The organism is Thermaerobacter subterraneus DSM 13965, assembly GCF_000183545.2.
Taxonomy (GTDB): Bacteria; Bacillota; Sulfobacillia; order Thermaerobacterales; family Thermaerobacteraceae; genus Thermaerobacter; species Thermaerobacter subterraneus.
Window position 1 is genome coordinate 1 of the sequence record NZ_JH976536.1, and the last position, 57,671, is coordinate 57,671.

The 57,671-nt window shown below is 73.0% G+C and carries 50 protein-coding genes and 1 other RNA gene (1 of these 51 running past the window's edge); 48 read left to right on the forward strand and 3 right to left on the reverse strand.

The features are described from left to right. The 20 genes from THESUDRAFT_RS13750 to THESUDRAFT_RS10270 all read left to right on the forward strand — a co-directional run. Positions 1 to 196, forward strand: a 196-nt coding sequence (locus THESUDRAFT_RS13750) for a hypothetical protein (protein ID WP_006904704.1), incomplete at its 5' end; no start/stop codon positions are given. Next, positions 193 to 2,880, forward strand: a complete 2,688-nt coding sequence (locus THESUDRAFT_RS10185) for a VWA domain-containing protein (RefSeq protein ID WP_006904705.1) — start codon at positions 193 to 195, stop codon at positions 2,878 to 2,880. The genes THESUDRAFT_RS13750 and THESUDRAFT_RS10185, both read left to right, overlap by 4 nt. 194 nt (positions 2,881 to 3,074) lie before the next feature. Then, positions 3,075 to 5,441: a single-stranded-DNA-specific exonuclease RecJ gene (gene recJ, locus THESUDRAFT_RS10190; protein WP_006904706.1), complete on the forward strand. Its 2,367-nt coding sequence runs from the start codon at positions 3,075 to 3,077 to the stop codon at positions 5,439 to 5,441. 61 nt (positions 5,442 to 5,502) lie between these two features. Next, complete coding sequence (locus THESUDRAFT_RS10195) at positions 5,503 to 7,701, forward strand: RelA/SpoT family protein (RefSeq protein ID WP_006904707.1); 2,199 nt, start codon at positions 5,503 to 5,505, stop codon at positions 7,699 to 7,701. A gap of 62 nt (positions 7,702 to 7,763) precedes the next feature. Further along, complete coding sequence (dtd, locus tag THESUDRAFT_RS10200; RefSeq protein WP_006904708.1) at positions 7,764 to 8,219, forward strand: D-aminoacyl-tRNA deacylase; 456 nt, start codon at positions 7,764 to 7,766, stop codon at positions 8,217 to 8,219. 66 nt (positions 8,220 to 8,285) lie between these two features. Next, the gene (gene hisS, locus THESUDRAFT_RS10205) at positions 8,286 to 9,599 is read left to right on the forward strand and encodes a histidine--tRNA ligase (RefSeq protein WP_006904709.1); all 1,314 of its coding nucleotides are present in this window, start codon (positions 8,286 to 8,288) and stop codon (positions 9,597 to 9,599) included. Then, positions 9,596 to 11,443 carry an aspartate--tRNA ligase gene (gene aspS / locus THESUDRAFT_RS10210; protein ID WP_006904710.1) on the forward strand — a complete coding sequence of 616 codons (1,848 nt, stop codon included), beginning with the start codon at positions 9,596 to 9,598 and terminating at the stop codon, positions 11,441 to 11,443. The genes hisS and aspS overlap by 4 nt, the downstream gene beginning before the upstream one ends. A 94-nt stretch (positions 11,444 to 11,537) precedes the next feature. After that, a non-coding RNA gene (ssrS, locus tag THESUDRAFT_RS13060) (6S RNA) lies at positions 11,538 to 11,724 on the forward strand. A gap of 308 nt (positions 11,725 to 12,032) precedes the next feature. Next, a complete protein-coding gene (trxA, locus tag THESUDRAFT_RS10215; RefSeq protein ID WP_006904711.1) occupies positions 12,033 to 12,362 on the forward strand; it encodes a thioredoxin in 330 nt (109 codons plus the stop codon). A gap of 434 nt (positions 12,363 to 12,796) precedes the next feature. Beyond that, positions 12,797 to 13,837 carry a threonine aldolase family protein gene (locus tag THESUDRAFT_RS10220; protein WP_006904712.1) on the forward strand — a complete coding sequence of 347 codons (1,041 nt, stop codon included), beginning with the start codon at positions 12,797 to 12,799 and terminating at the stop codon, positions 13,835 to 13,837. 47 nt (positions 13,838 to 13,884) lie between these two features. Continuing rightward, positions 13,885 to 15,426, forward strand: coding sequence for a replication-associated recombination protein A (locus THESUDRAFT_RS10225; protein ID WP_006904713.1), 1,542 nt, complete (start codon positions 13,885 to 13,887; stop codon positions 15,424 to 15,426). 67 nt (positions 15,427 to 15,493) lie between these two features. Next, positions 15,494 to 16,144, forward strand: coding sequence for a thymidine kinase (locus THESUDRAFT_RS10230; RefSeq protein ID WP_006904714.1), 651 nt, complete (start codon positions 15,494 to 15,496; stop codon positions 16,142 to 16,144). A gap of 151 nt (positions 16,145 to 16,295) precedes the next feature. Next, positions 16,296 to 17,018: a deoxyribose-phosphate aldolase gene (gene deoC / locus THESUDRAFT_RS10235; RefSeq protein ID WP_006904715.1), complete on the forward strand. Its 723-nt coding sequence runs from the start codon at positions 16,296 to 16,298 to the stop codon at positions 17,016 to 17,018. 96 nt (positions 17,019 to 17,114) lie between these two features. After that, positions 17,115 to 19,001 (forward strand): pyrimidine-nucleoside phosphorylase, encoded by a 1,887-nt coding sequence (locus tag THESUDRAFT_RS10240; protein WP_006904716.1) that lies wholly within the window; start codon positions 17,115 to 17,117, stop codon positions 18,999 to 19,001. 316 nt (positions 19,002 to 19,317) lie between these two features. After that, a complete protein-coding gene (locus THESUDRAFT_RS10245; RefSeq protein WP_006904717.1) occupies positions 19,318 to 19,743 on the forward strand; it encodes an RrF2 family transcriptional regulator in 426 nt (141 codons plus the stop codon). A 64-nt stretch (positions 19,744 to 19,807) separates the two neighbouring features. Beyond that, positions 19,808 to 20,980, forward strand: a complete 1,173-nt coding sequence (locus tag THESUDRAFT_RS10250) for a cysteine desulfurase family protein (RefSeq protein ID WP_006904718.1) — start codon at positions 19,808 to 19,810, stop codon at positions 20,978 to 20,980. Positions 20,981 to 21,074: 94 nt separating this feature from the next. Beyond that, positions 21,075 to 22,289 (forward strand): tRNA 2-thiouridine(34) synthase MnmA, encoded by a 1,215-nt coding sequence (mnmA, locus tag THESUDRAFT_RS10255; protein ID WP_006904719.1) that lies wholly within the window; start codon positions 21,075 to 21,077, stop codon positions 22,287 to 22,289. Positions 22,290 to 22,497: 208 nt separating this feature from the next. Continuing rightward, positions 22,498 to 22,689 (forward strand): hypothetical protein, encoded by a 192-nt coding sequence (locus THESUDRAFT_RS10260; RefSeq protein WP_006904720.1) that lies wholly within the window; start codon positions 22,498 to 22,500, stop codon positions 22,687 to 22,689. A gap of 5 nt (positions 22,690 to 22,694) precedes the next feature. After that, complete coding sequence (locus THESUDRAFT_RS10265; RefSeq protein ID WP_006904721.1) at positions 22,695 to 22,907, forward strand: hypothetical protein; 213 nt, start codon at positions 22,695 to 22,697, stop codon at positions 22,905 to 22,907. Positions 22,908 to 22,916: 9 nt separating this feature from the next. Continuing rightward, positions 22,917 to 24,185: an AI-2E family transporter gene (locus tag THESUDRAFT_RS10270; RefSeq protein ID WP_006904722.1), complete on the forward strand. Its 1,269-nt coding sequence runs from the start codon at positions 22,917 to 22,919 to the stop codon at positions 24,183 to 24,185. Between the two features lie 156 nt (positions 24,186 to 24,341). On the opposite strand, the gene THESUDRAFT_RS10275 is transcribed toward THESUDRAFT_RS10270, so the two are convergent. Beyond that, positions 24,342 to 24,773, reverse strand: coding sequence for a thioesterase family protein (locus THESUDRAFT_RS10275; protein ID WP_278199636.1), 432 nt, complete (start codon positions 24,771 to 24,773; stop codon positions 24,342 to 24,344). Between the two features lie 646 nt (positions 24,774 to 25,419). On the opposite strand from THESUDRAFT_RS10275, the gene alaS reads away from it, so the two are divergent. Then, positions 25,420 to 28,092: an alanine--tRNA ligase gene (alaS, locus tag THESUDRAFT_RS10280; protein ID WP_040827704.1), complete on the forward strand. Its 2,673-nt coding sequence runs from the start codon at positions 25,420 to 25,422 to the stop codon at positions 28,090 to 28,092. Positions 28,093 to 28,246: 154 nt separating this feature from the next. Next, on the forward strand, positions 28,247 to 28,522 hold the full coding sequence (locus THESUDRAFT_RS10285) for an IreB family regulatory phosphoprotein (RefSeq protein WP_051009342.1): 276 nt from the start codon (positions 28,247 to 28,249) through the stop codon (positions 28,520 to 28,522). A 72-nt stretch (positions 28,523 to 28,594) separates the two neighbouring features. Here THESUDRAFT_RS10285 and THESUDRAFT_RS14720 read toward each other — a convergent pair whose 3' ends face one another. Next, positions 28,595 to 28,771, reverse strand: a complete 177-nt coding sequence (locus THESUDRAFT_RS14720; RefSeq protein WP_242823397.1) for a hypothetical protein — start codon at positions 28,769 to 28,771, stop codon at positions 28,595 to 28,597. A 285-nt stretch (positions 28,772 to 29,056) separates the two neighbouring features. Here THESUDRAFT_RS14720 and THESUDRAFT_RS10295 point away from each other — a divergent pair, with 285 nt between their 5' ends. The 16 genes from THESUDRAFT_RS10295 to THESUDRAFT_RS10370 all read left to right on the forward strand — a co-directional run bounded on the left by THESUDRAFT_RS10295 (position 29,057) and on the right by THESUDRAFT_RS10370 (position 45,691). Continuing rightward, entirely contained in the window at positions 29,057 to 29,752 is a 696-nt protein-coding gene (locus tag THESUDRAFT_RS10295) for a rhomboid family intramembrane serine protease (protein WP_006904727.1), read from the forward strand. 32 nt (positions 29,753 to 29,784) lie between these two features. After that, positions 29,785 to 30,777 carry a Holliday junction resolvase RuvX gene (gene ruvX, locus THESUDRAFT_RS10300; RefSeq protein ID WP_006904728.1) on the forward strand — a complete coding sequence of 331 codons (993 nt, stop codon included), beginning with the start codon at positions 29,785 to 29,787 and terminating at the stop codon, positions 30,775 to 30,777. A 138-nt stretch (positions 30,778 to 30,915) separates the two neighbouring features. Then, on the forward strand, positions 30,916 to 32,022 hold the full coding sequence (gene mltG, locus THESUDRAFT_RS10305; RefSeq protein WP_006904729.1) for an endolytic transglycosylase MltG: 1,107 nt from the start codon (positions 30,916 to 30,918) through the stop codon (positions 32,020 to 32,022). Between the two features lie 184 nt (positions 32,023 to 32,206). Continuing rightward, complete coding sequence (gene sigK / locus THESUDRAFT_RS10310) at positions 32,207 to 32,950, forward strand: RNA polymerase sporulation sigma factor SigK (RefSeq protein WP_006904730.1); 744 nt, start codon at positions 32,207 to 32,209, stop codon at positions 32,948 to 32,950. Between the two features lie 45 nt (positions 32,951 to 32,995). Then, entirely contained in the window at positions 32,996 to 33,514 is a 519-nt protein-coding gene (locus THESUDRAFT_RS10315; protein WP_006904731.1) for a YqeG family HAD IIIA-type phosphatase, read from the forward strand. Between the two features lie 138 nt (positions 33,515 to 33,652). Beyond that, on the forward strand, positions 33,653 to 34,837 hold the full coding sequence (locus THESUDRAFT_RS10320) for a sensor histidine kinase (protein ID WP_006904732.1): 1,185 nt from the start codon (positions 33,653 to 33,655) through the stop codon (positions 34,835 to 34,837). Then, the gene (locus tag THESUDRAFT_RS10325) at positions 34,812 to 35,468 is read left to right on the forward strand and encodes a response regulator (protein WP_006904733.1); all 657 of its coding nucleotides are present in this window, start codon (positions 34,812 to 34,814) and stop codon (positions 35,466 to 35,468) included. Before THESUDRAFT_RS10320 ends, THESUDRAFT_RS10325 begins: the two co-directional genes overlap by 26 nt. Positions 35,469 to 36,101: 633 nt before the next feature. Continuing rightward, positions 36,102 to 37,355, forward strand: coding sequence for a group II intron reverse transcriptase/maturase (ltrA, locus tag THESUDRAFT_RS10330; protein WP_207635469.1), 1,254 nt, complete (start codon positions 36,102 to 36,104; stop codon positions 37,353 to 37,355). 345 nt (positions 37,356 to 37,700) lie between these two features. Continuing rightward, a complete protein-coding gene (locus THESUDRAFT_RS10335; RefSeq protein ID WP_006904735.1) occupies positions 37,701 to 37,901 on the forward strand; it encodes a Flp family type IVb pilin in 201 nt (66 codons plus the stop codon). A gap of 310 nt (positions 37,902 to 38,211) precedes the next feature. Then, positions 38,212 to 38,565 (forward strand): TadE family protein, encoded by a 354-nt coding sequence (locus THESUDRAFT_RS10340; RefSeq protein WP_242823398.1) that lies wholly within the window; start codon positions 38,212 to 38,214, stop codon positions 38,563 to 38,565. 76 nt (positions 38,566 to 38,641) lie between these two features. After that, positions 38,642 to 39,568, forward strand: coding sequence for a pilus assembly protein TadG-related protein (locus THESUDRAFT_RS10345; RefSeq protein ID WP_006904737.1), 927 nt, complete (start codon positions 38,642 to 38,644; stop codon positions 39,566 to 39,568). 240 nt (positions 39,569 to 39,808) lie between these two features. Then, positions 39,809 to 40,519: a Flp pilus assembly protein CpaB gene (gene cpaB, locus THESUDRAFT_RS10350; RefSeq protein WP_006904738.1), complete on the forward strand. Its 711-nt coding sequence runs from the start codon at positions 39,809 to 39,811 to the stop codon at positions 40,517 to 40,519. 144 nt (positions 40,520 to 40,663) lie between these two features. Next, positions 40,664 to 42,070 carry a CpaE/TadZ family protein gene (locus tag THESUDRAFT_RS10355; protein WP_006904739.1) on the forward strand — a complete coding sequence of 469 codons (1,407 nt, stop codon included), beginning with the start codon at positions 40,664 to 40,666 and terminating at the stop codon, positions 42,068 to 42,070. Between the two features lie 57 nt (positions 42,071 to 42,127). Further along, positions 42,128 to 43,504: a TadA family conjugal transfer-associated ATPase gene (locus THESUDRAFT_RS10360; protein WP_006904740.1), complete on the forward strand. Its 1,377-nt coding sequence runs from the start codon at positions 42,128 to 42,130 to the stop codon at positions 43,502 to 43,504. A gap of 73 nt (positions 43,505 to 43,577) precedes the next feature. Then, positions 43,578 to 44,681, forward strand: a complete 1,104-nt coding sequence (locus tag THESUDRAFT_RS10365) for a type II secretion system F family protein (RefSeq protein WP_006904741.1) — start codon at positions 43,578 to 43,580, stop codon at positions 44,679 to 44,681. Between the two features lie 29 nt (positions 44,682 to 44,710). Beyond that, positions 44,711 to 45,691, forward strand: a complete 981-nt coding sequence (locus THESUDRAFT_RS10370) for a type II secretion system F family protein (protein ID WP_006904742.1) — start codon at positions 44,711 to 44,713, stop codon at positions 45,689 to 45,691. 107 nt (positions 45,692 to 45,798) lie between these two features. Here the strand turns inward: THESUDRAFT_RS10370 and THESUDRAFT_RS10375 are convergent, their stop codons facing one another. After that, positions 45,799 to 47,553, reverse strand: a complete 1,755-nt coding sequence (locus THESUDRAFT_RS10375) for an S-layer homology domain-containing protein (RefSeq protein WP_006904743.1) — start codon at positions 47,551 to 47,553, stop codon at positions 45,799 to 45,801. 135 nt (positions 47,554 to 47,688) lie between these two features. Between THESUDRAFT_RS10375 and cpaB (THESUDRAFT_RS10380) the strand changes: the two genes are divergently transcribed. The 10 genes from cpaB (THESUDRAFT_RS10380) to THESUDRAFT_RS10425 all read left to right on the forward strand — a co-directional run. Beyond that, the gene (gene cpaB / locus THESUDRAFT_RS10380; protein WP_242823416.1) at positions 47,689 to 48,588 is read left to right on the forward strand and encodes a Flp pilus assembly protein CpaB; all 900 of its coding nucleotides are present in this window, start codon (positions 47,689 to 47,691) and stop codon (positions 48,586 to 48,588) included. Next, positions 48,585 to 50,246, forward strand: a complete 1,662-nt coding sequence (locus THESUDRAFT_RS13955; RefSeq protein ID WP_006904745.1) for a CpaE/TadZ family protein — start codon at positions 48,585 to 48,587, stop codon at positions 50,244 to 50,246. The genes cpaB (THESUDRAFT_RS10380) and THESUDRAFT_RS13955 overlap by 4 nt, the downstream gene beginning before the upstream one ends. Beyond that, positions 50,236 to 51,495 carry a TadA family conjugal transfer-associated ATPase gene (locus THESUDRAFT_RS10390; RefSeq protein WP_006904746.1) on the forward strand — a complete coding sequence of 420 codons (1,260 nt, stop codon included), beginning with the start codon at positions 50,236 to 50,238 and terminating at the stop codon, positions 51,493 to 51,495. Before THESUDRAFT_RS13955 ends, THESUDRAFT_RS10390 begins: the two co-directional genes overlap by 11 nt. Beyond that, positions 51,476 to 52,258, forward strand: a complete 783-nt coding sequence (locus THESUDRAFT_RS10395) for a type II secretion system F family protein (protein WP_006904747.1) — start codon at positions 51,476 to 51,478, stop codon at positions 52,256 to 52,258. Before THESUDRAFT_RS10390 ends, THESUDRAFT_RS10395 begins: the two co-directional genes overlap by 20 nt. A gap of 4 nt (positions 52,259 to 52,262) precedes the next feature. Further along, positions 52,263 to 53,165: a type II secretion system F family protein gene (locus tag THESUDRAFT_RS10400; protein WP_006904748.1), complete on the forward strand. Its 903-nt coding sequence runs from the start codon at positions 52,263 to 52,265 to the stop codon at positions 53,163 to 53,165. A 276-nt stretch (positions 53,166 to 53,441) separates the two neighbouring features. Then, complete coding sequence (locus tag THESUDRAFT_RS10405; protein ID WP_242823417.1) at positions 53,442 to 53,660, forward strand: Flp family type IVb pilin; 219 nt, start codon at positions 53,442 to 53,444, stop codon at positions 53,658 to 53,660. A 17-nt stretch (positions 53,661 to 53,677) separates the two neighbouring features. Next, a complete protein-coding gene (locus tag THESUDRAFT_RS10410) occupies positions 53,678 to 54,109 on the forward strand; it encodes a TadE/TadG family type IV pilus assembly protein (RefSeq protein WP_006904750.1) in 432 nt (143 codons plus the stop codon). A 335-nt stretch (positions 54,110 to 54,444) separates the two neighbouring features. Further along, positions 54,445 to 54,957 carry a Tad domain-containing protein gene (locus THESUDRAFT_RS10415; protein WP_006904751.1) on the forward strand — a complete coding sequence of 171 codons (513 nt, stop codon included), beginning with the start codon at positions 54,445 to 54,447 and terminating at the stop codon, positions 54,955 to 54,957. A 966-nt stretch (positions 54,958 to 55,923) separates the two neighbouring features. Further along, on the forward strand, positions 55,924 to 56,322 hold the full coding sequence (locus tag THESUDRAFT_RS10420) for a hypothetical protein (protein ID WP_006904752.1): 399 nt from the start codon (positions 55,924 to 55,926) through the stop codon (positions 56,320 to 56,322). A 647-nt stretch (positions 56,323 to 56,969) separates the two neighbouring features. Next, positions 56,970 to 57,671 carry the 5' portion of a glycosyltransferase gene (locus THESUDRAFT_RS10425; protein ID WP_006904753.1) on the forward strand. Its footprint extends 495 nt past the window's final position, so the window shows 702 of its 1,197 coding nt (coding positions 1-702); its start codon is at positions 56,970 to 56,972; its stop codon lies beyond the right edge, outside the window.

Here is a 57,671-nt window from a genome sequence, read left to right on the forward strand (position 1 = left end):
GCCCCCCGGCTCCGGCGCGGGCGCCTCCGCCGGCCTGCTGGCGGCCCACCCCGCCGGCAGCGGGGGCTCCGGCAGCGGCCCGGGCGCCGGGCCCGTCCGGCCCGGCGCCCGGGAGGGCACCACCCCGCCCCACCGGGCCCGGCCGCTGCTGGAGCTGACGCGGGACCGGGCCATCCGGTCCTGGAGCCACCCGTGACGCCCCTGGTGGCCGGCCTGGAGCGGCTGACGGAGCGCCTGGGCCGGCAATCCGACCTGACGGCCCGCCTGATGCAGGCCCTTCCCCGGGGCGCGGCCAGCATCGGCGAGGCGGCCGTGGCCAGCACCTGCGTGCACCTGCTGGTGGCGGGCCGCCCGGGGGTCGTCCAGGTGCTGGAGGACGCCGATGCCGGCCGGGTCTTCTACGGCCGCTCCCACCCCGGCCAGATCCTGCACATCGACATCTTCCACGCCGAGGGGGAGGTGGACCACCGCCTGGTCGCCCGGCAGCTCGGCCGGGCCGCCCGCGTCTTCGCCCGGGACGCCGGTTCCTACCGCGTCGCCGGCCTGCCCGTGGAACAGATCCCCGACTACATCGACCTGCAGACCGGTACCGGCGGCGGGCGGGCGTCGGGGTCGCTGATCTACGGTCGCCGGCTGTCCCTGCGCCTGGCCCACCGCAACCACGTCCACCTGGCCATCGGCCTGCCCCGCGCCCTCTGGGGGTTTGCCGTGTACGCCGTGGCTGCCGTGGAGGAAGCGGTGCTGCAGACCGGCCTGGAGCTGCGCCGGGTCGACGCGGTGGAGCTGGTGTGCGGCCGCGGCGGGGCGCCCCTGGACCTCAGCGACTACGAGACGGCATCCGACTCGTTCCTCCGGGAGGAGCGACGGCCCCGGCCGGGGGCGGGCAGCGGGCCGTGGGGCGGGGCCTGGGGTGAGCCGCGCGGCGGCTCCCCGCCCCTGGGCGCCCAGGGGGCCCCCGGGGCGCCGGGATGGGGTGGTGCCGCCGCGGGCGGCGGGGAAGGGGAGGCCGGTGGGCCCGGTGGGCGCGGCGGCGCGACCGGGGGGAGCCCGGGCGGTGGCGGGCCCGGCGGGTGGGCTCCGCCGGGGGAGGAAGTCATCCTGCGCGGTCCCGCGCCCTGGCCGGGCCGTGCGGGCACCGGTGATCCCTCGGAGCCGGGGGACGGAGGCGCCTCCCGGCACCGGGCGCCCGGCCTGCGGGGCGCCGGTTCCTGGCGGGAAGTCCCCGTCGGTGGCCCGGACGGGGGCTGGGGGAGCAGCGGGCGGCTCCGGGACGGCCGCAGCGGGAGAGGCCGGGAGGGCCCAGGGTCCTGGCGGGTCCTCTGGCGCGCCTGGCGGCGCGGCCCGGCGGAGGAAGGCCGCGCCGGTACAGGTTCCGCCGCCGGCCCGGCGCGGGGCCGGCCCGGCCATCCGGCCTCCACCGGCGGCCTCCCCGAGGGGTTCCTGCCGGCGGTCGGGGAGCCGGGCCCGGGGACCGGGCCGGAGGGGTACCCGGGCCCGTGGGGGTCCCAAGCCCCGCTGGTCCGGGGGGTGCCCGGACGGCACCGGATACCGGGAGAGGGCGGCGCTTCCGCCTCCCCGGAGGGGAGTCCCCGGCGGGGCGCCGCCCACCCCCAGGCAGGGGACGGGCCGCGGCCGCAGGAGGGCACCGGCACCGGAGCAGGCCCGGCGCACGGGGAAGGGGCCGCCTCCGGACCCGGCTCGGCGGAGCCCGGCGCCGGGGCGGCGGCCGGTTCGTCCGGTGGGGCAGCGGTCTCCGGCGCGGGGGGCCCAAAGCCCGGAGCCTCTGCGAGCCCCGGCGGGCTGGCCCGCCGCCAGCGCCTTTTGGCGCGATCCCTGAACTGGCTGCGGGAGACGGGGGTCGACCTGGGCGCCGCCCTGCTGGAACGGCTGGGGCCGGGCGCCACCATGCGGGACCTGCAGCTTCCCGGTGCCAGCTACGAGGACCTGCGCCGCTGGCTCAACGACCTGCGCGAGGCGGGGCTGGTGGAACGGGACGGGGAGCGCTACCGCCTGAACCCCCAGGGGTGGGAACTCATGGCCTACCTGCTGGAGGAGCCGGGCACCGTGCGCACCACCCTCCGGCGCCTGTTGCGGGTGAGGCCGGCCCGGCCCGACCCGCGACCTGGCCACAGCCCGGTCACGGTGTACGACGACGAGCGGGGCCGGCAGGCCAACCGGCGGGTGGTGCGCCCCTGGGAACCGGGTGCCGGGGGCGACGGCTTGGCCGTGGCCGAGTCGGTGATGGCGGCCCTGGCCCGGGGGGGCCTGCCCCTGCGCGTCCAGCCCCAGGACCTGCGGCTGTACCGCCGCCTGCGCCGGCACCCCGTGGACGTCTGCCTGGTGCTAGACGCCAGCGCCAGCATGGCGGGAAACCGTATCCGGGCCGCCAAGGACCTGGCCCAGCAGCTTCTGGTCTCCACCCGCGACCGGGTGGCGGTCATCACCTTCCAGGAGCGGGTGGTGCAGGTCCAGGTCCCCCTCACCCGCAACACCAGCCGGGTCGAACGCGGCCTCAGCCAGATCCAGCCCTACGGCCTGACCCCCCTGGCCCAGGGCCTGGAGGTGGCGCTGCTCTACCTCGCCCAGAGCCGGGCACGCAACCCCCTGCTGGTGCTCGTCACCGACGGCATCCCCACCGTCCCCTACCGGACGGCGAACCCGCTGGAGGACGCGGTGCAGGTGGCCCGGCAGCTTGGCACAGGGCGCTTCGGCCGGGTGGGTTTCACCTGCATCGGCCTTCAGCCCAACGAGCGGTACCTGCGGGAACTGGTGCGGGCGGCCGGCGGGCGCCTCTATGTGGTCGACGAGCTGGAGCGGGAGACGTTGATCTCCATCGTCCACCGGGAAAGGGCCCAGCGGAAGGAACGCGCCCGGCCCTGATCTCTGTCGAACTCGGCCCGGGGCGATCCGGCACACCCGCCAGGGGCCCGGCGCAGGAACACCCCCCTGCCTGTCGAAGACCGCCTCCCTGTGGAGGCGATGCCCGTGCCATTTTCTGGCACCCCAAGCCCGGCAGGACATCAAGACCCGCGCCCTTGCTGCGGCCGGGGCCGCCGCCGAGGGGGACGGGACCGGTGAGGGTTCCCCTGGTGGGCCGCCGCTGGCAGGTGCGCCCGGCCGATCCGGCCGCCGCCCAGCGGCTGGCCCGGGCCCTGGGGGTGACACCCCTGACGGCCCGCGTGCTGGCCGCCCGCGGCTGGACGGACGTGGCGGCGGCCCGCCGCCTGCTGGACGGCCACCCCCTGCTGCACGATCCCTTCCTGCTGACCGGCATGGAGGCGGCGGTGGCGCGGATCCGGACCGCCCTGGCCCGGGACGAGGGGATCCTGATCGTGGGCGACTACGACGTGGACGGGGTGGCGGCGGCGGCACTGCTCTACCGCGGCCTGCAGGATTTCGAACCCGGTGCCCGGGTCCAGGTCTACATCCCCGACCGGCACGGGGAGGGCTACGGCGTCCCGCCGGGCGCGCTGGAGGCCGCCCAGGCCATGGGCGCGACCCTGCTCATCACCGTGGACAACGGCATCGCGGCCCACGGGCCGCTGGGCGAGGCGGCGCGCCGGGGGCTGGACGTCATCGTCACCGATCACCACCAGCCGCAGGGGGAGTTGCCGCCGGCCCTGGCCGTGATCAACCCCCACCGTCCGGACAGCCGCTACCCCTGGCGCGGCCTCTGCGGCACCGGCGTGGTCTTCAAGCTGCTGCAGGCCCTGCTGGGGGACGAACCGGCTTCCCCCGTCTGGTGGCAGCTGGCCGCCCTGGCCACCGTGGCCGACGTGGTCCCCCTCCAGGACGAGAACCGCACCCTGGTGCAGCGGGGCCTGGCGGAGCTGGCCGCAGCGCCCCTGCCGGGGCTGGCGGCACTGGCGGAGGTGGCGGGCCTGGGGGACACGCGCCTCGACGCCCACGGGGTGGCCTTCATCCTGGCGCCGCGCCTCAACGCGGCCGGCCGCATGGGCTCCGCCTACCAGGCGTGGGAGCTGCTGGCCACCGACCAGCGGGAACGGGCCCGGGCCCTGGCCCTGGCCGTCGACCAGCTCAACCGGTTGCGCCGGCAGCAGGAAGACCTGGCCCTCGGGCAGGCCCTCCAGCGCCTGGAGCGGGGCGAGGGGCTGTACGGCGACGAGGTGATCGCCCTGGCCCACCCGGGCTGGCACCAGGGGGTGCTGGGGATCGTGGCGTCCCGCCTGGTCGACCTGTTCCACCGCCCGGCCCTGGTGGGCCGCCAGCAGGCCGAATGGATCACCGGTTCGGGGCGCAGCATCGCCGGGTTCCACCTGTTCCGGGCGCTGGCGTCTTGCGCCGGGCTCTTTGCCCGCTTCGGCGGCCATGCCCAGGCGGCGGGTTTCACCTTGCCGGCCGCCCGGTGGCGCGAGCTGGGGGAGCGGCTGGCGGCAGAGGCGCGCCGGTCCCTGACCCCGGCCCAGCGGGTGCCGGTGGTGGAGGTGGACGCCGTGGCCCGCCCGGAGGAACTGACCGTGGAGGCCGTCCGCCAGCTGGAGCGGCTGGCCCCCTTCGGGGAAGGCAACCCCGAGCCTGTGATCGCCCTGGCGGATCTGCCGCCCGCCGTGGCCCGGGCGGTGGGGGGCGGCGAGCACCTGCGGCTGGAATGGCCGGGGGGCTGGTCGGCGGTGGCCTTCGGCCTGGGCGAGCTGGCACGCCAGCTGGCCCAGGTGCCCCAGGTGGAGGTGGCCGTGCGGCCGCGGGTCGACGCTTACCGCGGCAACCTGCGGGTCGATCTCCGGGTCCAGGACCTGCGCCCGGCCGAGCCGGCCCGGGCGACGTGGCTGGCCGCCGAGCTGGAGCGGCGGCGGCGGTGGACGGCCGAGCTCTACCCTGACCGCGCGGCCCTGGTGCAGGTCTATACCGCCCTGGAGGAGGTCGCCCGGGGCAGGGAAGGGTTGGCGGTGCCCACCTCAGGGGGCTGGCTCCTGCCCGCGGGGCCTCGGGCTCTTCTGGACGCCCTGGCCGCCCGGCTGCCCCGGTGGCCGCGCCATACCCTGCAGGCGGCCCTGGAGATCCTGCGGGAAGCCGGGGTCCTGGCACCGGCGGGCGGCGGCGGGCCGGGACGGCCACCCGGCGGGCCTGCAGGCGGCCCCCCGCCGGCGCTGCCGCCGGGTGCCGGGCCGGAGGCAGCGGCGGTTGCCGGCGGGGCGTGGGTGCTGGCCCCGCGGGGACAGAAGGCCTTCGACCTCAACCGCAGCCCCCGCTACCGCACCGGCACCCTGCGCCGCCAGGTGCTGGACCGGGTGGCCGCTGCGCTGGCGGCAGGCCGCTGGGGCGAAGCCGAAGAGGTGCTGGCCCAGCCTCTGGCTGTACCGCTCCCTCTGGGATACAATGAACTGATAAGAAACGCCAACGGGCAGCAGGGAAGGATCAACGGGCCGGGCGCAGGGAGCCGGGACGCTCCCGGGGGACAAGAGGCGCCGGGCGGCCGCTGAGCCTGCGGGCGCCGGAAGGGCCGGACGGGCGACCCGGCCGGAGGAAAGGGGGTGCTGGCCCGTGGCCGTGGAGCTGCAGCCTTCCGTCACACCCGATGAGCTGATCCGCCGGGCCGGGCGGTATCTCGGCCCGGAGGACCTGGACTGGCTGCGCCGCGCCTTCGAGTTCGGGAAGGCGGCCCATCAGGGGCAGAAGCGGGCCTCGGGCCAGGACTTCATCGAGCACCCCCTGGCGGTGGCCCTCATCCTGGCCGACCTGGAGCTGGATGCCGCCACCCTGGTGGCGGCCCTGCTCCATGACACCGTGGAAGACACCGAGGTCACCCTGGAACAGGTGGAGCGGGAGTTCGGCTCCGAGGTGGCCCTTTTGGTGGACGGGGTGACGAAGCTCAACCAGATCGAATGGCGCACCCGCCTGGAAGAGCAGGCGGAGAACCTGCGCAAGATGTTCCTGGCCATGGCCCGGGACATCCGGGTCGTGCTGATCAAGCTGGCCGACCGCCTGCACAACATGCGCACCCTGGCCGTGGTGCCGCGGGAGAAGCAGATCGCCAAGTCGCGGGAGACCCTGGAGATCTTCGCGCCCCTGGCCCACCGCCTCGGCATGTCCCAGATCCAGTGGGAGCTGGAAGACCTGGCCCTGCGCTACCTGGAGCCCGAGCGCTACCGGGAGCTCTCCGAGCGCATCCCCCGCAAGCGGGCGGAGCGGGAAGAGCTGGCCCAGGTGATCATCCGCACCCTGCGCGCCAAGCTGGCCGAGGCCGGCATCCGGGCGGACATCCAGGGGCGGGCCAAGCACTTCTACAGCATCTACCGCAAGATGTACGAGCAGGGCAAGGACCTGTCCCAGATCTACGACCTGATCGCCGTGCGGGTCATCGTGGATACGGTGAAGGACTGCTACGGGGCGCTGGGCGTGGTCCACACCATCTGGCGGCCGCTGCCCGGCCGCTTCAAGGACTACATCGCCACCCCCAAGTCCAACATGTACCAGTCCCTGCACACCACGGTGATCGGGCCCCAGGGCGAGCCCTTCGAGATCCAGATCCGCACCTGGGACATGCACCGCACCGCCGAGTACGGCATCGCCGCCCACTGGCGGTACAAGGAGCGGGGGCGCACCGACAAGGACTTCGACGCCAAGCTGGCCTGGCTGCGCCAGGTGCTGGAGTGGCAGAACGACCTGGGCGACGCCCGGGAGTTCATGGAGTCCCTGAAGATCGACGTCTTTTCCGACGAGGTCTTCGTCTTCACGCCCAAGGGGGACGTGATCGACCTGCCGGCGGGTTCCACCCCGGTGGACTTCGCCTTCCGGATCCACACGGAGATCGGCCACCGCTGCGTGGGCGCCAAGGTCAACGGCCGCATCGTGCCGCTGGACTACCGGCTGAAGAACGGGGACATCGTCGAGATCCTGACCAGCAAGCAATCCAGCGGTCCCAGCGCCGACTGGCTCCAGTTCGTGCGCACCTCCACGGCCCGCAGCCGGATCCGCCAGTGGCTCAAGAAGCAGCGGCGGGACGAGAACCTGGAGCGCGGGCGCCTCATGCTGGAGCACGAGCTCAGGGCCCACGGCCTGCCGGTGAAGGAGGTCTGGCGCAAGGACTGGCTGGATGAGGTGGCCGCCCGCTACAACCTGCCGGACGGCGAGGAGCTGCTGGTATGCATCGGCTACGGCGGGGTGGCGGCGGGCCAGGTGGCGGGCCGCCTGCGGGACCTGTACCGCCGCCAGGGGGCCGCGCGGGAAGGGGGCGAGGCCGTCCCGGCCGTGCCCGAGGAGGTGCGCCGCGCCCGGTCCGCGCCGGCGCAAGGCGCCGGGGTGCGGGTAGGCGGCCTGGACCATGTCCTGGTGCGCTTCTCCCGCTGCTGCAGCCCGGTTCCCGGGGATCCCATCGTGGGCTACGTGACCCGGGGGCGAGGGGTCTCGATCCACCGGGCCGATTGCAATATGCTCAAGGCGAGCCCCGAGGCCGGCCAGCGGCTGATCGACGTCAGCTGGGACCAGGTGGCGGGGCAGGCCTTCCCGGTGGCGGTGGAGATCGACTGCTACGACCGGGTGGGGCTGCTGTCCGACATCGCGGCGGTGGTGGCCGATACGCGGCGCAACATCCTGGCGGTGCGCACCCGCACCCACCGGGACGGCACGGCCACCATCGACCTGGTGGTGGAGGTCCAGAACCTGGAGCAGTTCGACCACCTGCGCCGGCAGCTGGAGCGGGTGCGGGACGTGATCCGGGTGGAGCGGGTGGTCAACCGGTAAGGGCCGCGGGCCGGGGCGATTGCCGGACCGCGGGGGACCCGCAGCGGGAACGGAGGTCGGGTATGCGGGCCGTGATCCAGCGGGTGGCCCGGGCCTCGGTGCACACCGCCGGACAAGCCCCTCGCACCATCGGTCGAGGGGTCGTTGTTTTGCTGGGGGTGGAACGGGGCGACGGGCCGGCCGACGTGGAGTGGATGACCGAGAAGATCGCGAACCTGCGCATCTTTCCCGGCGAGGGCGCGGCGGCCGGGAAGCACTTCGAACGGTCCCTCCAGGAGACGGAGGGCCACGTCCTTGTGGTGTCCCAGTTCACCCTGCTGGGGGATTGCCGGCGGGGGCGGCGGCCTTCCTTCAGCGCCGCCGCGCCCCCCGGGGAGGCCGAGCCCCTCTACCGGGCGGTGGCCGAGGCCCTGGCGGCGCGGGGCCTGTTCGTCCAGACGGGCTGGTTCGGTGCCGACATGCAGGTGGAGCTGGTCAACGACGGGCCGGTGACCTTATGGCTCGACAGCCGGGCGTAGGGCCGGCAGCAGGGCGATGGCCGGCCCGCCGGCCGGCAGGGCCGGCGGGCCCGAGGAGGGAGAGGTTTGGAGCGCATCCAGCGACCCCGAGGCACCTATGACGTGACCCCGGAAGAGGCGCCGCGGTGGCAGGCCCTGGAGGCCCGCATCCGCCACGTGGCCGCCCGCTTCGGCTTCGGCGAGCTGCGCACGCCCGTCATCGAGGCGCGGGAGCTGTTCCAGCGCACGGTGGGCGAGACGACGGACATCGTCCAGAAGGAGATGTACGTGCTGACCCCGCCGGGCAGCGACCGCCAGCTGGTCTTGCGGCCGGAGGGCACGGCGGCGGCGGTGCGGGCCTACCTGGAAAACGGGCTGCACAACGGCCCCCAGCCGGTCAAGCTCTTCTACATCCAGCCCATGTTCCGCCACGAGCGGCCCCAGGCGGGGCGCTACCGCCAGCACGTCCAGTTCGGCGCCGAGATCTTCGGGGCGGGGGAGGCGACGGCCGATGCGGAGATCATCGCACTGGCCATGACCCTCTTCGCGGAGCTGGGGCTGGAGGGCCTGGAGGTGCACCTCAACAGCATCGGCTGCCCTGCCTGCCGGCCCCGTTACCGGCAGGCCCTGCTGGAGTATTACCGGCCCCGGGCGGCGGAGCTGTGCGCCGACTGCCGGGCGCGGCTGGAGACCAACCCGCTGCGCCTGCTGGACTGCAAGGTGCCGGCGGACCAGCCCCACAAGGCCGGGGCGCCCCGCACCGTGGACTACCTGTGCCAAGACTGCCGGGCCCACTTTGACGAGCTGCAGTCGGCGCTGGACGCCCTGGGGATCGCCTACCGGCTGGACCCCGGCCTGGTGCGTGGGCTGGACTACTACACCCGGACCGTCTTCGAGATCAAGTACGGCGGCCTGGGCGCCCAGGACACCGTGTGCGGCGGCGGCCGCTACGATGGCCTGATCGAGCTTTTGGGCGGGCCGCCCACGCCCGGCGTGGGCTTCGGCATGGGCCTGGAGCGCCTCCTGCTCACCCTGGAGGCGGCAGGTCGCCCGCCGGGGGCCCGCCGGCCCCTGGACGCCTACGTGGCGGTGGCGGGCCAGGTACCGCGGACGCGGGTCCTGGCCCTGGTGCAGGCGCTGCGCCACCAGGGCCTGGCCGTGGACATGGACCATGTGGGCCGCAGCCTCAAGGCCCAGCTGCGGGCGGCTGGGCGGCTCCCGGTGCGCTATGCCGTCATCCTGGGGGATGACGAGTGGGCCCGCGGCGAGGCGGCGGTGCGGGAGCTGGCGTCGGGCCAGCAGCGACGGGTGCCCCTGGGGGAGCTGGCCGCGGTCCTGCGGCCTGCCGGGGCGGACGCGGCGGCGGAGACGAGGGGATCGGCGGAGGTGGACCGGGCATGAGGGCGATGGACGAATCCGGCCGGGAAGGGGCGACCCTGGCACCGGCCCTCAGTTCCTGGCAGGGGGAGCGCATGGGCCGGGACCTGGGATGCGGCGAGGTGCGGCCGGAGCACGTGGGCCGGACCCTGACGGTGGCCGGCTGGGTCCACCGGGTGCGGGACCTGGGCGGGCTGCGCTTCGTGGAGGTGCGCGACCGCACGGGGCGCCTGCAGCTGGTGATCAACCGGGCGGAAGCGCCGCCGGAGGTGGTGCAGGCGGCGGAAGGGCTGCGGGCCGAGTTCGTCGTCGCCGCCCGGGGCACCGTGCGCCGCCGGGCGCCCGAGGCGGTCAACCCGCGGCTGGCAACGGGCGAGGTGGAACTGGTGCCCGCCCAGCTCTGGATCCTGGCGACCAGCAAGACGCCGCCCTTTGAGCTCGATGCCGCCGCCGAGGTGGACGAGGGCCTGCGGCTGCGCTACCGCTACCTGGACCTGCGGCGGCCGGCCATGTTCCGCAACCTGTGGCTGCGCCACCGGGCCTATCAGGTGGTGCGCCGGTACTTCGACCGCAACGGCTTCCTCGAGGTGGAGACCCCCATGCTCACCCGGAGCACGCCCGAGGGAGCCCGCGACTACCTGGTGCCCAGCCGCCTGCATCCCGGGCGCTTCTATGCGCTGCCCCAGTCGCCCCAGCTGTTCAAGCAGCTCTTGATGGTGGGCGGCATCGAGCGCTACTTCCAGATCGTGCGCTGCTTCCGGGACGAGGACCTGCGCGCCGACCGGCAGCCCGAGTTCACCCAGATCGACGTGGAGATGAGCTTCGTCGACGTGGACGACGTGCTGGCCATGGCGGAGGGCATGATGGCCGAGCTGTGGCAGGAGCTGCTGGGCGTCGAGGTCCCCCTGCCCTTGCCGCGGCTGACCTATGCCGAGGCCATGGCCCGGTATGGCAGCGACAAGCCGGACCTGCGCTACGAGCCCGTCGTGGTGGACGTCAGCGACGTGTTCGTCCAGACTGGCTTCCGCGGGTTCCAGGCGGCCCTGGCGTCCGGCGGGGCGGTGAGGGCCCTGCGCGCTCCGGGCGGTGCGGCCCTTTCCCGCAAGGAGCTGGACGCCCTCAACGAGACGGCCCGCGCCGCCGGCAGCCCGGGCGTGGCCTGGATCGCGGTGCCGGAACCCGATCCCGAGGCCTGGCGGGGTCCGGTGGTGAAGTTCTTCACGCCGGAGGAACGAGCCGCCCTGGCCGGCCGGCTGGAGCTCCGGGCGGGCGACCTGGTCCTGCTGGCGGCGGACGAGCCCGAGCGGGCCTCGGTGGTGCTGGGCAAGCTGCGCCTGCAGCTGGCGGAGCGGCTGGCGTGGCCGCGGGTCAAGGAATGGGCCTTCACCTGGGTGGTGGACTTCCCCCTGCTGGAGTGGGACGAGGAGGAGCAGCGCTACGTGGCGCGCCATCACCCCTTCACCTCGCCCCGGGACGAGGATCTGGACCGCCTGGAGTCGGATCCGGCCGGCGTGCGTGCCAGGGCGTACGACCTGGTGCTCAACGGCTACGAGATCGGCGGCGGCAGCATCCGGATCCACCGGCGGGACGTGCAGGAGCGGGTGTTCCGGGCCATCGGCCTGCCCCCGGAGAAGGCCCGGGAGCGCTTCGGCTTCCTCCTGGAAGCCTTTGACTACGGCCCGCCGCCCCACGGCGGCATCGCCTTCGGCTTCGACCGCATCGTGATGCTGGCGGCGGGGGCGTCCAGCATCCGCGACGTCATCGCCTTCCCCAAGACGGCCCGCGCGGTCGACCCGCTGACCGGCGCCCCGGCGGAGGTCGACCCCGGCCAGCTGGAGGAGCTGCACCTGCGCATCCAGCAGCGGTAAGCCCGGCCCGCGGCGCCGGCCATCTCCAGCCTTTCACCGTTGAAGGGGCCGGGGGCCCGTGCTACGATGAAGGCGCGCGAGCGGAGCGGCACGAGCCACCCTGCGGTGCGCGTGGTGCGCAAGAAGTCTTGATCCAACACCAAGACAAAGGGAGCCCGGCTCTCCGCGGCCTGCGTCCATGCCCCCACGGTCAGGGGACGGGCAAGACGGTCGTGGGAGGGCACCCACCTGTGGGGGAGCGGGTTCAAAGACTCTGGCGCCACGGCACACGCGGGGTGGGCCTTTTGACAGGCATCCGGCCGGGCAGGGACCCGGCCGGTTTTGTATTCTGTGCGGCGTGCCGCCGCGGTGCCCTGGCGGGCGCCCGGCGGCGCCGGTCGCGGACCGTTGTCCCGGCCCGGCCGTTGTGGTTTAAGATGGTGCTGTACCCAGACCCGCCGGCAGGACCGGCGCCGGCCTCGGGACCCGGCGCCGGGACCTCCCGCTGCGGGGGCGGCCGCCGGTGCCGGTGCCGGGGCCTCGCGGTCCGGGCGCCGGTGCCGCCATGGCTCGCCGGCGGCCCCAGGGTCAGGAAGAAGGAGGCGCAGGCATGGCAGCGGGCATTCTGGATCTCACCGCCGAACAGTTCGACGCGGAAGTGCTGCAGTCCGACCAGCCGGTGCTGGTGGACTTCTGGGCGCCCTGGTGCGGCCCGTGCCGCATGATCGCTCCCATCGTGGAGGAGATCGCGCAGGAGTATGCCGGCCGGCTGAAGGTCGCCAAGCTGAACGTGGACGACCACGGCGTCATCGCCGGCCGCTACGGCGTCATGTCCATTCCCACCCTCCTGGTCTTCAAGGGCGGCCAGCCCGTGGCCCGCATCGTGGGCTTCCGTCCCAAGGAAGAGCTGGAGCAGGAGATCCTCAAGGCCATCGGTTGAGGAGAACCGGCCACCCGCGGGGCTGCGGCCGCCAGGGCCGCAGCCCCGCCCGTGTATTGCGGGCCGGCGGGGATCATCCTGGGAACCCGGGGGCGTGGGGCCGGAGCGGGAGGCTGGGCTATGGGCGGGCACCATCGGGGGAGAGGGGCGGGGCCACCGCCCGCCGCGGGAGACGGGCCGCCGGGGAGCCGGTCCGGCCCCAGCGGCTTTCCGTTGCACCGGTCCGGCCCGTCCCCGGCCGGTGCCGGCGGCGGCGCCGCGCCCTCGGAGCCGGCGGCCTCACCGTCGCCGGCGGGCGCATTGCCTTGTCCCGCCTGCGGAGCGCAGCTTTCGCGCCGGCCCTGGGGATGGCTCTGCCCCCGGTGCGGGTTCCACCCCACCTGAGGACAGGATTGCTGACCGCCCGGGAGGCGGTCGGGAGAGGAGAAGCAGCCGTGGCGGACATCATCGACTTCCGCAGCGACACCGTCACCCAGCCCACGCCCGCCATGCGCCGGGCCATGGCCCAGGCGGAGGTGGGCGACGACGTCTACGGCGAGGATCCCACGGTCCGGCGCCTGGAAGAGGTGGCGGCCGAGCGGCTGGGCAAGGCGGCCGGCCTGTTCTTCCCCAGCGGTACCATGGCGAACCAGGCGGCGGTGCTGGCCCACACGCGCCGCGGCGACGAGGTGCTGCTGGAGGAAGAATCCCACATCTATTACTACGAGGTGGGCGGCGTGGCCTTGCTGGCGGGCTGCCAGGTGCGGCCCCTTCCGTCCCGACGCGGGGTGCTGGATCCGGCGGTGGTCGAGGCCGCCATCCGGCCCGCCAACATCCACTTCCCGCCGCCGCGGCTCCTTTGCCTGGAGAACACCCACAACCGCTGGGGCGGCACGGTGATGACGGCGGAAGAGACGGCCGCGGTGGCCGAGGTGGCCCACCGCCACGGCCTCAAGGTCCACCTGGACGGGGCCCGCATCTTCAACGCGGCGGTGGCCCTGGGGGTGCCGGCCGACCGCCTGGCGGCCCCGGCCGATTCGGTGATGTTCAGCCTGTCGAAGGGGCTGGGCTGCCCCGTGGGCTCCGTGCTGGTGGGTGACCGGGAGTTCATCGCCGAGGCGCGCCGCTACCGCAAAGCCCTGGGTGGCGGCATGCGGCAGGCGGGCATCCTGGCGGCGGCGGGCCTGGTGGCCCTGGACGAGATGATCGACCGCCTGGCGGAAGACCACGCCCTGGCGCGCCGCCTGGCCGAGGGCCTGGCCAGTCTGCCAGGGGTCCGGGTGGACATGGAGACGGTCCAGACCAACATGGTGATGGCCGACGTCAGCGGCACGGGCCGGACGGCCTACCAGCTGGCCGGGGAGCTGGCGGCCGCCGGGGTCAAGGTCAACGCCGTGGACGCCCACCGGCTGCGCTGGGTCACCCACAAGGACGTGGGACCGGCCGACGCGGACCGGGCGCTGGCCATCTTCCACCGGATCCTGACCCAAGGCTGACGCGGGCGGCCCGGCCGGGAAGGCCGCCCGGAAGGAGCGGGGCGAGGGTGGTGCCGAAGGGCACGCCTGGAGCCGGCAAGGACAAGCCGGAACAAGACCTCTTCGCCAGGGCGGCGGAGGAACGGGCCCGGCAGCAAGCGCCCCTGGCCGAGCGCATGCGGCCCCGGACCCTGGAGGAGTTCGTGGGCCAGCAGCACCTGGTGGGCCCGGGGCGGCTGCTGCGGCGGGCCATCGAAGCGGACCGCCTGGGGTCGATCATCCTCTGGGGCCCGCCGGGCTCGGGCAAGACGACCCTGGCCCGGATCATCGCCCGCACCACCCGGGCCCACTTCGAGCCCCTCAACGCCGTCACCGCGGGGGTGGGCGACCTGCGGCGGGTGGTGGAGGAGGCCCGGGAGCGGTGGGCCCTGGAGGGCCGCTCGACGGTGCTCTTCGTCGACGAGGTCCACCGCTGGAACCGGGCCCAGCAGGACGCCCTGCTGCCCCACCTGGAGAGCGGCCTGGTGGCCCTGATCGGCGCCACCACGGAGAACCCCTACTTCGCCTGCGTCCCGCCCCTGGTTTCGCGGGCCCGGATCTTCCGCTTGGAGCCCCTTTCCGATGACGACATGCGGCAGCTCCTGCTGCGTGCCCTGGCCGATCCCGAGCGGGGCCTGGGAAGGTACCGCGCAGAGGTGGACCCGGCCGCCCTGGAGCACCTGGTGAGGGTGGCCGGCGGGGACGCCCGCACGGCCCTGAACGCCCTGGAGCTGGCCGTGCTCACCACGCCGCCGGGGGCGGACGGGGTGCGGCGCATCACCCTGGCGGCGGCCGAGGAGTCCATCCAGCGGCGGGCCCTGGCCTACGACCCCGCGGGCGACGAGCACTACGACCACATGTCGGCCCTGATCAAGAGCATCCGCGGCTCCGACCCCGATGCCGCCGTCTACTGGCTGGCCCGGATGCTCTACGCGGGCGAGGATCCCCGCACCATCGCCCGGCGCCTGCTGGTCCATGCGGCGGAGGACGTGGGGCTGGCCGACCCGCGGGCCCTGCAGGTGGCCGCCGCGGCGGCCGCGGCGGCGGAGCAGGTGGGCATGCCCGAGGCCCGTATCCCCCTGGCGGAAGCCGTGCTCTACCTGGCCACGGCACCCAAGAGCAATTCGGTGATCCGGGCCATCGACGCGGCCTGGAGAGCCGTGGAAGAACAGGCCATCGCCGGGGTCCCCCGGCACCTGCGGGATGCCCACTACCGGGGCGCCCGGGCCCTGGGGCACGGCCAGGGCTACCGCTACCCCCACGACTTCCCGGGCCATTTCGTCCGGCAGCAATACCTGCCGGACGAGCTCCTGGGCGCCCGCTTCTATGTCCCCAGCGACCAGGGGTACGAGGGCCGCCTGGCGCCCGTCATCGAAGCCCGGCGGGGACCGGCCGGACCGCCTGGACCGCGGCGAGGACAGCCGGCTAGGGAGCCGGGCCGGCCCGATGGGGACGATCTTCCGTCCCGCCAGGGGAGGTCGCGGGCCGGGCAACCACCAGGGGCGCAGGCACCCTCCACGGACGGGGAACCTGAGGGCGGAGGAACGCCCGTCACGCCCCGCGAAGAGTAGCCCGGCGGCCGGGGCCCGCCCGGCGAGCAGCGGCCCCGGCCGGGGAAGGAGCGCATCGGCGATCGCGATGGCAGGCTATCTTGAGGTGATCACCGGCGGCATGTTCTCGGGCAAGACGGAGGAACTGCTGCGCCGGGTCCAGCGGGCGCGCATCGCCCGGCGGCGGGTCCTCCTGTGCAAGCCCGACCTGGACCACCGCTACCGGCGGGACGCCGTCGCCTCCCACGACGGGCGCGACCTCGAGGCCGTGGTGGTGCCCGCCGGCCGCCCCGAGGAGATCCCCGTGCTGGCGGCCCGGTCGGCGGCGGAGGTGGTGGGCATCGACGAGGCCCAGTTCTTCGCACCGCCCATCGTCCAGGCCGTGCTGGACATGGTCGCCGCCGGCCTGCGGGTCATCGTCTCGGGGCTCGACATGGACTTCGCCCGCCGCCCGTTCGGCCCCATGCCCGAGCTGATGGCCCTGGCGGACGAGGTGCTCAAGCTGAAGGCCATCTGCGTGGTCTGCGGGGAGCCCGCCACCTTCACCCAGCGGCTCATCGGCGGCCGGCCCGCGGCCCCTGACGACCCGGTGATCCTGATCGGCGGCCACGAGTCGTACGAGCCCCGGTGCCGGCGCCACCACCAGCTGGGCGAGCCCCAAGCGGCCGCCGGCCGGCAGGCCGCCCCGGCCCGGGACCGGGGGCCGGCGGATGACGCCGGCGGGCTCCGGTCTCCGTAGACCGGAGCCCACCGGCGCGGGCCAGGGCGGGAGCGACGGCCCTTGCCGCCCGCGGTGGACCCCCGATCCCGCGGGCTTGTTCGCGTGGTGGCGGCAGGGGGGACGGCGCCGCGCGGCGGGCGCGGGGAGAAGGGTTGAGAGGAGGGCGCCAATGGAGGACCGGGGTTCGGGTATACCGGCGGGCGCGACGCCGCCGGCCCTCGGCCGGCGGCAGCTGGCGGGCCTGATCGACCACACCCTGCTCAAGCCCGAGGCCACGCCCGAGCAGGTGGAGCAGCTCTGCCGGGAGGCGGTGGAACACGGTTTCGCCTCGGTGTGCATCAACCCGGTGTACGTCCCCCTGGCCGCGGAGCTCCTGGCTGGGGCGGGGCCGGTGGTGTGCACCGTGATCGACTTTCCCCTGGGTGCCGGGTCGGCCGCCGACAAGGCCCGCCAGGCCGAGGCGGCCCTGGCCGCCGGGGCGCGGGAACTGGACGTGGTCCAGCCCGTCGGCCTCCTCAAGGCCGGGCGCCACCGGGAGGTGGTGGCCCACCTGCACGGCGTGGTGGCGGTGGCCCGGCCGGCGGGAGCGCTGGTCAAGGTGATCCTGGAAACGGGCCTGCTGCGTCCCGAGGAGATCGACCTGGCCTGCCGGCTGGCCCTGGAGGCGGGGGCCGACTTCGTCAAGACGTCCACCGGCTTCGGGCCGGGCGGGGCCACTGAGGAGGCGGTGCGCCGGATGCGGGCGGCGGTGGGGCCCGGCAAGGGCGTCAAGGCGTCGGGCGGCATTCGGGACTATGAGGCGGCCTGCCGGATGGTGGCGGCCGGTGCGAACCGCATCGGTGCCAGCGCCAGCCTGGCCATCCTGGCCGGAGCGCCCGACGAACCTGCCTGAAGCTGCCACCCGCCGGGGCGGGCGGTGCCGGCAGGGCGGTGCCCGGCCCGGCCCCAGGTGCGGGCGCGCCCGAGAGCGGCGAGGGAGGCGGGGCGGTTGCGAGCCTACGACCTGATCCTGAAGAAGCGCGACGGCGGCACCCTGACCCGGGAGGAGATCGAGTGGTGGGTGGACGGCATCGCCCGCCGCACCATCCCCGACGAGCAGGTGGCGGCGTGGGCCATGGCCGTGTTCTTCCGCGGCATGGATGCCCGGGAGACGGCGGACCTGACCCGGGCCATGGCCTTGTCCGGCGAGACCGTCGACCTCAGCGACATCCCCGGCGTCAAGGTCGACAAGCACAGCACGGGCGGCGTAGGTGACACCACCACCCTGGTGCTGGCGCCGCTGGTGGCGGCGGCGGGCATCCCGGTGGCCAAGCTGTCGGGGCGCGGCCTGGGCCACACGGGCGGCACGCTGGACAAGCTGGAATCCTTCCCGGGCTTCCGGGTGGAACTGAGCCGGGACGAGTTCGCCCGCCAGGTTCGCGAGCTGGGCATCGCCGTGGCGGGCCAGACGGCCGACCTGGTGCCAGCGGACAAGCGGCTCTACGCCCTTCGGGACGTGACGGCAACGGTCGACAGCATCCCGCTGATCGCCGCCAGCATCATGTCCAAGAAGATCGCCGGCGGCGCTGACGCCATCGTCCTCGACGTCAAGACAGGCTCCGGCGCCTTGATGAAATCCCTGGACGGCGCCCTGGAGCTGGCCCGGTTGATGGTCGACATCGGCCGCCACCTGGGCCGCCGCGTGGTCGCCCTGGTGACGGACATGAACCAGCCCCTGGGGCGCGCCGTGGGCAACGCCCTGGAGGTGCGGGAGGCCATCGCCACCCTGCGGGGCCAGGGGCCGGCGGAGCTGGTGGAACTCTGCCTGGCCGTGGGCGGCACCATGGCCTGGCTGGCCGGCAAGGTACCGGATCCCGAGGCGGGGCGCCGGCTCCTGGCCCGGCACCTGGAGGCGGGCGACGGCCTGGCCATGCTGCGCCGGCTGGTGGAGGCCCAGGGGGGCGACCCCCGGGCGGTCGACGACCCCGAGCGGCTGCCCCAGGCCCGTTACCGCCAGGTGTTCAACGCCCCGCGCAGCGGGTACCTGACCGCCATGGACGCCCAGGCGGTCGGGACGGCCGCCATGGTCCTGGGGGCCGGCCGCGCCCGCAAGGACGACGTCATCGACCTGGCCGCCGGCCTGGTCATGCTCAAGCGGCTGGGAGATCGGGTGGAGGCGGGCGAGCCGCTGGTGGAGCTGCACTTCAACGATCCCGCGCGGCTGGAGGCGGCCCGCCGCTGGCTGGAGCGGGCCTTCACCCTTGCGGACGAACCGGCTCCCGTGCCGCCCCTGATCCATGCCGTGGTCGGTGCCGAGCTGGCGCCGGGGACCCCGGCGGCGCCGGAATCGACCGCGGCCGCGGGGTCCGGCGGGGTTTCCGGGGCCGGCGCGGCGGCCGGGGTGACGGGTGCCTCGCCGGCGGAGATCCGGGTGCCGGAGGTCGCCCGGCCGGCCGGGTCGTCCGCTCCGGTCGGGGCAGGGGCCGGGGCCGGCGCAACGGGTGCCGCCTCCCCACCTTCCGGCTGGGAGCCCCTGGTGCAGCTGGCCCGGGCCGCCCGGCATTCGGCCATCGCCCCCTTCTCCCGCTACCGGGTGGGGGCGGCACTGGAGGCGGCGGACGGCCGGATCTTCACCGGCGCCAACATCGAAAACGCCAGCTTCGGGCTGACCATGTGCGCGGAGCGGGTGGCCCTGTTCAAGGCGCTGTCCGAGGGGGTGCGCCAGTTCCGGCGCATCGTCATCACCGCCGACGGCCCCGAGCCCGCCTTCCCCTGCGGAGCCTGCCGGCAGCTGCTGTTCGAATACGCGCCGGGCCTGGCGGTGTGGGTCGACGGCCAGCCGGCGCCCCAGCCCATCGAGACCCTGTTGCCCCACGGCTTCCGCCTCCAGCGCTGAACCGTGGCAGGGCCGGCCGGGGCGGAGGGGCCAGCACGCGCGGCGGGCGATGCCTCCCGCGTGGTGGCCGGCGGTTACCTGACCGGGCCGCAGTCCGATGGCGGCACCCTGACGGTCCACTACATCCTGCGCGGGCGCTGAGGGAAAGGGCCGCACCGGCCGCAGTCCTGCGGCATCCCGGCGGCGGGCCTTTGACAGGGCCCGCCGCGGCATGCTAGCATGGCCGTGAGAAAACCCAGTGAATCAGTGGGAATTGGCACGCCCGGCCGGTGCTTCCGGCCGGGCGCGCACTGTGCACGACTGCGAGGGTCAGGTCATGCAACTTTCCACGCGGGGTCGCTACGGCGTGCGGGCGATGTACGAGCTGGCCCGCCGCTACGGACAGGGGCCGGTGCCCCTGCGGGAAGTGGCCGACGCCCAGCAACTGCCGGAGAACTATCTGGAGCAGCTGATGGCGCCGCTGCGCAAGGGCGGGCTGGTGCAGAGCGTGCGTGGCGCCCAGGGCGGCTACGTGCTGGCGCGGGATCCCGCCCAGATCACCGTAGCCGATATCGTCCGCCTGCTGGACGGCCCCATCGGCCCGGAGACGGACCAGGAGGCCACGGGAACCCCCTCGGTGGCGGACCCGGTCTGGGAAGAGGTCCGGCGCGCCATCACCGGGGTCCTGGAGGGCACCACCCTGGCGGATCTGTGCCGCCAGGCGGAAGAGCGCCAGCGCCGGGGCTACATGTTTTACATTTAGTGGTTACAGCCCATTGCTGGGGGAAAACAGTGGAACCCATGGTGGGGGGAAGGAGGTGGTGACGGTGACCCGCCGCGTCTACATGGACCATGCCGCCACCACGCCCGTGCGGCCGGAAGTCCAGCAGCGCATGTTCGAGGTCCTGGCGGAGGCCTGGGGCAACCCGTCGAGCCTCCATTACGCCGGGCGGGCGGCCCGGGCCGTGCTGGACGAGGCGCGGGCCCAGGTGGCCAGTCTGCTCCACTGCCGGCCGCGGGAGATCATCTTCACCTCGGGCGGCACCGAGGCCGACAACCTGGCCTTGAAGGGCGTGGCCCTGGCCCACGCCGGGCGCGGGCGGCACATCGTCACCACCGCCATCGAGCACCATGCGGTGCTGCACGCCTGTGCGGCCCTGGAGCGGCAGGGCTTTGCCGTCACGTATGTTCCGGTGGATGGCCAGGGCCGGGTCGACCCTGAGCAGGTGCTGGCCGCCCTGCGACCCGACACCATCCTGGTCTCCGTCATGCTGGTCAACAACGAGGTGGGGACGATCCAGCCCGTGGCCGAGATCGCCCGGGCCGCGCGGGCGCGCGGGGTGCTGGTCCACACCGACGCCGTCCAGGCGGCGGGGGTGCTGCCGCTGGACGTGGAGGTTTTGGGGGTCGACCTGCTGAGCCTCTCGGCCCACAAGATCGGCGGGCCCAAGGGCGCCGGCGCCCTGTATGTCCGGGCCGGCACCCAGCTGCTGCCCTTGCTGGACGGCGGCGGGCAGGAGCGCCGCCTGCGGGCAGGCACCGAGAACACCGCGGCCATCGCGGGCTTCGGCCTGGCGGCGGAGCTGGCCGCCCGGGAGCGGGAGGGCAAGGCGGCGCGGCTGGCGGCGCTGCAGCGGCGCCTGGAGGAGGGCATCGTGGCCCGCATCCCCGGCGCGCGCATCCACGGCGCAGGGGCACCGCGGGCGCCCCATATCAGCAGCATCGGGCTGCCCGGGGTGACGGCCGACACGGTGCTGATCCAGCTGGATCTGGAGGGCATCGCCGCCTCCAGCGGCGCCGCCTGCAGCGCGGGCACGCCCGAGCCCTCCCACGTGCTCCAGGCCATGGGCCTGCCGGAGCGGGAAGCCTTCAGTGCCATTCGCCTTTCCCTGGGCGACGGGACCAGCGAGGAGGACGTGGACCGGGTCCTGGAGGTCCTGCCCCGGGTGGTGGAGCGGGCGCGCCGCGCCCAGGGCCTGGGGCTGGTGGCCGGCCGCTAGAGGTTTCGCGGACGGGGTGGCGGTGCGACCGGATTTGCCCGGCGCCCGCCGGCAAACGCCAGGAACGCGACGCGGAAGGGAAGGGGGTGGCGGCGTGAGCCAGGGAAGGAAGGGGCGCGTGCTGGCGGCCATGAGCGGCGGGGTCGACAGTTCGGTGATGGCGGCCCTGCTGCGGGACCAGGGCTACGAGGTCATCGGGGTCACCATGCAGACGTGGCCCGCCATGGAGCCCGAGGACGAGGCCCGCTACGGGGGCTGCTGCTCGCTGAGCGCCGTCGACGACGCCCGCCGGGTGGCGGAGCGGCTCGGCATCCCCTATTACGTCATGAACATGCGGCAGGATTTCGAGGAGAAGGTGATCGACTACTTCGTCGCCGAGTACCTGCAGGGCCGCACGCCCAACCCGTGCATCGCCTGCAACCGCTACATCAAGTTCGACGAGTTCCTGCGCCGGGCCGAGGCCCTGGGTTGCGATTACGTCGCCACCGGGCATTACGCCATCGTGGAGTACGACGAGGCGCTGGGGCGGTTCATCCTGCGCAAGTCGGCGGACCGGCGCAAGGACCAGACGTACGTGCTCTACAACTTCACCCAGGAGCAGCTGGCGCGCACCCTGTTGCCCATCGGGCGTTTCGAGAAGAGCCAGGTCCGGCAGCTGGCCGAGGCCTACGGCCTGGTGACGGCGCGCAAGCCCGAGAGCCAGGAGATCTGCTTCGTCAAGGACAACGACCACCGCCGTTTTCTGGAAGAACGGGCCGGCGACCGCATCCGGCCCGGGCCCATCTACGACACCCGGGGCCGGCGGGTGGGGACCCACCGCGGCCTGGCCTACTACACCGTGGGCCAGCGCCGGGGCCTGGGTATCCAGAGCGACCGGCCCATGTACGTGGTCCGCATCCTGCCGGAGAAGAACGCGCTGATCGTGGGCCCGGATACGGCCACCTATGCCCGGGGCCTGCGGGCGGTGGAGGTCAACTGGGTGTCCTGGCCCGGCCTTGCGGGCGAGGCGCGGGTCACCGCCCGGGTCCGGTACAAGTCGCCCGAGGCGCCGGCGGTGGTGCGGCCCCTGGTAGGCCGCCAGGATGCGGTGGAGGTCTGGTTCGAGGAGCCCCAGCGGGCCATCACCCCCGGGCAGGCGGTGGTCTTCTACGACGGGGACCGGGTGGCCGGCGGCGGTGTGATCGCCGAGGTGCTGGATCCCGTGGCACCCGGCGACCTGGATGACACCGGGCCGGCCTTCGCCGCCGAGACCTGCGAGCGGCCGGACGGCGCCCAGGCCGTGGCGGCCGGGCGGGGTGCGACGGTGTAGAACCAGCCCAAGCCGAGGCCGGGGGGAAGGTCGAGCCCGAGGTCGCACCCGAGGCCGAGCCCAGGGTCGAACGGGCTTCCAGACCCCCCACCAGGCCTTGCCCGATGCGGCGCCGGAGCCCCGGATCCCCCCGATCCGGGGCTCCGGCGCCGCATGGCCCTTCCCCTGCCCGCGCAGATTAAGGAGGAAGCCGAGGGGGGACGGCACCATGCGCTGTCCGGTCTGCGCGGGCAATGCCACCGGGCGCATCGGCCAGAACGAGTGGTACTGCTGGGACTGCTGCATCGAGTTTCAGGATCTGGGGGCGGGACGGGTCGACTGCTTCGTCCTCGATTCAGAGGGGAACCGGGTGCGGCTGGCGGCCGGGGCTCCGGCGGCGGCCGAGCCCGTGGAGGGGTGAGAAGGATGGGCGGCCGCTTCTGGGCGGGCGTGGTGGTGGGCAGCCTGGCGATGGCGGCCCTGGAGTGGGCGGGGGTGCGGCCGGGCCGCTGGCTGGCGCGGGCCGGGCGGTGGAACCAGCAGTGGCTGGAGGTCCAGGTACCGCGGCAGCGCCGCCGCCTGGTCCGGTGGATCAGGCCGCGGGCCCAGCGGCTGCTGGCCAGGGCCGGCGCGCGCTAGGCCGGCCCGATGCCGGCGGTGTCCTGGCGGAGGATCCTGGGCGGGGCTGCCCTGATCGCCGCGGGCCTGGGCCTGCTTTACCTGCTGCGGGGCACCTGGCCGCCCTTCGTCCTGGCCCTGGTCCTGACCTACCTGCTGGCGCCGGCCGTGGATTTCCTGGAAGCCCAGGGGTTACGGCGGGCCACGGCCATCCTCCTGCTCTACCTGCTCATCACCCTGGCCGCTGCCGTGGCGCTGGTCTACCTTCTGCCCGGGTTTCTGGACGAGCTGAACCGCCTGGGGACGCAGTTGCCGGGATACGCCCGCCGGTTGCGGCTGCTGGTGGAGGGGGTGCGCCAGGATGCGGCCCGGGCCACCCTTCCGGCGACGGTGCGCCAGGCGCTGCTGCAGCAGATCGACCGCACCGAGGGATGGGTGACGGCCCGGCTGGCCGACCTGACCGGCGGCCTGGTGGAGGGGCTCCTGGGGGCCGCCCCGCTGCTGCTGGCTCCGGTACTGGCCTTCTACCTGCTCGACGACCTGCCGCGGCTCCGCCGCTGGGCGCAGGACCGGCTGGGGCGGGGGCACCGCCGCCGGTGGCTTGAGCTGGTGCGGGCCGTCGACCAGGTGGTGGGCGGGTTCATCCGGGGCCAGCTGCTGGTGGCCGGCTTCGTGGGCCTGATGGTCACGGCCGTGGCCACCTTCTTCGGCTTGCGCTTTGCCGTGCTGCTGGGGGCGCTGGCGGCCCTGGCCGACCTGATCCCCTATTTTGGTCCCATCATCGGCGCGGTGCCGGTCCTGGCCATGGCGGCCCTGCACTCCCCGGCCACCGCCATCAAGGTGGCCGTCGCCCTGGTGCTGGTCCAGTGGGTGGAAAACAGCGTGCTGTCGCCGCGCATCCTGGGACAGCGGGTGGGGGTCCACCCCCTGGTGGTGATCAGTGCCCTGCTGGTGGGGGGTCACCACTTCGGCCTGGCGGGCCTTCTGTTCGCGGTGCCCGTGGCCGGGCTGGCCCACGTCCTGCTGGCCTTCGCCTGGCCGGACTGGGTGGGCGGGCTCGACCGGCTGGTTCGCCGGGATCCGGACCCCGGTCCCCTGCCCGCAGCACACGGCGAAGGCCCTTCCTCTGGCCCGGCCCCCAGCCACCACGGCAAACCCGGGCGGTCCGCTGGGGCCGGTCGCGGTGCGGGGCGGCTTGCCGGCCCGCCTCCTGTTGCAGGTCCGGCGACGCCGGATGCGGCCGGTTTCCGCCGCCTCCTGGGCCTCCGGCGCCGCCACCGGGAGCCCGCCCCCAAATAAGGCTGCGGGCAGGGACGGCGGCCGGGGGCCCCTGGCCCCCCGGCCGCCGCGGAGGGGACGTGGCGCGACGGGTCGCCGACCGGTCCGGCCTGCCCGCAGCGCCCTCCGGCCGGGACGGCCCGCCCGGGGCCGGCTGCCCGCCTCCCCCGGCCGCCCTCAGGGGGCGGGAGAATCCTGGCGGGCCAGGCGCTGCTGCAGCGCTTCGATGCGGCGGCGGAAGGCGTCCCGTTCCAGCACCACCTGCACCTGCCGGCCCTCGGCGATCTTCTCCAGATCATTGTAGGCTTCGACCCGGCAGATCACCCGGTTGCCCTCCACCGCCTCGAGGACGGCCACGGCCCGCACCCTGGCGCCCACGGGGGTCGGGGCCAGGTGCCGCACCTCCACGGCGTAGCCCACCCCTTCCTCATGGGGCTCGAGATACGGCTCCAGCACCCGCCGCGCTGCGTGCTCCAGGTGGTGCACCAGCGACCAGGTGGAGTAGAGGGGGTGGATCACCCGCCCGTCGAAGGCGGCCTGCATGCCGGCGTCGACGGTGGCCTCCACCTCGGCCCGCAGGCCGGGAACGAACCCGGGTTTCACCGGCATCACCTCGCACACCCCTTCGCCGCCGGGTCCGGAGCCCCTGCCGGCGGGCCAGGCGCCGGACCTCGGGGCGGGGCGCCGCCCGGGCCGAGTTGACGAGCCCCGCCGGAAATGGCAAAATGCCGGTGATTCCATGGGGTTGCTGCCCTTCAGGCGGCGGCCCCCGGCGATGAGGGGACCAAGCCGCCCGCCCGCCCTGCAGAGAGGGAGCCCCAGGCTGCGAGGCTCCCGGGCGGAGGCGAGCACGCCATCCCGGAGCCCGGTGCACCAAGGAAAGGGATCCCGCGACGGCCGGGCGCGCCCAGCCAGTCCGGGCCCCGCCACGTGGGGCTGGCCCGCCCCATGGGGCCGGGTCCCGGCCCCCGGTCGCCGGCCGGTGCGGAACCCGGCTTCCCAAAGTGCACCCGGCGGCGCGCCGTTACCGCGCGGATCGGCAGGGCCCGTGGCCTGCTCCAGCCCGGCCCGCGCCCGCCGACCCACCGAGGCCCCGCCCGCGAGGGCGGGGCGAATCCGGGTGGTACCGCGGCACGCCCGCCCCGGCCCAGGGCCGGCGGCGGTTTTTTCTTTGCCAAGACAGCGGGATCCTGAGGGGAGGTGCCAGCCTGTGGCGGCGACCGTGACACCGGCCTGCCGCCCGCATCCTGCGGGGATGCCGGCCGCGGAGATCCGCGAGCGCTTCCTGCGCTTCTTCGAGCGCCATGGCCACACCATCGTGCCGAGCTCGTCCCTGGTTCCCAAGGACGATCCGACCCTCCTGTTCACCAATGCCGGCATGGTGCAGTTCAAGGACGTGTTCACCGGCAAGGAGAAGGTCCCGTACAAGCGGGCGACCACGGCCCAGAAGTGCATGCGGGCCGGGGGGAAGCACAACGACCTGGAGAACGTCGGCAAGACCGCCCGGCACCACACCTTCTTCGAGATGCTGGGCAACTTCTCGTTCGGCGACTACTTCAAGCGGGAGGCCATCCACTTCGCCTGGACCTTCCTGACGGAAGAACTGGGCCTCCCCCGCGAGCGGCTCTGGGCCACCATCTTCCGGGACGACGACGAGGCCTTCGGGCTCTGGCAGGAGGTCACGGGCATTCCCGCCGAGCGCATCGTCCGCCTGGGCGAGAAGGACAACTTCTGGGCCATGGGCGATACCGGCCCTTGCGGTCCTTGCAGCGAGATCGTCTACGACCGCGGCGAGGAGTTCCGCTGCGATGCCGAGGTGTGCGGCATCGGCGCCTGCGACTGCGACCGCTGGCTGGAGATCTGGAACCTGGTCTTCATGCAGTTCAACCGGGACGAGAGCGGCCGCCTGGAGCCGCTGCCCCGGCCCTCCATCGACACGGGGATGGGCCTGGAGCGCATCGCCTCCGTCATGCAGGGTGTGGGCTCCAACTTCGACACCGATCTCTTCCGGCCGCTGCTGCGGGCGGTGGAGGACCTGACGGGCCGGCCCTACGACGGGGGTGAGGCCGGCTTCCCCTTCCGCGTCATCGCCGATCACGCCCGGGCCTGCACCTTCCTCATCGCCGACGGCGTGCTGCCCAGCAACGAGGGCCGCGGCCACGTCCTGCGCCGCATCCTGCGCCGGGCCGTGCGCTTCGGGCGGATCCTGGGTCTGGAGGAACCCTTCCTCTACCGGCTGGTGGACACGGTGGGCGAGGTGATGGGCGACGCCTATCCCGAGGTGCGCCAGCGGGCGGACTATGTGCGCCGGGTGATCCGCGGCGAGGAGGAGCGGTTCTTCCGCACCCTGGACCAGGGGATGGCGATCCTGGCCGAGGTGATCGAGCGCGCCCGGCAGCGGGGGGACGGCCTGATCCACGGCGAGGAGGCCTTCGTCCTCTACGACACCTACGGATTTCCCCTGGACCTGACGGAGGACGCCGCCGAGGAAGCCGGCCTGCGCGTCGACCGGGAGGGCTTCGAGCGGGCCATGGCCGTCCAGCGCCAGCGGGCCCGGGCGGCGCGGGAAGTGGAGGAGGGCTGGGATCCCGGCTCCCCCCTGGCCCGGGCCCTGGCGGACGAACCGGCCACGGAGTTCACCGGCTACGAGCGCCTGGAAGACGAGGGCACCGTGCGGCTGCTGGTGCGCCGGGACGAACCGGCCGACCGGGCGGACGCCGGCGAGGAGGTCGGGGTGATCCTGGACCGGACGCCCTTCTACGCCGAGCGGGGCGGCCAGGTGGGGGACACCGGCTGGCTCGAGACACCGCGAGCGCGCCTGGAGGTGCTGGACACCCAGCCCTTGCCGGGCGGCCGGATCCTCCACAAGGCGCGGGTGGTGGAGGGTGCGGTCCAGGTGGGCGACCGGGTGCGGGCCCGGGTCGACGCCGCCCGCCGGGCGGCCATCATGCGCAACCACACCGCGACCCACCTGCTGCATGCGGCCCTGAAGCGGGTGCTGGGCGACCACGTCAACCAGGCGGGTTCGCTGGTGGCGCCCGATCGCCTGCGCTTCGACTTCACCCATTTCGAGGCGCCGACGGCCGGCCAGCTGCGGGCCATCGAGGACGAGATCAACCAGCAGATCCTGCGGGGCATTCCGGTGCGCTGGTACTGGACCAGCCTGGAGGAGGCCCTCGAGGCGGGTGCCCTGGCGCTGTTCGGGGAAAAGTACGGGAACGAAGTGCGGGTGGTCCAGATCGGCGACTACAGCCTGGAGCTGTGCGGCGGCACCCACGTGGTCTCGACCAGCGACATCGGCCTGTTCAAGTTCACCGCCGAGGGCAGCGTGGCCGCCGGCGTGCGCCGGGTGGAGGCGGTGACGGGCTGGGGCAGCCTGGAGTACCTGCGGCGGCAGGAGGCGGTCCTGGACCGGCTGGCCGGTACCCTGCGGGTGCCGGTGGACGACCTGCCCGCCCGCCTGGAGGCCCTGGTGGAGAGCCACCGGGAGCTGGAACGCCAGCTGCGCCAGCTGCGCAGCCGGCTGGCCCGCCAGGCGGCGGACGGCCTCCTGGAAGCAGCGCCCCAGCTGGCAGGTGTCCGGGTGATCGCGGGCGAACTACCGGTGGACGATGCCGAGGTGTTGCGCGAGACGGCCGACTACCTGCGGCAGCGGGCCGGGGAGGCCGCCGTCCTGCTGGGGGCCCGGGCTGGCGGGCGGGCGCTGCTGGTGGCGGCGGTGACGCCGGGCGCCCAAGAGCGGGGCCTGCACGCCGGACGCCTGGTGGGCGAGGTGGCCCGCCGCCTGGGCGGTGGCGGTGGCGGGCGTCCCGACCTGGCCCAGGCGGGCGGCCGTGATCCCGGGCGTCTGCCGGAGGCGCTGGAACAGGGCCGGCGCCTGTGGATGGAACAGCTGGCCGGAGGAACGACGGGCGCCGGCCCCAGCTGAGGCCGGCTGCCTGCGGGCACCGTGGGCGCCGCGCCCTCCCCAGGCGCCGGGGCGCCGGCGGGGGCACAGCCGGAGGTAGAAGCCAGGAGCGGAGGCGAAAGGCGTGCACCAAGGAGCGGAACCGGCCCGGCCGGTGACGGACGGCCAGCCCACCATGTACGGGGGCCTGCCCCTGGCCGCATCCGGCTCCGGCCGACCGGCCGACCCGGCGGCCATCCTGGCCGCCGTCTACGAGGCGCTGGAGGAACGCGGCTACGATCCCGTGCGGCAGCTGGCCGGTTACCTGCTCTCGGGCGACCCGGCGTACATCACCAGCCACCGGGGTGCCCGGGCGCTGGTGTCGCGCATCGAACGGGATCAGCTGCTGGCGGAACTGGTCCGCACCTACGTGGCCGGCCTGCGGGCCCGGGCGGCCCGGCGCGAAGCCTGAGGGCGGGCCACCCCGCGGCGGGAGAGACACGGCCTGGAGCCGTGGGGCTCCGAGAGCCGGCCGGCCCCGGGGTCAACGCAGGTGGGCGGCGGCGGCCAGCTGGTGACCGAACCAGGTCCCGAGAAGAAACCCCGCCGCCAGGCTGCCCAGGGCCACTGCCAGCCACAGGGTCTTGAGGCTGGCCACGTAGGCCAGCTCGGCTTTGAATCGCTCCCACCAGCCGGTTCCAGGGCGGGGCTCCGGGGGCATCGGGGCCCCATGCGTGCCGGCGCCCCCGTATTCGCGCCGCCCTGGCCGGCCCGGCCGGCGCCTGCGGCGCAGCCGGGGCGGGTGGGAGCGGGGCGCGGGAACCATCGGCTGGGTCACGGGGTTCACCTCGCTTTGCGCGGAAAGCATCCGGCGCAAGGATCGGACGCGGGCCGGCATCGGGCGTTCCCGTCAAAGGGATTCGTACCGGTGCGGTGACAAGTGCTCTCCCGGGTCGGTTCGTTCCGCCGCCCCAGTTCCGCGCGGACCGGCAGGAAGGAGCAAGCCATGATCCCGTTACGCGACACCATTCGCTCGCGGCGCTTCCCGTGGATCACCGTACTGATCATCGCCCTCAATGTCTATGTGTTTTACGTGGAATGGACCACCGGCCCCACGCCGGAGGCGGGGATCGGCCTCCTGGCGGAGAGGTTCGGGGTCGTTCCCGCCCGCATCCCGCCCCTGGCCCTGCTGCCCCAGGTTGGCCTGGAGCCTTACCTCCCCCTCGTCACGGCCATGTTCCTGCACGGCAGCCTGGTCCACTTGCTGGGCAACATGTTGTTCCTCTGGGTGTTCGGCGACAACGTGGAAGACCGGCTGGGCCGGGGCCGCTATCTCCTGTTCTACCTGCTTGCGGGCTTCCTGGGGAACTACGCCCACGTGGCGGCCAACCCCGGTTCCACCATCCCGACCATCGGTGCCAGCGGCGCGGTGGCCGGCGTGCTGGGAGCGTATTTCCTCGCCTTCCCGCGCTCGCGCATCGTCACCTTGATTTTTCTCTTCATCTTCATTACGGTAGCGGAAGTGCCCGCCTGGGTCTTCCTGCTGGTCTGGTTCGGGCTTCAGGTCCTGAACGGGCTGGCCGCCCTGGGCGCTCCCAATGTGACCCTGGTGGCCTGGTGGGCCCACGTGGCGGGCTTCGTGGCCGGGGCTGCCGGCTGGCTTCTGCTGGCGCCCCGCCGGCGGGAGCCGCGCTGGCTGTGAGGGGCCGGCCGGCCGCAAGCGGGTGAACGGTCATGCGCTGGTTGGGGCTCGATCTGGGCAGCCGCGTCATCGGTGTGGCCATCAGCGACCCCGAGGGGATCCTGGCCCGCCCGCTGGCAAGCCTGCCCCGGCAGGGCGATGACCGGGACATCGCCAGGGTGGTCGAACTGGCCCGCCAACACGGCGCCGAAGGCATCGTGGTCGGCTGGCCCCGGCGGCTGGACGGCCGGCGCGGCCCGGAGGCGGAGGCGGCCGAGGCGTTCGCCGCCGGGCTGCAGGCGGCCGGTGTTTCCCGGGTAACCCTATGGGACGAGCGGCTGTCGACCGTCCAGGCGGAGCGGGTGCTGATCGACGCCGACCTCTCCCGGCGCCGGCGCAAGGCGATCATCGACCGCATGGCGGCTACGGTGATCCTGCAGGCCTTTCTCGAAGCCCAGCGCAGGCAACGGGCAACGGGTGGCGAATCTCCCCGCGGGGCACGCAAGCAACGCCCCGGCGGCGGTGAATGTCTCAGCCAGCAGCCTGTGGAGGAAGGTGGTGGGGCAGTGATGGACCTGCCGGAGGAACGCCGGATCGTCACCTTCCGGGACGAGAACGGCGAGGAGCAGCAGTTCGTGGTCATCGACCTGGTGGAAATGAACGACCGCAAGTATGCCATCGTCGCCGACCCCGACGACGAGGAGGAGGCCTTCATCTTCCGCCTGCTCCACGAGGATGACGGCACGCCGGTCCTGGTCGAGATCGAGGACGACGAGGAGTGGGACGCCGTCGCCGAGGCGTGGGAAGACATGGTGGCCGAGGAAGAAGACGAAGCCTATGCCGACGAGGTCCTCGGTCCCGACGAGGATGAGTGGGAGGAAGAGGACTGGGACGAGGAGGACCTGGACGACGACGTCCTGGACGACGAGGACCTGGACGACCTGGAGGAGCTGGACGGCCTGGACGAGGAGGACGACGAGGAGCCGGCCGAGGATGAGGACGGCGACGACGAGGACGGAGGCGGCCCTTCCGGGCGGCGGCCTTGACCACGCCCCAGGGCGGGGCGACCGCATACCGGCCCCGCGGGGAGCCCGCGGGGCCTTGCCGTTCCCCGCGTGCCGGGGCGCCCCGGCAGGAGGCCCGGCGCCTGTCACGAACCTTGCGGGAGGTGAGGAGGGCGAGCGGTGCGGCGCACCATCTGGCGGGTCGTGGGGGCGGTCCTGGCGGCGGCGCTGGTGCTGGCCGCCGGGACGGCCGGCTGGCTCTACCACCGGTATGTCAACGCCCTGGAGCCACCCCGGCCGGGGTCGCCCGTCACCACGGTGGTGCGGGTCCCCCGAGGGGCGTCCACCGCGGAGATCGCCGGCCTCCTCCACCGGCAGGGATTGATCCGGGATCCGCTTGCCTTCCGCGTCCTGGTCCGGCTGCAAGGGTACGACGGGCGCCTGCGGGCCGGGGTCTACCGCTTGAGTCCCGGCATGCCGGCCCAAGCCGTGCTGGACAAGCTGGCGCGCGGCGACATCCTCACCGCCCGCTTCACCATTCCCGAAGGGTGGACGGTGGCCCAGGTTGTCGAACACCTGGCGGCCGAGGGCCTGGTGACCCGGGAAAGCTTTCGCGCCGCCCTGGACCGGGCGGCCGCGGACTGGCCCTACCTGCCCCGGGATGCCGGCACCCGCAACGCCCTGAAGGAGCCCCTGGAAGGGTACCTCTTCCCCGATACCTACCGGGTGCCCGTGGACGAGCACGGCCGTGCCGATCCGGCCCTGGTGGTGCGGCTCATGCTGGACCGGTTCCGGCAGGTGGTGGGTCCGGAGGAGGAGGCCCGGGCCCGGCAGATGGGCTTGAGCGTGCACCAGGTCATCACCCTGGCCTCCATCGTGGAGCGGGAGGCCCGTGTGGCGGAGGAGCGGCCGGTCATCGCCGGCGTGTACCTCAACCGGCTGGAGCGCAACATGACGCTGGATGCCGACCCCACCGTGCTGTACGCCCTGGGCCGGACCTCCGGCCGGCTCACCTACGCCGACCTGCGGGTCGATTCACCCTACAACACCTACCGCTACCCCGGCCTCCCGCCGGGCCCCATCGGTGCCCCGGGGGAGGCCGCCATCCGCGCCGTTCTCCACCCGGCCGACGTGGACTACCTGTACTTCGTCCTGCGCCCGGACGGTTCGGGGCGGCACCAGTTCGCCCGCACCCTGGCGGAGCACAACCGCAACGTCCGTGCCTACCGCCAGTCCCTCCAGGAGCAGGACCCGCCGGCGGGCCAGGACCGGAACCCGGACCGCTGAGGCCACCGCCCAAATCCGCCCCGGGACAGGTACAGCGGCATCCCGGCATGCATAGCGTGGCAGTGCCCCGCCTGCTGGCCGGCGGCGCGCAGCCGGCCGGTTCGTCCAGCGAACGGGAACAGCCGGCGCCCCCGGCCGGCGCGACCGGGAACCGGGGGCCTTACCCGTACAAGGAGGCGCTGCCATGGGACCCGGATGGCTGCTGCTCCTGGGGGCTGCGCTGGTGCGCGGCCTGCTCTACCTGGTCGGCTACCTGCAGACCGGTCGCAGTTTCCCCCAGCCCCTTTCCCCCGAGGAAGAGGCTCACTACCTGGAGCGCATGCGCTGCGGTGACGAGAGGGCACGGGAGGTGCTGATCGAACGCAACCTCCGGCTGGTGGCCCATATCGCCAAGAAGTTCGACGAAACCGGCGAGGATCCCGAGGACCTGATCAGCATCGGTACCGTCGGCCTGATCAAGGGAGTGGACACCTACGACCCCTCCAAGGGCACGCGGCTGGCCACCTACGCCGCCCGCTGCATCGAGAACGAGATCCTGATGCACCTGCGGGCCACCCGCCGCAACCGCCGGGAGGTGTTCCTGCAGAACCCCATCGGCGTCGACCGGGAGGGCAACGAGGTGACCCTGATGGACATGTTGCCCGCCGACGAGGACGCCGTGGAGGAGACGGTGGGCCGCCGCCTCCTGGCCCGGAGGATCCGCGAGGCGGTCCGAGAGCTGGGCCCGCGGGAACGCCGGGTGCTCGAGCTCCGCTTCGGCCTGGACGGCCGGCGCCGCTACACCCAGCGGGAGGTGGCGCGGGTGCTGGGCATCTCCCGGTCCTACGTCTCCCGCATCGAGAAGCGGGCGGTGCGCAAGCTGACCCGTCACGTGCTGGACGAACCCGGCCCCTTACCCGAGCCTGCCGGCGAGGGTGACGAGCCCTAGAATCGCCGTATAATGGGGCGGGATGCTGGGAAAGGAGCCCCTGCTGTGCGGCGGTTGTGGCGGCTCTTGACGCCGGATCTGGTGGCCCCCTCGATCTATGCCATCCGCTGGGATGCGTTGCGCGCCCGCGGGGTGCGGGGCCTGATCCTCGACCTGGACAACACCCTGGCCCGTCGCGATCAGCCCCTGCCCGACGAGGCCCTGCGCCGCTGGCTGGACGAGGCCCGGCAGCAGGGCTTCGCCGTGTGCATCCTCTCCAACAACCTGGAACAGCGGGTGCAGCGCTTCGCCCGGGCCTGCGGCGTCCCCGCGGTCCACTCGGCCACCAAGCCTCGCCGGCGCGCCTTCCTCCGCGCCCTCCAGACCATCGGCACCGAGCCTGCCCAGGCGGCGGTGATCGGCGACCAGATCTTCACCGACGTCCTGGGCGGCAATCGCCTGGGGATGGTCACGGTGCTGGTCACGCCCCTGCCCGGTCGCGAGTTCATCGGCACCCGCCTGGTGCGGCTGGTGGAGCGGTGGGTCCTCCGGCGGCTGGTCCCGCCGGGCGGCCCCCCGGCATGACCGGGGGCCGGCGGTGGCCTTGGCCTGCCCTTAATGGCTTTTCCCCTCGCTCCGATAATCCGGGAAGAATCCCGATCATCCGGGAAGAACGGGGCACCGGCGCCCGCCGGCGTCCGGTGCCGGCCGGCGGTGGTGCGGGTGGAGGCGGCGGTCCCGGGTTCCCTCGACCCCGTGGCGCTGGACCGGGTCCTGCGCGAGACCCTGACGGCCGTGGAGCGCGGGCGGGAACAGGTCTTCTTCATCGCCGAGCAGGCCCGGGAGGAATACCGGGAAGCGGCCCGAGAGCTGGACGAGGTCCGGGCGCAGGTGGCAGAGCTCATCGCCCAGGTGGACGGCCTGGCCCGCCGGCAGCAGCAGGCCCGGCTGCGGCTGGTGGAGATCTCCCGCCACTTCCAGCGCTACGGCGAGGAAGCCTACCGCGAAGCCTACGAGGAGGCGATGCGGCTCCACGAGGAATGGGTACGGGCCCAGGAGCGGGAAGCCCAGCTGCGCCACCGCCGGGACGAGCTGGAACGGCGGTTGCGCCGCCTGGGCGAGACGGTGCGGCGGGCGGAGGAGCTGGCCGGTCACATCCGCCTGGCGCTGGAGCTGCTGTCGGGCAAGCTGGGGCAGCTTTTGGGCCAGGCGGCGGACCTCCAGCGGCGGCTGCAGGTGGGCCTGATGCTGCTCCAGGCCCAGGAGGAAGAGCGGCGCCGGCTGGCCCGGGACATCCACGACGGCCCTGCCCAGATGCTGGCCAACGTGGTGTTGCGGGTCGAGGTCTGCCAGCGGCTTCTGGACGAGGACGTGGGCCGCGCCCGGGAGGAACTGGAGCGCCTCAAGGCCCTGACCCGGGAGAGCCTGCAGGACGTGCGCAAGATCATCTTCGACCTGCGGCCCATGGCCCTGGACGACCTGGGGCTGATTCCGGCCCTCCGGCAGTATGTGGCGGGCTTCGTCGACAAGACCGGACTCGAGGTGGAGCTGGTGACCCGCGGGGCGGCCCGCCGGCTCGACCCCGCCGTGGAGATCACGGTCTACCGCGTCCTTCAGGAAGCGCTGAACAACGTGTGGAAGCATGCCGGCGCCAGCCGGGTGGTCATGCGGGTGGAGTTCGCCGCACGGCGGCTGTGGGCGGAGGTAGCCGACGACGGCTGCGGGTTCGACCCCGCAGCGCCCCGCGGCGCCGATCGCTTTGGTCTGGCCAACATGCAGGAGCGGGTGGCCATGGTGGGCGGCCGCATCGACATCCAGAGCCGCCCGGGGCAGGGCACGCGGGTGCGCCTTGAGATCCCGCTGGGGAGGGAAGAAGACGGCCATGCCGATCCGGGTCCTGATCGCTGACGACCACGCCCTCCTGCGGGAGGGCCTGCGCCAGGTGCTCCACCTGGAACCGGACATCGAGGTGGTGGGCGAGGCGCGCAACGGGGCCGAGGCCGTCCGCCACGCCGCCCGGTTGCGGCCCGACCTGGTGGTGATGGACATCAACCTGCCCGACATGTCGGGCATCGAGGCGACCCGGCAGATCCGGGCGGCCTCCGCCTCGACCCAGGTGCTGGTGCTGACCATCCACGACCAGGAGGAGTACCTGCTGGAGGCCATTGCCGCCGGTGCCAGCGGGTTCGTCCTGAAGGACGTGGAGCCCCGCACCCTGGTGGAGGCGGTGCGCCTGTGTTGCCGGGGCGAGGGTTACGTCCACCCCACCCTGTCGGCTCGTGTCCTCAACCTGGGCACGCGGCGGCGGGAGCGGTGGACCCCCCTGGGCGGGGGCATCCCCGAGCCCCTGACCCGCCGGGAGTTCGAGGTGCTGCAGCTGGTGGCGGAGGGCGTTTCGAACCGGGAGATCGGCCAGCGGCTCTTCATCAGCGAAAAGACGGTGAAGAACCACATCACCTCGATCTTCCGCAAGCTGGGCGTGGCCGACCGCACCCAGGCGGTGATCCACGCCATCCGGGAGGGCTGGGTCAAGGTCTAGCGGAGCGCGGTGAACGGGGAGACGAACCGGCTGGGTGGGGGCGGCCGGCCCGGAGGGGGCCGGCCGCCCCGCTGCTGTGCGCCCGGCATGGGCGAGTGCTAAGGGGTGAAAGTCCCCTGCGGAGGGTGGCCCCGTACAACCGCTAGCCGAAGGCAAGGGTGCCCGCGGCGACGCGGGATCCGAAGGAAGCCGGAGGCAAAGTCGCGACCCGACGACCAGGAACCGCGGGCGAGGCAGCGCCGACTGGGCGAGCCGGCAGCACACGGCGAAGCCCGAGATGGGCCGAAGGGCGGCGCTGTAAACGCGGCGGGTGTGCGACGAAAGTACTCGTCCTTACCCGGGGAGGCCTGCCGGCAGGCCAGCATGGATGGCAACCCGTGACCGCAAGGCGCGACTGAGCCGGCAGGAGTCAGCAGAGGCCATAGTACCGCTGGCAATGCCGGCGGGAAGGGCCGAACGTCGAGTCCGGGAGGGTGCGGGCGCGTTCGCGCCGGGTGCAAGGAGAGCAGCCAACCCGAGAGGGTCTCGCTCAGGAGGCGGTGGTGAATCCCTCCGGGGCCTGTGCGAGAGCGGAGCACCTGGCCGGGACAGACCGGCGACCCCCCCAGCGGAGGGCGTGGTAGTGTGGACCTGATGGAGCAGGTGGTGGCCCGGGAGAACATGTGGGCCGCCCTGCGACGGGTGGAGCAGAACCGGGGCGCACCGGGCGTCGACGGCATGACCGTCGAGCAGTTGCGCGGTTTTCTGCGGGAGCAGTGGTCGCAGGTGCGTGCCCAACTGCTGGCGGGAACCTACAAGCCGCAGCCGGTCCGCCGGGTGGAGATTCCCAAGCCCGGGGGCGGCACGCGCCTACTGGGTATCCCGACCGTCCTGGACCGCCTGATCCAGCAGGCTTTGCTGCAGGTGCTGACGCCGATCTTCGACCCCGACTTTTCGGAGCACAGTTACGGCTTTCGGCCGGGACGTTCCGCTCACCAGGCGGTCGAAGCGGCGCGGCGGCACGTCGAGGAAGGGTACGCCTGGGTGGTCGACCTGGACCTCGAACAGTTCTTTGACCGGGTGAACCATGACGTCCTGATGGCCCGGGTGATGCGGAAGGTTGCGGACAAGCGCGTCCGGATGCTCATCCGCCGCTACCTGCAGGCCGGCGTGATGGTCGGCGGGGTGAAGGTGCGGACGGAGGAAGGTACGCCCCAAGGCGGCCCCCTGAGCCCGCTTTTGGCCAACATCCTGCTGGACGAGCTGGACAAGGAGCTGGAGCGGCGGGGACACCGCTTCGTCCGTTACGCGGACGACTGCAACATCTACGTTCGCTCGGAACGGGCGGGGCACCGGGTCATGGCGGGAGTGCGACGCTTCCTCGAAAAGCGGCTGAGGCTCAAGATCAACGAGCAAAAGAGCGCGGTGGACCGGCCCTGGCGACGCAAGTTCCTCGGCTTCAGCATGTACCGCGGCCGGGAAGGCATCCGCCTGCGCGTGGCCCCGCAAACGGTGCAGCGGCTCAAAGACCGCATCCGCGGCCTGACGAGCCGGACCTGGCCGGTTTCCATGCCCGAGCGCATCCGCCGGATCAATGCCTATCTGCGGGGCTGGCTCGCTTACTTCCGCATCGCGGACATGGCGGTCCTGCTCCGCAACGTGGAAGGTTGGCTCCGGCGACGCTTGCAGGCGTGCCTTTGGAAGCAGTGGAAACGGCCGCGTACCCGGTTGCGGGAACTGCGAGCCCTGGGCCACCCCGAGTGGCGGGTCCGGCAGTGGGCCCTGTCACGACGCGGGTACTGGGCCATGGCCGGTGGCCCGCTCAACAGCGCCCTGGGCAAGCCGTACTGGCTCGCCCAGGGGCTGCTGAGCCTCACTCGATGCTACCACGAACTTCGCCGTGCTTGACGAACCGCCCGGTGCGGACCCGCATGCCGGGTGGTGTGAGAGGACGGGGCCTTCACCGGCCCCTCCTACTCGATTGGGGCCAGCCTTACCGGGTCCCACCCGAGCCCCTGCCGGCGGGAACCGCCTGGAAGCCACCCGGCATGGCCCGCGCGGGTGGCCCCCTGGGACCCGGGTCCCGGCCCCCCATTGGGACCTGGGGACCGCGGAAACGCGACCTTCAGGCCATTGGCCGCCCCCGGCCCGCCCCGTAGGCTGGAATCAGCAGGACACGCCGCGCGGGTGCCGGGAGGACGGGTGGCACCAGCAAGCCCGGTGGTCCGCCGGCGGGGAAAGGAGGGCGGTGCCATGCTGCGGCTCATGGCCTGGTGGGAGGGCGTGAAGTTCCGCCTGCGGGATGAGGCGGGACAGGGCATGGTGGAGTACGGGCTGATCATTGCCCTCATTGCGGTGGTCCTGATCGGTGCGCTGGTGGCCATGCAGGGCGGTTTGAGCGCCATCTTTGAACGGGTATCGACAACGCTGGAGAAGGCTGCCCAGTCTGAATAAAGCGGTACCCATTAGCGTCGCTATCAGCGTGCAACCGCTTTCAGGGTCCACCGCTGATCCGAGAGCCGAGAAGTCGTCAGACGTCAAGGACTTTGCAACGTTTCCCCCCACCCCATCATAGGACTCCCCCCGCGCGGCGGCGGGGCCGCGGCCTGAGGCCCGCGCCCCGCCGCCGCGCTCCCTATCCAGGGAGGTTCGCATCACCGTGCAGTTCCGGGCAGCTCGTTGCCAACCAAGGTGCCACAGCCACCGGCCAGGGGGGCGTCGCCTGGACCGCCGCCTGAGCCGCCGCCAGGCGGGCCAGTCCCTCGTGGAGCTGGCCGTGTTGTTGCCCGTTCTCTTGCTGATCCTCATGGGGGTTCTGGATTTCGGGCGCTACTTCTACACGGGCCTCACCGTGCGCCATGCCGCGCGGGAGGGCGCCCGCTACGGCGCGGTCCACCCCGGGGACGACGCGGCGATTCGCCAGCGGGTCGAGGCCGCCGCCACCGGCCTCGATGCCGGTCGCCTGGTGGTCCAGGTGGATCCGGAGCCTGCACAGCGGAGGGTGGGGGAGGCTCTGACCGTCCTGGTTCGCTACCCGTTCCAGTTCATCACGCCGCTGGCCGGCCTGGTGGGAGAGGAGCACCTCCTTCAGGCGGCCGTGGTGGTCCGCATCGAGTGACCCCGGGGCCGGGGCGGGACCCGTCTGCGTCCGGACCGGGTTTCCCCATCCCGGGGCGAGGGGAGGCCGCAGAGGGATGAGATGTCATCGTCGAGCGGGCTTCCCCGGGGCCGGCGACGGGAACCGTTCCCAGCAGGGCGGCGTGGCGGTCCTGGTGGCCATTAGCCTGGCGGTCCTCCTGGGGATGGTCGGCCTGGTCGTGGACGGAGGCCGCCTCTATGCCGAGCGGACCCGCCTGCAGGCGGCCGCCGACGCCGCCGCCCTGGCGGGGGCTCCCGCCCTGCCGGAGGAACCGGCCCGGGCCCGGAACCTGGCGGAGGAGTACCTCCGCCGCAACGGGGTCGATGCGGGCGGCGCCCGGATCCAGATCGGGCCCGGCGGCCGCACCTTGCGGGTGGAGGCGACGGCCACGGTTCCTCTCGGCCTGGCCCGGGTCCTGGGTCCCGAGGCCGTGCCCGTGCAGGCGGCCGCCACGGCGGCAGTGGCCGCCGCCCGGGCGGTGCGGGGGGTGCAGCCCTACGGTGTGGACGAGCAGGAGTTCCTGCCCGGCCGCCGGTACACCCTGGTGCTCGACCGCCCGGACTCCCCCGGCAACTTTCACCTGCTGGCGCTGGGGGGCCGCGGTGCCGACACGGTACGGGACAACATCCGCCACGGTTACCCCGGCTGGGTGCGGGAGGGCGATGAGCTCGAGACCGAACCCGGGCGCAATACGGGTGCCGTGGCCGCCTACCGGGAACGCCTGGAGGCCGACCCCTACAGCACCTACGAAAACTTCCGCGCCGACTCGCCGCGGGTGGTGATCGTTCCCGTGATTCGCGGGTTCGACGCCGCTACGGGGCGCGACCGGGTCACCGTGACCGGTTTTGCTGCGTTCTTCCTTGAGGAGGCTCGGGAGGCCGAGGGCCAGGTGGTGGGCCGCTTCATCCGCCTGTGGGTGGAGGGTGAGGCCGGGGGCGATCCGGAGGGCGCGGGGGTGCGGGTGGTTCGCCTGGTCGATTAGCCGGGATGGGCGGGCGGGGCGTGCCGCCCGCTTCCCCAGCGCCGCCCCGGTGCCGCCGGTCCCGGGGTCGAGCCGGCCCGCCCCCGAGGGGGTCCGGTCCTGCCGGCGGGGGCGCGGGGGCGGCCCGCAAGCCCGGGGCAGGGGGGCGGTCCGGCTGCCGGTTCGGGCCGCGGCCGGGCGACAGGGGTGGACCGCAGCCTGGGGGCAAGGCGCGGTGCCCCGGGAAGGAGACGGAGCATCGTGAGCCGTGGACGAATGGTGCGTTACCTGCTGCTGCCCGTGCTGGCCGGGCTGGCGGTGACCATCCTGGTGGCCTTCTACGTCCGGGTGCCGGCAGGGGAGGCGGGGAAGGAGCCGAGGGTGCCCGTGGTGGTGGCCACCCGGCCCGTTCCCGCCCAGACCCCCCTTCAGGCCGACATGCTGGCCGTGCGCCAGGTGCCGGCCGATGTGGTGGGCCGGGGTGCCGTCGGCCGGATCGAAGAGGCCGTCGGCAAGGTGACCAAGGTGCCCCTGGCCGAGGGCGAGTTCGTCCTGACCAGCAAGCTGGCGCGGGGCGATGGCAGCGATGGCTTGGCCTACCGCCTGCCCGAGGGAACCCGGGCCCTCACCATTGCCGCCGATCCGGTCCTGGCGGTGGGCGGGTTCGTCCAGCCTGGAGACCGGGTGGACGTGCTGATCGGCCTGCCCGGCGGGAAGCCGGGGGTCGAACAGCCGGAAGCCCGGATCCTGGTGGAGAACGTGCTGGTCCTGGCCGTGCAGCAGGACACGGCCGCCGAGGGGGAACCGGCCGGGGACGGGCTGACCCACCTGACGCTGGCCGTGGCGCCGGCCCACGCCGCCGCCATCGTCCTGGCCGAGCAGGAGGGCCGCTTGCGGCTCCTGCTGCGTCCCGCCGGGGACGGCCGGCCCGCCGGAGCCGTCACGGCCCGCCTGGCCGACCTGGTCCGCTAGGGCGTGCCCGACCAGGGCGTTCCCGGCGGAGCGAAAAGCGGGGGTGCCGCGCCGGTTCCCCCGCGCCGCCGCCGTGAGAGCCGGCCCGGCGGCGAGGTGGGGGGCCGAGTTCAATGCCTGCGCAGGGAGGGGAGGGAAAGCGGGATGGTGGGATGGATGGGCCTCGGGTCGAACGGCCGGGAGGCCGGAAGAGGAGCGGCCGGACCTGCGGATCGCCACCACCCTGAACGACCGGTTCCGGCCGAGGGGGCCGCCAGGGAGCCGGTGCCCGGGCCGGGCAAGGCGCCCGGCGCCATACCGGGGGGCGGGGCAGGGCCCGGGCCGGTACCTGCCCCGCGGCCGGAGCGGATCCGTGTCCTGGTGGTGGAGGACGCCGAACCCGTGCGCCGCAGCCTGGTGGAGATGCTGGAGATGGAACCCGACTTCCACGTGGTCGGGGAGGCCGCCGACGGGGAAGCGGCGGCCGCCATGGCGGCGGACCTGCGTCCCCACGTCATCCTGATGGACATCAACCTGCCGCGCCTGGATGGGCTGGCGGCGGCGGAGCGGATCCTGCGGCAACTGGATACCCGCATCATCATGGTGTCCGTGGAGAACGGGCCGGAGTACTTCCGGCGGGCGATGCAGGCGGGCGCCTGCGATTTCCTGGTCAAGCCCTTCTCCCCCGATGCCCTGGCGGAGGCCGTGCGGCGGGCGGTGCCCCCTGCCGGGGAACCGGCCCTGGTCACCCCGCAGGGAGGCCGTGGCCGGCTGATCACCGTCTTCTCCGCCAAGGGCGGCGTGGGGAAGAGCACCCTGGCGGTCAACCTGGCGGTGGCCCTGGCCAAGCGGCCCGACCGGCGCACGGTCCTGGTCGACCTGGACCTGGAGCTGGGCAGCGCCGCCATGCTGCTGGGGATCCGGCCGCGGGCCACCCTGGCCGATCTCTGCCGCCGGGAGGGTGCTCTGGACCCGCAGGCCGTGGCGCCCGCCCTGCATCCCGTCAGCGGGTTCCGCCTGTCCCTGCTGCCCGCACCCCTCTTTCCCCACGAGGCGGCGGAGATCGAGGGCGAGGGCCGGCGGGATCCCGCCCGCAACTACACGGCGGAGGTGCTGGAAGCCCTGCGGTCAACCCACGATTTCGTCGTGGTGGACACGGCGGCCAACTACCGGGATTCCAACCTGACGGCGTTCGACATGTCGGACCTCCTGGTGGTGGTGACGACCAGCGACATTCCGGCGGTCGCCAACACCGCCAAGTGCCTCGACCTGCTGATCCAGAAGCTGGAGTACCCCGAGGAGAAGGTTCGGGTCGTCCTGAACCTGCATGAACCCTCGGGGCTGACGCCCGATGAGGTGGCCCACGGCCTCAACTTCCCGGTGGCCCACGTGTTGCCCCGGGATCCGGTGGCGGTGCAGGCGGCCAACGCGGGGGTCCCCTTTTGCGCCCGCCGGACCCGCTCGCCTCTGGGGGATGCCGTCGAGGGCCTGGCCGAGAAGCTGGCCCCTTCGGGCCCGGGCGCGCCGGTCCGGCCCGCGGGGCGCCGCCTTTCGCTGCTGGGATTGTTCTAGTCCCGGGCGTGGAATGTTCGCGGGCGCCGGTTCAGGCCGGCCAAGGGGGGAATGCCTGTGGGTTCAAGCCTCTACCAGCGCCTTAAGGACAAGCCCTGGGAGCCGCCGGTGGAACTGGAGGCGGAGCGCTCGTCCCGGAACCGGGACGGTGGCCGCGGCGACGGGCCGGCGGCGGACGATCCCCACCGGGCGTTGAAAAACCGAATCCAGTTGCGGCTCATCGACGAGGTGGACGCCCGGGCACTGGTTCGTCCGGAAGGTCCCAGCGAGGAACAGCGGGCGGCCATCCGCGCCAAGATCCTGGAGTACCTGGCGGAAGAAGAGTCCGTCTCGCCCCTGGAGCGGGAGAGCCTGGCCGAAACCCTCATGGCGGAGATCCTGGGGTTCGGACCGCTGGAAGCGCTGCTGCAGGACCCGGAGATCAGCGAGATCATGATCAACGCCCGGGACCAGGTCTACGTCGAGCGGCGGGGCCGGCTGGAACGGGCGCCGGTCCAGTTCGAGGACGACCGGCAGATCCTGCATCTCATTGAAAAGATCGTCGCCCCCCTGGGACGGCGCATCGACGAGGCGAGCCCCATGGTGGATGCCCGTTTGCCCGACGGGTCCCGGGTCAACGCCATCATCCCGCCCCTGGCCCTGCGCGGGCCGTGCCTCACCATCCGCAAGTTCAGCCGCGACCCGCTGCAGGTGGACGACCTGATCCGGTTTGGCACCCTCAGTCCCCGGATGGCCGTGTTCCTGGAGGCGGCGGTCCGCGGCCGGCTGAACATCATCGTCTCCGGCGGAACCGGCTCGGGCAAGACCACGACCCTCAACGTGCTCTCGTCCTTCATCCCGCCGGATGAGCGGATCATCACCATCGAGGACGCCGCCGAACTGCAGCTCCGCCAGGAGCACGTGGTGTCCCTGGAGACCCGCCCGCCCAACATCGAGGGCCGGGGTGAGGTGACCATCCGGCAACTGGTCCGCAACAGCCTGCGCATGCGCCCCGACCGGATCGTGGTGGGTGAGGTGCGGTCGGGCGAGGCGCTGGACATGCTGCAGGCCATGAACACCGGCCACGACGGCAGCCTGACCACGGCCCACGCCAACAGCCCGCGGGACCTGCTGTCGCGCCTTGAGACCATGGTGCTGATGGCCGGAATCGACCTGCCGGTGCGGGCCATCCGGGAGCAGATCGCGTCGGCCATCGACCTCATCGTCCACCAGAGCCGGTTCAAGGACGGCACGCGCAAGATCACCCACATCACCGAGGTCCAGGGCATGGAGGGAGACGTCATCGTCCTGCAGGACCTCTTCCTGTTCCAGGCGTACGGGGTGGACACCAACGGCCGGGTGATGGGCGAGTTCGTCGCCACGGGCATCCGGCCCCGATGCCAGGAGCGGCTGGAAGCGGCGGGAATCGTCCTGCCGCCGGGGCTTTTCGACTGAACCGGTGCGGGGACGGAGCCGCCGGACGGGCGGGGGCTTTCAGGAACGGCCCCGGCGGAAGGGAGAGGGTAACATGCGGGGCTTCTGGCAGGAGCTCGGCCCGATGCTAGGTGACCTGCAAGCCGTGGCCAGGCACGGCCTGGAGGCGGCCCGGCAGGTGCTGGTGGTGGCGGGGGACTGGGGCTTTTGGCTGCTGCTCGGGGTGTTTCTGGGGTCGACCTACCTGGTGTGGGGGCTTCTCCAGGCATGGGACGGCTGGCGGGGGGCCCGGGTGGCGCGGAGACTGGAAGCAGTGCACCGCCACAGCCGGCAGCGGGGCCTCCGCCTGGCACCCATGCTGGCCATGGAGGATGTCGCGCGGACGGCCCGGGAAGCCCGATCGTGGCGGCAGCAGCTGGTGGAGCGGGCCGAAGCCCGCCTGCGGGGCACCCGCTGGCTGGACGGCGTGCAGCGGAAGTTGAACCGTGCCCGGCTGCGCTGGCGGGCCGTCGAGTTCGTGGCCCTGCAGGCGGGTGCCGGCCTGGCCGGGGGGCTCCTGGGCCTGGCCATGGGAGGCCGGTGGCCGCTGGCCCTAGCGGCGACGGTCGCAGGCATCCTTCTGCCCGACGCCTACCTGGCCCGGCGTTACCAGCAGCGCCTGCGCGCCTTCGATGGCCAGTTGCCCGACGCCCTGACCTTGATGGCCAATGCCCTCAAGTCGGGTTACTCCTTTCTTCAAGCCGCCGACGTGGTGGCGCGGGAGATGCCGCCTCCCATCGCGGACGAGTTCGCCTGGCTGGTCAAGGAGACCCGGGTCAACATCCCCCTGGAGGACGCCCTGGCCAACCTGCTGGACCGGGTGCCCAGCGCCGACCTGGACCTGGTGGTCACGGCGGTCCTGATCCAGAAGCAGGTGGGCGGCAACCTGGCAGGGGTCCTGGAACGGACGGCCGAGACCATCCGGGAGCGGGTCCGCCTGCAGGGGCAGATCCGCACCCTGACGGCCCAGGGACGGCTGTCGGGCTGGATCGTTGGTGCCTTGCCGGTGGCCCTGCTGGTGCTGCTCAGTGCCATGAACCCGGCTTACTTGCAGCCGCTCCTGGCCACCCCGCTGGGCTGGACCTTGCTGGGGGCCGGGGTGGTGATGGAGGCCGCGGGCGTGCTGGTGATCCGGGCCCTGATTCGGGTCGACGTCTGACGCCCGTGGGCGGCGGAGGGGGGATCGCCGTGGCAGGCGGATGGAGCGGGCTGGCGGCCCATGGCTGGGTGGAGCCTGTGCTCCTCTGGCTTGTCTTCATGATCGTGGCCCTGACGACCCTGGCCCTGCTGGCTCCCTCGGAAGCGGAGCACATCGCCCGGAAGCGGCTCCGGGATCTGCGCCTGCGGGGTGTACCACCCGACCAGGCCGAGCAGGAGGAACTGGCCCGGCCCTTCAGCCAGCGAGTCCTCCGGCCGGCCTGGGAGCGGATGGTCGAAGCGGCGGAGCGGTGGACTCCGCAGGGGGTGGCCGCCCGCTGGGAACGCCTGCTGGCTGCGGCCGGCCGGCCCCTGGGGCTCGGGACCCTGGCCTTCCTCAAGGCGGCCGGGGCCGCGGCGGGACTGGTTCCAGGGTGGGTGGCCGGGGGATGGCTGGCCGCCGGGATGTCGGGGGCCGGCGCGGCCGGAGCGGCCTTCCAGCCGGTTGTGGCGGCGCTGGGAGCCGCCACGGGCTGGATCCTCCCGGACGCCGCCCTCAAGGCCCGGGCCACCCGCCGCAAGCGGCAGCTGGCCCGGGCCCTGCCCGACGTGATGGATCTTCTCAGCGTCGCCGTCGAGGCCGGTCTTGGCCTCGACGGCGCGGTACAGAAGGTGACGGAAAAGTTTCCCGCACCGGTGAGCACCGAGTTTCGCCAGTACCTCAAGGAACTGCGGCTCGGGGTGAGCCGGGAGGAGGCCCTGCGCTCGCTGGCCGACCGGGCAGAGCTGCCGGAGTTGCGCAGCTTTGCCGCCGCCGTCATCCAGGCGGACCGCCTGGGCGTAAGCCTGGCCCGCGTCCTGCGGGTCCAGGCGGAACAGCTCCGCTTCCAGCGCAAGCAACGGGCGGAAGAACAGGCGATGAAGACGCCTATTAAGATGCTACTGCCGCTGGTCCTGTTCATTTTTCCCACGCTGTTCATCGTGCTGTTGGGCCCGGCCCTGATCCAGATCCTGAGCGCCTTCGCACGTTAGGACCCCCGGGCGGTCACCGTCCCCGGGATGCGCTCCGGAGGCCCCGGGGCGGGAAGGCGGGCTGGCCGGGGGAAATCGCGCAGGCCGCCGGCCCCGGGTTGCGGCCCTCAGTGGGACAGATGGAAGACGGGCTCGCCGCGAGGGATGCCGCCGATCTCCAGGCGCAGGCTCGTCCGGGCCGTGGCGCTGCCGCGGCGGGCCTCAAGCCCCAGTCCCAGGATGCTCCCGGGCGGTACTCCCGCCGGTACGGTCCAGCGGAGGATCCAGCGCCCTGGGCCGTCCGGTGCGAGATCCATGGGGCGAACCTCCCCCGGCGCGTCTAGAAGGACCCGGGTGGCGCCGGCCGGTGTCTCGGCGCGCACGGTGACCGGGGAGCCCGGGGCCGCGGGGTTGGGTTCCGCCCAACCCTGGATCCAGAGGGTGGGCAAAACCTGGACGTAGAGGGTTTGCTCCCGGTGCACCGGCGGAAAGGCAGCCCGGACCACCAGGGGGTAGGTTCCAGGGGGCAGGGCCGCGGGGACCGTCCAGGCCGCCTCCCACCGGCCGGGCGCCACAGGGATCATGGGCCGGGCCCCGGTGCCCGGTGGCTCCAGGGCGACCTGCTGGACGGGACCTTCGGTGAGGGCCGTGACGTGAACGGGCTCGCCGGGTTCCACCACCACGGGAGAGGCCGTGGCGGCCAGGCGGTGGTAGACCAGTTGCACGGGCTCGACGGCAGATAGGAAGCGAGCTCCCTGGCGGGCGGTCAGAACGCCGCGCAGGAGGTAGAGTCCGGCGGGCAAGGGCCGCCCCTGCTCGTCGTGCCCGTCCCACGACCAGCGTGCCGGCAGGCGGGTGCCTGCCCAGCGATAGCGCACCGTCCCATGGATGTCCAGCAGCTCAACCTGCCAGGACACCTGGTTCCGGTTGAGGAGGGCCTGGGCCTCAAGGGTGGTCTGCTCATCCTGGCCGTCGCCGTCGGGCGAAAAGACGGGTGGCTCGGCTCCTACCCGCATCAGCGCGGACTTGTAGATGAGCGTTGCGCCCTCGGCCCGGGTCAAAGGGCGATCGGGGCGCAGGTAACCATCGCCGTAACCCACCATGATGGCCAGGTCGAGGGCGGCCGCTACGGCCCGCCGCAGTTCCGGCCGGATCCGCTGGGCGTCGGCGTACCTTCCCAGCAACCCCTGCAACCGGTCCTCCGTAAGGCTGTCGGCGTACCAGCCCAGGTCCAGGGCATGAACCAGCATGGCCGCCGCTTCATCCCGGCGGATCCCTTCGCCCGGGCGAAAGCGCCCGCCAGGTTCATTGGAGAAGATGCCGGCCCGGCCACCGGCCTGGATCCAGGGAAAGGCCTCAAGGCCACCGCCTGCCACGTACTCCGGCGGTACATCCCGGTAGACGGGCGGCCCCTGGGGATCGGGGGCCAGGCCCATGACCTTCGCCAGGAGTACGGCAAACTGGGCCCGCTCCATGAAGGCGTTGGGCAGGAAAAGCCACTGCCAGCGTCCGAGGGCATCTTCCCGCGGGTAGCCGTCGGTGACCCCTTCCTCCCACAGCACGCGGACCTCGTCCTCGGCCCAGTGCCCCTTGAGGTCCGCGTACCACGGATCGGCCGCCTCGGCCGGGAGGGCCAGCGACAACAGAAAAAGGAAGGGAACGAGGAGACGGTAGCACCGGGGCCGGCGGCGCGGGCTGCCAGGCGAACCACCCCCGGTGCACCGGCGGCCCGCGAGCGCTCCTCCTTCTTCCGGAAAATCGATCCTTGTCGCGACGGCGACCGCCGCCGAGCCAGGCCTGCCCGCCGTCACGCGCCGGCCCGCTCTCTCGCCCCCCAGGCGTCTCCCGCTGCCCCGATTGCCCGCTTCGTCCGGCCGCGGCATGCCCGCATCACCTCCTGACGAAAGGAGCCTACCACACTACGGTTGAATTGGAAAGTCTTTACTTCCCAGGTTGGCGTATGGTAGCATGGGCCCAGATACGCCAATTAGTGGAAGGGGGGTGAGGGCGTGCCGCGAATGTCGTGGCGGGCTGCAGCCAGCCTTGGGGTGGCCCTTCTGGCCGGAACCACCGCCTACCTGATCTACCTGGACGCCACCGCATCCTTGCCCGTGGTGGTGGCTACCCGCCCGCTCCGGGCACCCCTCAACGTGGAGGCGGACATGGTGTCCGTGGTGCCGTTGCCTGCCGCGGCGGTTCATCCCCGGGCCGTGGGGGATCCATCCCGCGTCATCGGCCACGTCCTGCGCCGGGACGTGGAGGCCGGCGAGCCGCTGCTGGAGGCCGACGTGGTGGCGGGCGAAGGGGCAGGTCTTTCCGCCTTTCTCGAAGAGCACCAGCAGGCCTTCTTCATCCCCACCCGGCTCGAACAGGGATTAGGCGGCGCCGTCGAACCCGGCGACCGGGTGGACGTGATCTTTGTCGGCGGGGAAGGTCCTGGCGCGGTGGCGCGCACGCTGCTGGAAAACCTCCCGGTGCTACAGGTGCGGGATGAGGAAGGCCGGCGTTATGAGGACGGCCGTCCCCTGGGCGTGCTGGTGGGTGTCACCCCGGCCGAGGCAGAACGGCTTGCGTACGCCCTGACCTACGGGCGGGTCTATCTTGCCCTGGCTCCTGCCGGCGGCGCGGCAGGGGGCGGATCGGGCGTCACCTGGGACAACCTGTTCCTCTTCCCCGATGACCTCAAAAGTACAGGGTCCGCTGCGACACCGGCCACCGGGCCGGCGGCGGGCTCCCCGCCGGCTCCTCCCGCCCGTCCGGTTCCGCCACCCCAGGGTGCCGTTCCCCCGCCGGGTGCCGGGCCTGCCGAAACCCCGCCGTTGGAGCCCGGCGAGGGCTCCGCCGAGGCCAGCGGCCCGGAACCTGCGATCCCCCTGGTGGACCCCCAGTGGATGGAGGAAGGAGCGGATGGGCCATGACGGGGAACAACGGCACCGTTTTCTGGTACGGCATCGGCCTCCGGCCCGGCCAAATCGAGCGGCTGGCCCGCCACCCGGGCTGGGAACCTGCTGGCTTGGCCCGAGCTGCCGACACGGTGGCCGCCCCGCGGGAGCCGGTGGATGTATGGCTGCTGCAGGCGCCGGACCTGGCGGAAGCGTTGCGCTGCGGCCGGCTGGTCCGCAGCCGCCACCGGGAAGGTTCCCTGTGGCTCCTGCCCCCGCCTGAGGCCCCGGCCGACGTCTGGCAGGCGGCAGCCGCCGCCCTGCTGGGCAGCGAGCCGTCGGTCCGGGTCGTCACCTCGCTGGACCAGGCGCTGGCCGAACCCAGCCTGCTCGCCGCCATGGCACCGGGCATCACCGGCCGGGGAGCGGTACACCACCCCCAGGCGGCGGGCCGTGACGGGCACCCCTCGGGTCCAGCGCCTTGCGGTCCCGAGGCCAACTACAGGGTGCCCGCCGAGACAAGCCGCCCGGAGATCGGGACAACCCGTTTGGACGGCCTGCCGGAGGGACGCACCGGAGAGGCGGCCACGCCCGGGAACCGCCGTTGGGTCGCAGGGCCGGCATCCGGACAGCGTCTCCCGGTGCCGGATTCCGGTCTGGCCGAACGGCCTGCCCGTCCGCCGGAGCCATCGGCATCCCCCCGGAACCTGCCACCGGCCGAGGGCCCTGGGCAGGCGGACCATGCCGCCAGGGGCGCTGCCGGCAGCGAATCGCCGGCAGCCCGCCGGCCGCCCGCAGCCCCCGCGTCCCCGGACCCGGGCGCCGTGCCTCCCGCCGCCGGCCTTAGCGGAACCGCTTCCGGGGTGCTGGTCGCGGTGGCCGGTGCCAAGGGTGGCGCCGGCCGGACGTGGCTCGCCTGCGAGCTGGCGGTGGCCGCCGCCGCCCGTGGGCTGCGGGCGGCCCTGATCGACGCCCACTGGGCGGCGGCCGATGCGGCGGTGGTACTGGACCTGCCGGCCGGCCCAACCGTGCTCGACCTGCAGCCCTTGCTGGACGGCCCGGAAGAGGCGTGGCTGGACCAGTGGCTGGTTCATCCTCGATCCGGCCTGCGGGTCCTGGCCGGACCTCCCCGGCCGGACCTGGCGGGGCTGGTGGAACCCCAGACCCTTGGGCGGGTGATCCGGCGGGCGCTGGGATGCTTCGACCTGGTGGTGGTCGACACGCCGGCCGCTCCAGCCTGGCTGGAGGACGCGGGCCTTCACGGCTGCCCGGCTTCGGGGATCCTGGTCACCACACCGGAGGCGGCGGCCCTGCGCCGGACCCGCCTCTGGCTGGAGGAAGCGGCCCTGGCCGGAAAGGCCGATTGGAGCTGGTGCGTGGTGGTCAACCGCTGGTCCGGTTCCCATGGATCCCGCCAGGCCACCGAAGGCTACCTGGGCGTACCCGTCACGGCCTGGATTCCGGACGACCCGGGAGGGGTTCAGCAGGCGGCGGCCGCAGGCCTGCCCCTCGTGCTGGCGGAGCCCGGCCACCCCGCGGCCCGGGCCGTGGGCACGCTCCTGGCCCAGCTGCTCGGGCAACCCCTTCCCGGACCCCGCCCCGGGAGGCTGGCCCGGCTGTGGCGGCGCTGGCGGGCAGGGGGCCGGCAGGCCGGGGCTGTCACCGGGGAGGGGGTGACGGCCCATGTCGGCTGAGCCGCAGTCGATCACCACCTGGGACGAAAGGCGGTTTCTCCAGCTGGTCGAAGCCGTGCGGGAGCGCCTGCTGCGGGAGCGCCCCCAGTTGCTGCGCGAACCGCCTGGGCCCGACCTGCGGCGGCGGCTTGAGGCGTTCATCACCCAGGTCCTGGCCCGACCCGGGGGCCTACCCGCATCCCTGGTGACGCCTGGCCTGGTGCGGGCAGTCGCGGCCGAAATGGTGGGGCTGGGGCCCATCGACCGGCTGCTGGATGACGACGCCGTCACGGAGATCATGGTCAACGGCCCGCATCGCATCTTCGTGGAGCGGGAGGGACGGATCGAACCTTTCGCCGGCCGCTTCCGTAACGCCGACCACCTGGTGGAGACCATCAACCGCATCGTGGCTCCCCTGGGGCGCCGGGTCGACCCCGCCCATCCTTTTGTTGACGCCCGCCTGCCATCGGGCGACCGCGTTCACGCCATCGTGCCGCCCCTGGCGGTCGACGGTCCGGTTCTCACCATTCGCCGTTTCCGGCGGGAGCGCCCCGCCCTTGAGGAACTGGTCCGGATAGGAACGCTGCCGGACGCAGCGGCGCGATACCTGGCCGGCGCCGTGCGCAGCCGCCGCAACGTCCTGATCGCGGGAGCCACCAGCTCCGGCAAGACCACCACCCTCATCGCCCTGCTCCGGGCTGCGACCCACCCGCTGGAACGCATCATCGTACTGGAGGAAGCGGCCGAAATCGACCTGGGCCCGGACCGACATGTGGTGCGCCTGGAGGCGCGGCCCCCGGGCCTGGATGGACACGGTGCCGTGCCCTTGCGCACCCTGCTGCGCAACGCGCTGCGCATGCGGCCGGACCGGCTGGTGGTGGGGGAGGTCCGCGGCGAGGAGGCCGCCGATCTCATGCAGGCCCTCAACACGGGTCATCTGGGTTCGGTTTCGACCATCCACGCCAACAGCAGCCTGGACGCCCTGCGCCGCCTTGAACAACTGGTGCTCATGGCGGGGGAGAACTGGCCGCCGGAACTGGTGCGGGAGCAAGTTTACCGGGCGATCCACCTGGTGGTCCATCAGGTGCGGCTGTCTTCGGGCCGGCGCGTGGTGGCCGAGATCGTCAGGGTTCGTCCTGAAGGAAGCGTCGAGCCCGTGCTGCCGGCCGCGCTCCCAGCCCGAGCCCGGGCGGTTCTGCCGCAATCAGGGGGTGTATCTGCCGAGGTTCGGCAGGGAGGAGGGACATCGGGTGAGTCCCGTTCCGGTTAGCATGGGCGCCCTGGCCTGTGCCCTGTCGGTGGGGCTTGCAGCCTGGCTTGCCGCCGGGGCATGGCCCGAACTGCAGGCGGCGGTCCGGCAACGGGGGAGCGGTGCCTTCCAGGCCTGGCGGGGCAGGCTGCACCGGCCCTGGCGGATCGTCCCCGGCCGGTTCACCATCCTGAACCCGGCGCGGGGCCGCCCGTCGGGGCGCGGAACCGAGCGGGCCGCCGAAGCGCTGGAGGGATTGCTGGTGACGGTCATCGCCCACCTGCAGGCCGGCCGCCCTCTACGCCAGGCGTGGATTGAGGCGGCCCGGGAGGTGGCGGCACCCGTGCTGGAACCGGCCAAGGGCGAATTCCTGGCGGCCCTGGGAGCAGGCCTGCCCCTGGAAGAGGCGCTGGGTCTATGGCACGGCCAGACCGGCCTGCGGGCCCTGCGCCGGTGCCAGGCCGTTGCCTCGGCGCACCGCCGTACCGGTGGCGACGTGACCGGTCCGACCCTGGCGGTCATCCAAAGCCTGCGCGAGCAGCGCCTGGCCTGGGCTGAGGTAGCGGCGCGGACGGCGGAAGCTCGCCTGTCCGCCCGCCTGCTGGCCCTGCTGCCGGTGGCGGTGGCGGCGTACGCGCTGGCCATGGACCCGGCCTTCCTGGGCCCGCTGTGGGAAGATCCGCTGGGCCGTGGGGGCCTGCTGTATGCCGTCGTGTCATGGCTGGCCGGTCTCTACCTGCTGCGCCGGCTCAGCGCTGCCCTGAACGGCGCGGGGGAGGAATGATCCCGTGACCGGTTATCTTCTGGCGATCTTGGCCGCCCTGGCAGGCGGAACGTCCTCCTGGTGGCTCTCAGGGTGGGGAGCGGACGCCCGGCAGCGGTGGCGCCGCGTCTTGAGGATGGGGCCCGGGAGGTGGCTGCCAGGCCCGGCCGCCCGGCCCAAGGTGGCGCTGTGGGCAGAGCGTTGGCCTTGGCCGTCGCGCCCGCCGGCCGGCGCGGACCTGGTGCTGTTGCTGCGTCGCGCCGGGTGGCACCGCTGGGCCGGGGACGACCCGCTGGCCTGGGCCTGCCGCGCCCTGGGGGCGGCCGCCTGGTCGGGTGCCCTGGCGGGAGGGCTGGTGGCCCTCGGTGTCCTGGCGAGCGGCGGGTTCGGCCCGGCGGCCTGGCTCTTGCCGGCCGCGGGTTATCTGGCCGGCCGCCGGTGCCTGCTCGTCCTGCTGGCTGCGGCCGGCCGGAGACGAGCTACCCGGGTTCGGGTGGGTTTGCCCGGGTGGCTAGAGGACATCGCTCTGGCCGCCCGCGGCGGCCTCAGCCTGCGCCAGTCCATCGAGGTGGCCAACGACGTGGGGGAGGGGCCGCTGGTCGACGACGCCCGGGATGCCTTCGCCCGCATTCGCGCCGGACAGCCCCTGCGCCAGCCCCTGCTGGAACTGGCCCAGCTCTACCCCCATCCCGAGGTCACCGTAGCCCTGCGCACCCTGGTGGAGGCCGAGGTCCGTGGCCTTCCCTTGCCCCAGACCTTGGACGAACACGTGCGCCTGATGCGGGCCCTCCTGGCCCGGCGCTGGCAGCGCCAGGCCGACAGCCTTCCGTTCTGGCTCACGGTGATCACCATGGGGCTGCTGTTGCCCCCGGTCCTGGTTGTGGTCCTGCTGCCCAACGTGATCCAGTTCCTGCGGCTCTACCACTAGCGTGAACCGTAGAGGCTGGTCACCTGGTCCTGAGGAGCGCGGCTGGACAAGCCAGGCCCCTGCCGGAGGGGGCAGCTCTTGGGTGTGACCACCGGTCACGACCATCGCCCGGCTGGGGACCGAAGGGTTCTTCAGGGCGGGAAAGGGGGTGATGCGGGCCCAGCCCTCAACCGAACCCCGGCCGCGGCCGGGTGGCCCCCGCGGCCGGGTGGTGGGCGGCCTAGACGGTGGCCACCGATCACCCTTGCACGGAGGAGGTAGGAACCGGTGGCATGGATGGCGATGCGAACGTTGCCGGCCTGGTTGGGCCGGATCCGGTGGCGGCGCAAGCCTGGGACCCGCGGGGGCGGCCAGGAGGGTGCCGCCTCGGCCGAGTACGCCCTTCTGCTGGCCCTGGTGGTCATCGTGCTCATCACGGCCCTCACGGACCTGGGAAGTGCAATTCAGGCCCGCCTGGAGGGGATTACCGATGCCCTGACCGGCGCAGGCGGCTGACAACCCGACCGGGCCGGGTGGTCCACGATCGCGGCATCGTGCGGCGCCGGGCGGAACGGGGGGCCGCCGCTGCAGAGTTTGCCCTGGTGGCCGGCCTGCTGGCGCTGCTGGTGTTCGGCCTCTTCGACCTGACGGTCCTTCTCAACCGGCAAATCGTGCTGGTTCAGGCGGCGCGGGAAGGTGTCCGCCGCGCCATGGTGGAGGGTGGCGACACGCCGGAAGTGCGCGAGGTCATTGCCCGGCAACTGCGGGCGGGTGGAATCGACCCCGCCGCCGTGGCGGTGGCCATCGAACCGCGGCGCCCGGCTTATGGTAGCCCCTTGACGGTCCGGCTGCAGCTGACGGTTCGTCCGGTCACGCCCGTCCTGCGCCGGTTCCTGCAGAGTGGTGTACCCCTGCAGGTCGAGATGAACGGGCGCAACGAGCGCATCCGGCCGCCGGGGACATGAACCCCCGGGTCGCCCACCCGGCCCGAGGGGGCCCGGGCGGGACAGGCCCGGGGCGGCCGTCAGACCTCAGGGGAGGACCGCGGCGGCAGAAGAGGAGCGCCCCCAGCCGGTACGACGTCCCGGCCGGTTCTTTGAACCGGCCGGGACCCACCGGCGGGCCGGAGACGTCTTGGGGCGACGGGTGCCAGATAGAGCGGCGCCTCGTGCCGGCTGCAGGCCCGTGCCGACGGCGGCCCGGCGACGAGGGCTGCGGGACGTGCCCCTTCGCCGCTGCCGGCCGGCCGCGAAGCGAGGGCTGAGGAGACCGGAAGAGGCCTCCCACGGGGGGATCGGCCATGGAACCACCTGGAGGGCGGTGCCGGACCACCGCCGGGCGGGACCCGCAGGGTGGGGCGGTGGGCGCGGCCTTCCTGCTCCTATTGCCGGTGATTCTGGCTGCCCTTGGTCTGGTGTTGGACGGGAGCCGGCTGGTACTGACCCGGGCCCACGCCCAGGCGGTGGCCGACTTCGCCAGCCTGGCCGGGGTGCAGGAGGTCGACGAAGAGGCCCTGGCCCGCGGCGAGCCGGCCTTGCGGGCGGGGGCAGCGGCGGCCACCGCGCGCCTTTGGGCGGAAAGCGGGTTGCGGCGGGCATTTGGAGAGGAAGTGGCTCGGCGGGCGGTGATCGAGGTGGTGGTTATCAACGGCTCGCCCTCCCAACCCCGCCGGCATCCCTGGTCGGGACGCAGGGTGGAGGAACCCACCGTGGGCGTGCGGCTGGTCGTTCCGGTGGCACTGGCCTGGCGTCCAGCGGCCGGTGCCGTGCGCCTCACGGTGGCGGCAGACGCCAGCGTGGCCCGGGCGCCTTGATCGTGAGGGCGGCGGCACGAGGTCTTTCAGTCCAGGCGGGAGGGCAGAGCCGGGCCGGGTGGGGCCGGGTAGAGCGGGGCGAAAGGCAGCGGCATCCACGGGGCGGCACTTCCCACCCCGCCGCCGGTGCGCTGCCGGTTCGCAGCGCCATCTTCCTTGGCCCCTGTGGCCAGGGCGGGCCCGTTCAATACCTTGCCATGACTGCCACGGCATGGTGACGATGGACTTGAATCGACCTCGACCGTCTAAGGCACAAATGGGAGGAACGAAACAGCCGAAACCGTCGAGACAGTAGCATTGGATTTCGGGTGATACGGGATCGGTTTGAGGGTCCTGCGCGACGGCATGTCGTACGATGGGACATATGAACCCAGGGGGCCATTGTAGGGGAAACATTTGCAGTATACACGGGAACGCCAGGACGACGGCCTCCCGACCCCTCGAGAAGCGCGGCCGGAAACCGTCACCACCGCGGGGACACGGTGGTAGCCTTACCCAAAGGCCCGCATCATGGGAGTCCGGTGACCCGATGCACATGGCAGCCACAAAACGTGCCCTGATCCCGCCATCAAATCCCATTTGACCGCCGCGCCCATTTCCTGACCAGCAAGACACCGCCCTTTCAGCCTGCGGGCGGGACGGCCCAGCGAAGGGCTCGTCCAGCCGTGTTCTGCCTTGCTGCGGCGGTCGTGCGGCAACCGGATGGGCAGGATTTGCACAGGACATGTATCCCGGCGTCGTGGGACATCGACGAAAACCCGCTTTCCGGCCGTGTTGTGCCCCAGGTTCCGAAGATCGGATCCTTGGAACCAACGTAGGGGGACAATCCGGGAGTGAAGTGAGCCCGCCAAGTTCCCAGACTTCGTCATGGCCTTTTGCATGGGTGATGCCATACCCCTTGTTAACCTTGAACGTCACGTATAATATACGCAGCGGGTCCAATATCCTTCGGGAGCGTGATGGTACGTGGCCATTGAATGGATCCGGAAGTCGGACGAGCGGGAAACCCGCAGTGCGGGTGCGCTGGCTGTTCACATTCTTCCCAACGCGGTGAGCCTTTCGGCCAGCCTGCGGGAAGCACTCATGTCGACTAACGGAAAGAAGCCCGGCGTCTATGTGCTGTTCGGCGTCAAGGGCCAGAAGCTGGCCCTGGTGAAGGCCGAGCCCGACGATCGGGATGCGTGGTACTTCAACCCCAAGACAGGACGCACCCACAACAAGAAGTTGCTTGCCCTGCTGGCGGAGAAGGGCTTCGGCCAGGGCCGCTACATTATGGAATGGAACAAGCGGGCCAAGTGCTATCTCTCCGTGGAGGCCCAGGCCATCACGCCCCGCCGGCGCCGCACCGCCCGGGCGAGCGCGTAACCGCGGGGACCTGGCCGGGACTCCGGAACCCTGGCGTGCAGGGCCCGGCAGGGCCCCGGCCGGCCAGCAGTGGCGCTTAGACCCCGGAGTTCAATCACCCGTCCACGTTGAACGCGGAGGACCGCTGCGGTGATGCTTGATGCTCGCTACCCGCCTCGCCGCGCGGTCCTCCATGCTCTCAAAACCGCGGGCGGGTGCGCGTCGCCCCGTTTCACCGGGTGGGCGGCTGGCGAGGATGGCACCTGGTGAGGCCTAGCCCCATGCCGCATCGGGGCACCGCCGGCCTCCTCCGGCGGTGGTGGGGCGGCCCCTCCGTGGTGGTATGATATCCTGGATCTGGCGCGGGGCCGGGAAGCTGACACCCGGTGCGGGGTGTGGCACCTGGTTCAGGCAGGGCTGCTGGTGGCCCGTTGGGCCCGCGCCGCACCCTGGGCGCCGGGGGCCGGAAGCCGCTGCGCGCCCTGGTGCGGGGCCCGGTTCGGCCGCTGCCACGGGAAACGATGCCGGTCCACCCGGTGGTGCCGTCGGGTTGCACAAAACGCCGGCAGCGCCGGGGAAGCGCGGCAGGCCGGGGACCGCACCGCAGCCCGGCGGCGCACCCCCGGCCCCGCCGGGCACCGGCGGCAAGGAGGGCGGCAACCACCTTCATGCGAATCGGGATGTTCAGCGACAGCTACACGCCGTACATCAGCGGCGTGGTGCGCTCCATCCAGACCCTGCGACAGGGGATGGAAAGGGCGGGCCACGAGGTGTACGTGTTTGGCCCGCGCTATCCGGCGGCCCTGGGCGGTCCGGGCGACCCCCAGGAGGAATCGCGGGTGGTCCGCTTCCCCTCGGTAGCCGCACCCCTGTATCCCCAGTTTCGCATCCCTGTCCCGCGCCAGAGCCGGGTGCGGGAGGCGGTGGCACGCCTGGGCCTCGACATCCTGCATACTCACACGCCCTTCGTCATGGGGCGCATGGCCCTGGATGCGGCGCGCATGCTGAACCGGCCCCTCTGCTTCACCTTCCACACCCGCTATGACGTCTACCTGCGGCACTATGCACCCGGTGCGGGCTCCGTGCTGGCCCCGGCGCTGAACGCCTACGTGCGCCGCTTCTGCAATGCCTGCCAGCTGGTGATTGCGCCCACCCGGGCCATCGCCCGGGAGGTGGCCGCGCTGGGGGTGCAGGCGCCCATCGAGGTCGTCCCCACCGGCATCCCCGTGGGACGGTTCGCGGGGGTCGATCCCACCGAACGGATGCGGGTGCGTTGCCAGCTGGGGTTCGCCAGCCAGGACGTCGTCTTGCTGTACACGGGGCGGCTAAGCCGCGAGAAGAACCTGCCCCTGCTGCTGCAGGCTTTCCGG

Coding starts and splice junctions, on each gene's coding strand:
- dtd (WP_006904708.1), top strand. CDS start 7,764: ATGCGGGCCGTGATCCAGCGGGTGGCCCGGGCCTCGGTGCACACCGCC.
- aspS (WP_006904710.1), top strand. CDS start 9,596: ATGAGGGCGATGGACGAATCCGGCCGGGAAGGGGCGACCCTGGCACCG.
- trxA (WP_006904711.1), top strand. CDS start 12,033: ATGGCAGCGGGCATTCTGGATCTCACCGCCGAACAGTTCGACGCGGAA.
- THESUDRAFT_RS10230 (WP_006904714.1), top strand. CDS start 15,494: ATGGCAGGCTATCTTGAGGTGATCACCGGCGGCATGTTCTCGGGCAAG.
- deoC (WP_006904715.1), top strand. CDS start 16,296: ATGGAGGACCGGGGTTCGGGTATACCGGCGGGCGCGACGCCGCCGGCC.
- THESUDRAFT_RS10245 (WP_006904717.1), top strand. CDS start 19,318: ATGCAACTTTCCACGCGGGGTCGCTACGGCGTGCGGGCGATGTACGAG.
- THESUDRAFT_RS10260 (WP_006904720.1), top strand. CDS start 22,498: ATGCGCTGTCCGGTCTGCGCGGGCAATGCCACCGGGCGCATCGGCCAG.
- THESUDRAFT_RS10265 (WP_006904721.1), top strand. CDS start 22,695: ATGGGCGGCCGCTTCTGGGCGGGCGTGGTGGTGGGCAGCCTGGCGATG.
- THESUDRAFT_RS10270 (WP_006904722.1), top strand. CDS start 22,917: ATGCCGGCGGTGTCCTGGCGGAGGATCCTGGGCGGGGCTGCCCTGATC.
- THESUDRAFT_RS10275 (WP_278199636.1), bottom strand. CDS start 24,773: ATGCCGGTGAAACCCGGGTTCGTTCCCGGCCTGCGGGCCGAGGTGGAG.
- alaS (WP_040827704.1), top strand. CDS start 25,420: ATGCCGGCCGCGGAGATCCGCGAGCGCTTCCTGCGCTTCTTCGAGCGC.
- THESUDRAFT_RS10285 (WP_051009342.1), top strand. CDS start 28,247: ATGTACGGGGGCCTGCCCCTGGCCGCATCCGGCTCCGGCCGACCGGCC.
- THESUDRAFT_RS14720 (WP_242823397.1), bottom strand. CDS start 28,771: ATGCCCCCGGAGCCCCGCCCTGGAACCGGCTGGTGGGAGCGATTCAAA.
- THESUDRAFT_RS10295 (WP_006904727.1), top strand. CDS start 29,057: ATGATCCCGTTACGCGACACCATTCGCTCGCGGCGCTTCCCGTGGATC.
- ruvX (WP_006904728.1), top strand. CDS start 29,785: ATGCGCTGGTTGGGGCTCGATCTGGGCAGCCGCGTCATCGGTGTGGCC.
- sigK (WP_006904730.1), top strand. CDS start 32,207: ATGGGACCCGGATGGCTGCTGCTCCTGGGGGCTGCGCTGGTGCGCGGC.
- THESUDRAFT_RS10325 (WP_006904733.1), top strand. CDS start 34,812: ATGCCGATCCGGGTCCTGATCGCTGACGACCACGCCCTCCTGCGGGAG.
- ltrA (WP_207635469.1), top strand. CDS start 36,102: ATGGAGCAGGTGGTGGCCCGGGAGAACATGTGGGCCGCCCTGCGACGG.
- THESUDRAFT_RS10335 (WP_006904735.1), top strand. CDS start 37,701: ATGCTGCGGCTCATGGCCTGGTGGGAGGGCGTGAAGTTCCGCCTGCGG.
- THESUDRAFT_RS10345 (WP_006904737.1), top strand. CDS start 38,642: ATGAGATGTCATCGTCGAGCGGGCTTCCCCGGGGCCGGCGACGGGAAC.
- THESUDRAFT_RS10355 (WP_006904739.1), top strand. CDS start 40,664: ATGGTGGGATGGATGGGCCTCGGGTCGAACGGCCGGGAGGCCGGAAGA.
- THESUDRAFT_RS10365 (WP_006904741.1), top strand. CDS start 43,578: ATGCGGGGCTTCTGGCAGGAGCTCGGCCCGATGCTAGGTGACCTGCAA.
- THESUDRAFT_RS10375 (WP_006904743.1), bottom strand. CDS start 47,553: ATGCCGCGGCCGGACGAAGCGGGCAATCGGGGCAGCGGGAGACGCCTG.
- cpaB (WP_242823416.1), top strand. CDS start 47,689: ATGTCGTGGCGGGCTGCAGCCAGCCTTGGGGTGGCCCTTCTGGCCGGA.
- THESUDRAFT_RS13955 (WP_006904745.1), top strand. CDS start 48,585: ATGACGGGGAACAACGGCACCGTTTTCTGGTACGGCATCGGCCTCCGG.
- THESUDRAFT_RS10390 (WP_006904746.1), top strand. CDS start 50,236: ATGTCGGCTGAGCCGCAGTCGATCACCACCTGGGACGAAAGGCGGTTT.
- THESUDRAFT_RS10405 (WP_242823417.1), top strand. CDS start 53,442: ATGGCGATGCGAACGTTGCCGGCCTGGTTGGGCCGGATCCGGTGGCGG.
- THESUDRAFT_RS10415 (WP_006904751.1), top strand. CDS start 54,445: ATGGAACCACCTGGAGGGCGGTGCCGGACCACCGCCGGGCGGGACCCG.